Below are 54,782 nucleotides of genomic sequence, written 5' to 3'. Positions count from 1 at the left end.
CGCGCCATCGGTCACCTCGGGCCGGAGGGAGAGGTCGGCCGCCACCGGACCGTCGACCAGGGAGAACAAGGTATCGGCGCCGAGGCCGATCAGGTCGGCCGTCTGGTAGATGCGGCCGTTGCCCAGCGTGTCGTAGACATGGACCGAGGTGATGCCGACGGGCCCCGGCGTGGCGTCGCCCGCGACCGCGAAATCGCGCGCGACGGTGCCGGTGCGCCATGTCTGGCCGGCATCGGGGGCGATGAAGAACGAGATGAAGGGGAAGGCCGCGCCGGGCAGCGCCCGGTCGAGATAGACCTGCGCCCAGGCGATGCCGCTGTCGTCGGTGGCGGAGAGCGCCACCGGGAAGGTGACGGCGCCGCCGGAGACGTCGATCGTGTCGGGCAGAACGAGATTGGTCAGCTCCGGCGGCTGGATATCGGGGGTGCCGCCGGTTACGGAAAAGCCCGTGTCGAACCCCGCGTCGGAAAGTGCGGCGGCGTCGTAGGCGAGGCTCCGTCCGTGGATGTCCCAGACGCGGGCACCGGCGAGCGTGACCTGCCCGTTCAGGCTGGCGCCGGTCAGGGTGAAATCGCGCACCACCGCCCCGGCTTCGAACGTGCTGGCGCCTTCGGGCCGCAGCATGACGCTCAGGCGCGGGCCGTCGGGCGTGACGAGAGGCGGGTCGAAGACGAGTTCCACAGCCGCCACCTCGGTATCGTCGGTGGCGGTGACGCTGGCGGTGAGCGTGCCGCTCCCCGACGCCACATCGACGGTGTCGGTGAGCGACAGCGCGGTGATCTCGGGAAAGAAAACGTCGCTTGTGCCCCCCGCGATCTCGAAGCTTGTGCCGAAGCCGAGGAGTTCGAGCGCGTTGGTGTTGTAGAGACGCGAGTTGCCCGCCTCGTCCCACACCCAGACGCGGGCGACATCGACCGTGCCCGGGCCGGCCCGGCTGTCGATGGTGAGCGTGGCGCTTACCGGCCCCGCCGCCCACTCCTGCGCGGTGGCGTCGATGTAGGCGAACGCGGCAAGGCTGGCGGGCCCGGTGACGCCGCGATCGAACTCGACCACCACGTAGTCGATCGCGGTGTCGTCGGTCGCCGCGACCGTGATGGCGAGCGGCGCGTCGCCGCCAGCGATGTCGACGACGTCCGACAGGGTGAGAGAGCTCAGCGTGGGGGCGGCGGAATCCGGCATGGGCGAGACGCCTGTCCTCTTTGTGTCAATCGGGCGCTGCCGGGCCGGCTGCGCGAGAGCCGCGCCGCAGCGCATCTGCCGGACACCTAGAAACAAGTTCGTTACCGAGCCGTTAGGGACGCGCGCTGACCTTTCGGCATCGGCGTGACGGACGGCGTCGCGGAGGCGGGCTTGGTGAACAGATCGTTTCCGCGGCGTGGCCGGCATTCCCGCATTTCGGCCGCATTTCGGGGCGAGGCAGAGGGTCCGGGCGCTCAGGCGGGCGGGATTGTTCAGGAAGTTGCGTAAGGGGTGAGACGGGGTGAACTCGGACGACGGCGACAGGCGACAGGCCGGATCCTCTCGGTGGCACTTTGCGCGGGGCCTCGTGCGTGGGGCCGCCATGGGGTCGGCCCTGTCGGTGCTGCTCCTTGGCGCGGTCGTGCTCGCGGTGCAGTGGCCGGCTTCCGACAGTGTCCGGGCCGCGAGCACCGAGTGAGCCGGCCCTGCGGGAACGGCGGCGCCCGCTCGATGCCGGATGTCCGGGTTCCGCCCGGCCGTCGCACAGGTTGACCCGCCGGTGGGGGAGACCTAGACCACCCGCGACGCGACCGGACCGAGCGACGCCACCCCGATGCCAGAGCTTTCGAAGCCCGCTTCCTTCCAGGAGGCCGTCCTGCGCCTGCAGACCTACTGGGCGGGCCAGGGCTGCGCGCTGCTGCAGCCCTACGACATGGAGGTGGGCGCGGGCACGTTCCACCCCGCCACCACGCTGCGCTCGCTCGGCACCCGGCCCTGGGCGGCGGCCTACGTGCAGCCCTCCCGCCGGCCGACCGACGGGCGCTACGGCGAGAACCCCAACCGCCTGCAGCACTACTACCAGTTCCAGGTGCTGATCAAACCGTCGCCGCCCGACCTGCAGGAGCTCTACCTGGGCTCGCTCGCCGCGATCGGCATCGACTTCGCGCTCCACGACATCCGCTTCGTCGAGGACGACTGGGAAAGCCCCACGCTCGGCGCGTGGGGGCTGGGCTGGGAGGTCTGGTGCGACGGGATGGAGGTGAGCCAGTTCACCTACTTCCAGCAGGTCGGCGGGCACGATTGCCGGCCCGTGTCGGGCGAGCTGACCTACGGGCTGGAGCGGCTGGCGATGTATGTGCTCGGCATCGACCATGTCATGGAGATGCCGTTCAACGACCCCGGCGCGCGCATCCCGCTGACCTACGGAGACGTCTTCCGCCAGACGGAAGAGGAATACAGCCGCTTCAACTTCGACGTGGCCGACACCGACATGCTCCTGCGCCACTTCGAGGAGGCCGAGCAGGAGTGCGCCGCGATCCTCGACGCGCCCGACGTCGATCCGCGCACGGGGCGGCGGATCGTCATGGCGCACCCGGCCTACGACCAGTGCATCAAGGCCTCGCACATCTTCAACCTGCTCGACGCGCGGGGCGTCATCTCGGTCACCGAGCGGCAGGCCTATATCGGTCGGGTGCGCGCGCTGGCCAGACGCTGCGCCGACGCCTTCGTGCGGACCGCGGCAGGGGGATTCGAGGCAGAGGGCGGATCGTGACGATGACTCTAGGTGCCCTCCTGCCCACGCGGCGGAGAAGTCTGACAACGCGGATTGCCAATCGCATCAAGCGCAATCGACACCGACGTGCCATAGTCACGCTTGCGAGGCTTCGCGGAAGCGACTTCGCGGAATGCGCGACACGGTACATCCGCGAGTATGGGAACCGGAACGTCTCGGTCCTCTTCGATTCCGACACGGGACGCTACGTCGTCAAGGACGGGGCGGAGCATCGTTTTACGGATCCAGGGCGCCTCACCTACTACGTCGACGGTCTCGAAGCCAGAGGCGACCGATTGTTCGAGGAGTATCTTCTGGGCGCGGTTCCCTTCGAGGACGGCGACTCGGTTGTCGAGAGCGGTGCCTACGATGGCGATTTCGTTCTCGCGCTGGAAAGAACCGGGAAGCGGGTGCACCTCACCAGCTTCGAGCCATCACCCGAAAACGCCCTCACCGCACGTCTCAACCAATCGGCCCGGCCTTTCCTTCTCAGTGCGGAGACACGCCAACAAGCTCTGTGGCAGACGACCGGCGAGTCGATGGCCTTCCATCTCAAGGTGGATTCGGCCGATTCGTCGTTGATCCCGATCGAGGGCGCAGCCGGGACGATCGAAGTCGAGACCGTGCGCCTCGACGCTGCCGTGCCCCGACGGCGTCACCGGCTTCTGAAGCTGGAAGCCGAGGGTGCCGAGCCTGAGGTCCTCGCGGGGGCCGAGGGCATCCTGGACCAATTCGACTACATCTCGGCCGATCTCGGGTTCGAGCGTGGCGTCCGCCAGGAAAGCACCCTGCCCCAGGTCGTCAACTTCCTGCTCCCGCGAGGCTTCGAAGTCGTTTCGGTGGGGCTGCCGCGTCTTGTGGTGCTCTTTCGCAACTGCGCGGGTGGGCGATCATGAACGACATCGCGAAATCGCAGCCAAGCGCTGCATCGCGCGGCAGTGCACGCCTGGTGCCCGACTGGCGTGTGCACGTGGGGGCGCACAAGACGGCGACCACGCATTTCCAGGCGCTTCTTTCGGCCGCGCGGGCCCAGGCCGACGCGGCAGATGTCGCCCTGCTCTTGCAGGATAGGCTGCGCCAGCCCGCAGTGGCACTTCGCATGTGCCCCAAGGGTTGGCGGGGTTTGCGCCGTCGGCTCCGCCTTCGCCTGCGGACCGTGCGGCGGTTGCGCGCCGCTGTGGAAGGCGCTGGGCGGGTCGCGGCTTCCGAGGAGAATTTTCTGGGGTTTCCCGAGGATCTGCTGCACGGCACGTTCTACCCCGATTTGTCGGGACTGGATTTCGTCCGCCGCCTCGCCGGGCCTGACCGACTCTCGCTGTACATCTCGATCCGCGGATACGATGGTCTGATGGCGTCGACGCTCTTCGAGCTGATGCGATCTACGCCCGATGCTCGCGCGCGCTGGGAGCATGGTGTGGCCCTGCTGGTTGAAGGCGACGGCGGCTGGCCGGATCTGATGAGGCGTATCGAGCGCCGCGTGCCGGGCGCACGGCTCCACTTCTGGTGTCAGGAGCGGTATGCCGCGGACCCTGCGGGCATCGTCGCCGCGTTCCTCGGTGTGCCGGTCTCCAATCTGCCCGTGCTTGACAAGCCCGGCAGCACCCGCTCGCCCGCGGCATCCGCACTGGCGGAGGTCGAGACGCTCGATCCTGGCCTGCCCCGGCAGGAGCGCATTCGGCGCGTGGGCGAGATCTACGCCCGACATCCGGCCGACGGCGGCCCCACCCTGCTCTCGTCAGGCGATGCCGATGTCCTCGCTGCGCGCTATGAGCGCGATGTGGCGCTCCTTCGTGCGCGTTATCCCGAGCTTGGCGCCCCATGAGCGTAGGTCGTATCGCCGTTGTCGCGCTTGTGGCGCTCGCCGTGCTCGCCGGGGCGGGGCTGTTCTACCTCGAGCAGTTCCACTGGTACGACGTGCGCGAGGAGGGCCGGGGCACCGTCACGCTGACTACGGTCGACGGCACCCGCGAGATGCTCGACGTCACCGGGTTGAGCATCGCCGAGGGCGACAGTTCGCCCCTGAAATACCGTGCCTGTTTCGAGATCGACGCGACGCCGCAGGCGCTCGCCGACCGCTTCGCCCCCTATCCCGACCCCGAGCCGACCGTCGCGCCCGTGACCTTCCCCTGTTTCGAGGCCGACGCGCTCGCCTCGGCGCTGGCCGCGGGCGACGCGCTGGCCTTCATGGGGCAGGAGAACGTCACCTACGGGATCGACCGGGTGGTGGCCGTGGGCGCGGGTGGCGAGGGCTTTGCCTGGCACCAGATCAACCGCTGCGGCGCCCGCGTCTTCGACGGCGATCCGCCGCCCGAGGGCTGCCCCCCGCCGCCCGCCGACACCGAATGAGCCGCACCCCATGCCCGACCTCCTGATCGAGCTCTTCTCGGAAGAGATCCCCGCGCGGATGCAGGCCCGCGCGGCGGCCGACCTCAAGCGCCTGATGACCGACGGCATGGTCGAGGCCGGTCTGACCTATGCCGCTGCCCATGCCTTCGTCACCCCGCGCCGGCTGGCGCTGGCGGTCGAGGGGCTGGCGGCCGAAAGCCCCACGGTGACGGAAGAGCGAAAGGGGCCGAGGGCCGACGCGCCCGACAAGGCGATCGAGGGCTTCCTGCGCTCCACCGGCCTCACCCGCGACCAGCTCGAGGCGCGCGAGACGCCGAAGGGCGCTGTGCTGTTCGCGCGCATCACCCGGCCCGGCCGTCCGGCGGCCGAGATCGTGGGAGAGGTGCTCGAGGCCACGGTGCGCGGCTTTCCCTGGCCCAAGTCGATGCGCTGGGGCGGGCCGGGCCTGCCCGGCGAGGGCAGCCTGCGCTGGGTGCGGCCGCTGCACGCGATCCTGTGCCTCCTGACGACGGAGGCGGGGGCCGAGGTGGTGCCGCTGGACATCGACGGGATCGTGGCAGGCGACACCACGCGCGGCCACCGCTTCATGGCGCCCGAGCCGTTTTCGGTGACCGGCTTCGAGGACTACGCGGCGAAGCTCAAGCGCGCCTTCGTGCTGCTCGACCCCGAAGAGCGCGCCGCCACCATCCGCCACGACGCCGAGCACCTCGCTTTCGCCGCGGGGCTCGAGCTGGTGCCCGACAACGGGCTGCTGGCCGAGGTGGCGGGGCTGGTTGAATGGCCGGTCACGCTGATGGGCGAGATCGGCGCGCGCTTCCTCGACCTGCCGCCCGAGGTGCTGCAGACCTCGATGAAGGAGCACCAGAAGTTCTTTTCGCTGCGCGAGCCGGGGACGGGCCGCATCGTGCGCTTCGTCACCGTGGCGAACCGCGCGACGGAAGACGACGGCGCCACGATCCTCGCCGGCAACCGCAAGGTGCTGGCCGCCCGCCTGTCGGACGCGCTGTTCTTCTGGGAGAACGACCTGCGCGTGGCGACGGCCGGCATGGGCGCATGGCTGGACAAGCTCGCGCACGTCACCTTCGAGCGGCGCCTCGGCAGCCAGGCCGACCGCATCGCCCGCATCGCCGCGCTCGCGCGCGAGATCGCCCCGGTCGTGGGCGCCGACCCCGAGCTGGCGGAGCAGGCGGCGCAGGTCTGCAAGGCCGACCTGGCCTCGGAGATGGTCTACGAGTTCCCCGAGCTGCAGGGCACGATGGGCCGCCACTACGCCGAGGCCGCCGGCCTGCCGCCCGGGGTGGCCGCCGCCTGCGAGGAGCATTACCGCCCCCTCGGCGCCGCCGACCGGGTGCCCGAAGGGCCGGTCGCGCAGGCCGTGGCGCTCGCCGACAAGCTGGACACGCTGACCGGCTTCTGGGCCATCGACGAGAAGCCCACCGGCTCGAAAGACCCCTTCGCGCTGCGCCGGGCGGCGCTTGGAGTGATCCGCATCCTGCTCGAGACGGGCGCGCGCTGCCGCCTCGACCGGTTCTTCGAGGCGCAGCTTCTGCGCCACGGCATCCATGTCGAGGGCGTGGATGGCAAGGCGCGCGACATGCTGCACGAGATCATAGAGGGCATTGCCGAGCACGGCGTGTTCGGCGCGGCAGTGCGCACGGTGATCGAGCACTATGGCCCGGCCCACGGCCACGCCTCGGTGCAAAAGCTGGCGGAACAGGTGCCCGGCGCCTCCGACGACCTCCTCTCCTTCTTCCACGACCGCCTCAAGGTCCACCTGCGCGACGAGGGCATCCGGCACGACGTGATCGACGCCTGCCTGTCGATGGAGGGCGCCGACGATCTGGCCGACGTGACCGCTCGCGCCCGCGCGCTGCAGGCCGAGATCGGCACCGAGGAGGGCGAGAACCTGATCCAGGGCTTCAAGCGCGCCGCCAACATCCTCGCCCAGGCCGAGGCGGCCGACGGGGTGGCCTACGAGTTCGGCCCCGACCCCAAATTCGCCGAGACTGAGGAAGAGCGCGCGCTGTTCGCCGCGCTCGACGCCGCCGACGCCCGCATCTCCCCGGCGCTCGCCGCCGAGGACTATGCCGGGGCGATGGCGGCAATGGCCGCCCTGCGCGCGCCTATCGACGCCTTCTTCGAGGCGGTGCAGGTCAACACCGACAACCCCATCGTGCGCCGCAACCGGCTGAACCTGCTGCACCGCATCCGCGAGACCTGCCTGCAGGTCGCCGACCTGACGAAGCTCGAGGGGTGAGCGGCCTGCGCGCCGAGCGCCCGAGCCGCGAGGCGAGGCCCCCCGCCCGGCCCGTCGCGAAGAGGGGCCGGCGGCCGCACGGTGACGGGTGGTGCGCAGCACTACCGGCGGCAACGCCTTTGGAAAGGCGTTGAACGCGCGTTCCGACGCGCGTTGAAGGCGTTTCGAAACGCCTTCCCCCCGCCCTGCGGAACGTGCCACATCGCTTCCATGCACACCGACCGCCCTACACTCGGCATCGCCCTGATGCTGCTGTTCTGCCTGCTGGCGCCGCTCGCCGACGCGCTTGCCAAGATGCTGGGTGCAGCGGTGCCGCTGCTGCAGGTCGTCGCCGTGCGCTTCGTGGCGCAGGCGGTGCTGCTCGTGCCGCTGGTGCTGGCGCTCGGCGGCGTGCTGCGCGTGCCGCGGGGGCTCTGGCCCGTGGTGGTGCTGCGCACGCTTCTTCACGTCGTCGGGATCGCGCTGATGTTCCTGAGCCTGCGCTTCCTGCCCCTGGCCGACGCCATCGCCATCGCCTACGTCATGCCCTTCCTCGTGCTGCTCGCGGGTGGCCTCGTGATGGGCGAAGAGGTCGGGTGGCGCCGGGCGCTCGCCTGCGCGGCGGGGTTCGCGGGCACGCTCATGGTGCTGCAGCCCTCGCTGCGCGAGGTGGGCGCGCCGGCGCTTCTGCCGCTCGGCGTCGCGATTGCCTTTGCCGCGTTCATGCTGCTGACCCGGCAGGTCGCCCGCGCCGTCGCGCCGCTGGACTTGCAGGCGGTGAACGGCCTGATCGGCTCGGCCTTCCTCGTGCCGCTCGCCCTCCTTGCCGAGGGCAGCGGCCACCCCGAGCTCGACCCGGTGATGCCCGACGCTCGCGCGCTCTGGCTCTTGGCCGGGATCGGCGCGATCGGCACGCTCGCGCACCTCGCGCTCACCTGGTCGCTGCGATTCGCGCCCGCCGCCACGGTCGCGCCGATCCAGTATCTCGAGATCCCGTTCGCCGTGCTGCTTGGGCTCTTGCTGTTCGCCGAGCTGCCGGGGCCGCTCTCCTTCGCCGGGATCGCGGTGGTGATGGCGGCGGGCCTCGTCATCATCCTGCGGGAGCAGCGCCTCGCCGCCAGAGCGGCGCGGCCCGCAGCGCCGCCACCGCAGATCCCAGGGCCGCCCGCGGCATGATCACCAGCATCCCCGGCCGGGCGAAGGCAAGGCGGACCGACGTCGCCCCCTCCGCCACCCGGTTGGAGGTGCCGTGCAGGCCGGCCGGGGCCATCGGCAGCCCCGCGATGGGCCAGTGCAGCCCCTCCGACACGCCCGACACCGGCGCGAGCGGGAAAAGCGAGACGCGCGTGCCCGGCGCGGCGGCGACCTCGATCTCGGGCGGCGCCGCGAACACCACGTCGCCCTCGCCCAGCAGCAGGCACGGCAGGTGGCGGTGCCGCACCAGCGCCGAAAGGTTGGCGAGCTGGTGATCGGCGCGCGCGCCCATGAAGCCTACCCCCACCGCCACCGGGCCGGCGACCGAGCGCAGAACCTTGTCGAAGTCGGTGCTGTCCTGTTCGGTGACGCGGTGCAGCACGCCGGGTGCCAGCCGTGCCTGGTCGCCGGGGGCGAGCGAATCCATGTCGCCGATCACCCTGAGCGGCATGTGGCCGGCAGCGAGCGCCGCGGCCGCGCCGCTGTCGGCCGCGACGAGGTCGGGCGCTTGGGTGAGCGCGGCCTCGAGATCGCCCGGCCCCAGCGCCCCTCCACCAAGCAGGGTCAGCCCGCGCGTACTCTCGACCAGCCTCGGCTCCATCGCCCGCCTCTCTTCCCCGTGGATCCCCGGAGGAACACCACAATTTCGCCATGAAATGATACCTTTAATTTCTTGGTTCCGTTCTCATCCACGAACCAATGCGTGGTAAATCCTTCTGGAAGGCCCACAATCGAACGAGCGAGGCGATGGTTGGATCGAACAAGGTACTGACGGTGTCCTACGGGACCTTTTCCTGCACGCTGGAAGGGTTCGACGACTCGTTCGGAACGATGAAGGCCATCGCGGAGTATTTCCGCGACCTGGCCGCCGACGACCGCTACTTCGGGGCCGAGCCGCCGACGCCGGATGCCGAGATGCTGCAGCGGATCGCCGAGCGCGAGATCCGGCGCCGCGTCGAGGCGCAGGTGAGCGATCGCGGTATCCTGTTGCGCCCGCAGACCGAGGAGGGGGCCGCCGCCGCCCGCGAGGAGGTGGCGCCCGCCACCGCGGAGGCCGCGCCAGCGCCTGACGCGCCGGCGCCGGCCGAGACGATGGCAACGTCCGAAGCGCCCAGGCCGGCGGACGTCGAGGCGCGCGACGCCTCGCCTGCGTCGGGGCTCCGCTCCGAAGAGAGTGCCGCCGAGCCGGTGGCCGCCGCCGATGCCCTGGCCGACATGGCCGAACCGGAGGGCGAGACGCCCGAGCAAGGCACGCCAGCCCCGGAAGCGCCCGTTCGGGAGCCGGAGGTAGAGGCTGCCTCGGCCGAAGAGCCCGCAACGCCGGACATCGCCGGGACAGAGGCCGACTCCAAGGTCCTCGGGGCCGAGACGCTTGAGGCCGAGACCCTTGATGCCGAGACGGGGCGGGCCGATGCGGCCGCGAAGCAGGCCGTCGATCTGGAAACGGCCGAGGCCGAAGCGACGGAAGCCGAGACGACCGAACCCGCGGCTCCCGAACCCGCGGCCCCCGAACCCGAGGCCGTCGAACCCGAGGCCGTCGAACCCGAACCCGAACCCGAGATCGGAGAGCCAGAGACCGCGGAGGCCGGGTCCGGTGCTACGGATGCCACCGACGGAGAGATGGCCGGGGACGAGACCGGCGTCGCCGGCTGGCAGGCGCCCGAAGCCGTTTCTGTCGCCGCGCCCGCCGCTGCCGCCGTGTCGCTGGAGGAAAAACTCGCGCGCATCCGCGCCGTGGTGGGTCGCGCGCAGCAGGCCGAGCCGCCCCGCATGTCCGAGACACTCGCTCGCCTCGCTGCCGGGGATACCTCCGAGGCCGAGTTCGTCGATAGCCACGAGGGGGCCCACGACGGGGTCCATGACGGCGCCGAGGAAGCCGAGAGCATGTCCGGCGAGCGTGTCGCCTTCGAGCCCCCCGCCGCAGACGGCATGGTGCCAGAGGGCGACTCGGCAGAGACTGACTCCGAGGCCGCTCAGGCGGCGCCGGTGACCGGCTTCGCCGAGGTCGAACCTGAAGGCAGCGCGCCGGCTGCGCCCGAGACGGAAGCATTCGAGACGGCAGCACTCGAGCCGGAGGCCGAACGCGCCCCGACGGTCGCGCCGGAGGCGGAGCCCGGCTCGGTGGATGCCTTGCCCGAGGTTTACGCGCCCGCCCCGGAGCCGGCCGCGACCGGATCCGGCGAGGGCGAGTTGGCAGAGACCGACGACGCCGTGGCCGTGCCGGCGGAGAGCGTCGAGCCCGAGGCGTTCGCGCCCGAGAGCTCCTGGCCCGAGACCGCGTGGCCTGAGAGCTACGTATCCGAGGGTGACGTGCCCGGGATGCCCCACTCCGAGACAGCAGCGGCCGACGCGGTCGCACCGGGCCTCGATGACGACGAGACGTCCGTCAGAAGCATGCAGGAGCCGGCTTTCGGCCCGTCCTTGGGCGATGTGGCCGAGACCCGGGTGGATGAGTCCGCCTTCGCCGAGCCGGCCGAGGCCGACACCTCGATGGATGGTGCCGAGATCGAGGGCGAACGCACGGAGGCGCGCCCCGCCGCAGGCGAGCACGCGGACGCGCGCATGGCACAAGCGCCCGTCGAGGCAGAGGAGCCTGGCCCCGAGGCGGCCGAGGCGGACCTGGAGCATGCGGCGCAGGCCGAGAGCGACGACATGGCCGAGGGCGACGACATGGCCGAGGCCGTGGAGGAGGTCGCCCATGCAGGCATGGACGAGGCGCCGCACGCAGACGCGGACGAGGTGGAGGTGCCGCACGGCGAGCCGGCGGAACCGATCGCCAGCCGGGCCCGTGCCCGCGTCGTCCGGGTGCGCAAGGCCGATCTCGCCGCACCGCTCAGGGCCGCGCTCACCGAGGCGCGGGAGCAGGACGAGACCCCCGAGGCCGAGGAGGCGCCGATCACCGGGACCGACGAGGTGGCGGGGCCGGAGGCCGGTCTGCTCGCACCCGAGGAAGAGGCCGACCTGATGGCCGAGCTTGCCGCGCTCGAAATGGCTCCCGGCACCGGGACGTCCGACGAAACCGGCGACGCTGCGGTGCAACCCGGGGAGCGTGAGGCAGAAGGGGCCGCGCCCGACGTGGACGCCGCCGTCGCCCGGATGCTCTCCGGCATCGCCACGAGCGCGGACGCGGCGCCGAAAGCGCCTGCCGCGCCAGCGCAGCCCGATGCCACGGCGTCCGACGCGCCGGACTTCTCGTGGCTCTACGGCGACACGAACGCGGGCGCGGACACGACCGACCAGGACGAGCGCGCCGACTCCTCCGAAACATCCGACGCGACCGCCGACGAGGAGGCGCCCGTCGAGGGTGGGCGCGAGGCCGCAGAGGCCCCCGAGACCCCGGCGGCAGAGGCCGACGAGCCGGTCTCGATCCCGCGATCCGCCGCCGAGCGGATGCAGGACAGCATCTCGGCCGCGGTGAGCCGCCTGACGGGCGAGCTCGCCCGCGCCGAAAAGGCCGAGGCCGCCGCCGAACGCCGTGCGCTCGCGCTGGGGGCCAACGGGGCCGAAGAGAGCCGGGTCGAGCGCCTGCTCGACGCGACCAACTCGCGCCTCGCCGGCCCCGAACTGCGCCGCCGCCGCTCGGCCATTGCCCACCTCAAGGCCGCCGTGGCCGCGACACGCGCCGATGGCGGCCCCTCGCGCCGCGACGACGCGGAAGCGACCGAGGCCTACCGCGCCGATCTCGCCGCGGTGGTCAAGCCGCGCACCAGCCCCGTCTCGACGCCGATCTCGTTCGAGCGCGACCAGGTGGACACGCTGGAGACCGAGGAGGCTGCGGCGTCCGGTCAGGAGGAGACGGGTCTCGACGCGCCGGGTGCCGGCGATTCGGCAGAGGGCCCCCAGCACGCCGCCGACATGCCGGACATCGCCGGCGTGGCCCCTCCCCCCGCGGACGAGCCGGCCAAAGACACGATGGACCATGCGGCCGAGGCAGGCGACTCCGAGGCATCTGATCCCGGCCAGGCCGAGGCCGATCGGAACGTCTCCGAGGCCCCCTCAGCCCACGAGGCTCCCGCAGGGAACGAGGACGCGCCCGGCGACGAGGCCGTGGCTTCGGACCGGACCGAAGAGGCGCCCGCCGACCTGCCGCGCGACATGTCCGAGGGAGCGGCCGAAGCGCCGGCAGGCGCTGCCGCTAAGGCGGGTGATACCGAGGCTGAGACGCAGCAGGACGACGGTCACGACGAAGGCCGGCCGGGTGCCGGGATCGCGCCGCGCCGTCCCGTCCGTCCGCAGCGCCCGGCGATCGCCGCGGCGGGCAGCCTGCGCCGCCGCCCGGTTCAGGGCGACCAGCCGCGCCCGCGCGTCGCGCCGCTGATGCTGGTCTCGGAGCAGCGGATCGACGAGAGCGACGGCGAGCCGCACGACGATGTGGCGGCGTCCGCGTCCCAGGTGACCGAGGAGCAGGGCGATGCCGGCCCCGTGCGGCCGCGCCGCGTGACGCGCGGTCGCCTCGCGCTCGACCTCGATCGTGGCGCGTCGGCGACGGTGAGCGGAGGCACGGTGAGCGACGGCGCGGACGCGCCCGAGACCGCGCCCCAGGGCATGTCGGGCGCCGGCATGGTCAAGACCGACGAGGAGGCCGCCGGCCACTTTGCCGACAGCACCGCCTTCGCCGACTTCGCCGACCGCATGGGCGCCGAGGGGCTGGCCGACCTGCTGGAATGCGCCGCCGCCTACACGGCCTATGTCGAGGGGCGGCCCCACTTCTCGCACCCGCAGCTGATGCGCGCGGTCCGCGAGGGGATCGAGGGGCAGGAGGATCTGAGCCGCGAGGAGAGCCTGCGCACCTTCGGCCAGCTCCTGCGGCAGGGCAAGATCCGCAAGGTGAGCCGGGGACAATTCACGATATCGAAATCGTCCCGTTATACGCCCGAGGCACGCCAGGTCGCCAACTGAGCGGCAGGCGCGAGTTCGGGTAACGAGTGCCGGGCGGCGGGGTTCCCGTCGCCCGTTCGCTTGCCCGGGCGGGCGGGGTCAGCCCCGTCCGCCGCCCTGCTGCCCCCCGCCTGCGCCGCCCTCGTCGTCAGGCGCGTCGGGGTCGGCCTTGCCCACGCCCAGAAACACCCGTCGGAAGGGCAACGCCCAGGCGATGCCGAGCACGAGGTAGATCAGCGCCTCGAGCAGGATCGGCTGCCGGCCGTAGGTCGCGTCGAGCCAGTTCATGAAGGTGACGGCAACGACGACGTAGGCCGGCATGACGACCAGCAGGACGACGAGCGACCAGCGCTTGCGAGCTTTGTAGGACAGGGCCATGCGGCTCCGGTGCGGTGCGTTCGGGGGCGCCCCGCGCCCGCGGAGCGCCCGGTTGCGGGCAGGGTCAGCCGGCGAACGGGTCGGTCACCAGTATGGTATCCTCCCGCTCGGGCGACGTGGAGAGTAGGGCCACCGGGCAGCGGATCAACTCCTCCACCCGGCGGACATACTTGACCGCGGCTGCCGGGAGGTCGGCCCAGGAGCGGGCGCCGGCGGTGCTCTCCTGCCAGCCCTCCATCCACTCGTAGACCGGCTCGACCCGCGCCTGCGCGTCAGCGGCGGTCGGCAGGTAGTCGAGCGTGCGGCCGTCGAGGCGGTAGCCGGTGCAGATCGCCAGCCGCTCGAACCCGTCGAGCACGTCGAGCTTGGTCAGCGCGATGCCGTTGACGCCCGATGCGGCGCAGGTCTGGCGCACGAGCACCGCGTCGAACCAGCCGCAGCGGCGCTGCCGGCCGGTGACCGTGCCGAACTCGTGGCCGCGCTCGCCGAGGCGCTGGCCGTCCGCGTCGTCGAGCTCGGTGGGGAAGGGCCCTTCGCCCACCCGCGTCGTGTAGGCCTTGACGATCCCGAGCACGAAGTCGATCGCGCCGGGGCCGAGGCCGGTGCCCGTGGCGGCCATGCCGGCCATCGTGTTGGACGAGGTGACGAAGGGGTAGGTGCCGAAATCGATGTCGAGCAGCGCGCCCTGCGCCCCCTCGAACAGGATACGCTTGCCGGCGCGTCGGGCATGGTCGAGCTCGCGCCAGACGGGGCGGGCGAAGGGCAGGATGCGCGGGGCGATCTCTTCCAGCCGGGCCACGAGGGCTTCGCGGTCGACCGGGTCGAGCCCCAGCCCGCGGCGCAGCGCGTCGTGGTGGACGAGCAGGCGGTCGACGCGCGCCTGCAGCGTCGCGGAATCGGCGAGGTCGGCCACGCGGACGACGCGGCGGCCCACCTTGTCCTCGTAGGCGGGGCCGATGCCGCGGCCGGTTGTGCCGATCTTTGCGACGCCGGTCTGCGCCTCGCGCGCGCGGTCGAGTTCGCCGTGGACGGGCAGGATAAGGGGCGCGTTCTCGGCGATCATCAGTGTGTCGGGCGTCACCTCTACCCCCTGGCCGCGCAGCCGCTCGATCTCCTCGATCAGGGCCCAGGGGTCGAGCACGACGCCGTTGCCGATGACCGACAGCTTGCCCCTTCGGACGATGCCGGAGGGCAGGAGCGACAGCTTGTAGACCTCGCCGTCGATCACCAGCGTGTGGCCGGCATTGTGGCCGCCCTGGAAGCGGGCGATCACGTCGGCCCGCTCCGACAGCCAGTCGACGATCTTGCCCTTGCCCTCGTCGCCCCACTGGGCGCCCACGACCACCACGCTCGCCATTGCCGTCTCTCCCTCGGCCGAACCGGCCGCGTCTATAGCGGCAGGGGCGCGCGGGCGAAACCGGGATTGCGAGGGCGCCGCGGCCCGCCCGGCCGACCGGCACGCCCCACCCGCCCGCCCTTGCGCGCCGCTCGGCCGGGCGGGCCGCGGCGCAGGGGATCGGCGCGAGTGGATCGCGACGGGGGGCCGCTGGCACGGGCTGGACAATCGGGCGCAGGCGGGTCACCTCGGCCCCGACAGACACGGGAGCCCGCGAATGAACATCGACCTTCTGAAACGCCTCTGCGAAACGCCCGGCGTGCCGGGCCACGAGCACCGCGTGCGCGCCCTGATCGAGGAGGAGATCGCCGGCCTGTTCGACCACGTGGAGACCGACCCGATGGGCTCGCTGCTGTGCCGGCGCGACGCGCGCGGCGGCGGGGACGCGCCGGCGAAGGTCATGCTGCTGTGCCACATGGACGAGATCGGCTTCCTCGTCAGCCATGTCGGCGAGAAGGGCTTCGCCTACGTGCAGCCGGTGGGCGGGTTCGACCCGCGCAACCTGTTCTCGCGGCGGGTGCTGGTGTGCACCGAGGGCGGCGATCTGAAGGGCGTGATGAATCCCGGCGGCAAGCCCGTCCATATCTCCAGCCCCGAGGACCGCAAGAAGGTGCCGGAGCTGTCGGAGTTCTTCGTCGATACCGGCCTCGGCGCGGCGGCGCAGGAGCGGATCGCCGTGGGCGACATGGTGGTGATGGACGAGCCGCTGGTCGAGATGGGCGACAAGGTGGTGTCGAAGGCGCTCGACAACCGCATCGCCTGCTGGCTGGGGATAGAGGCGCTCCGCGCGCTGGGCGATGCGGCCAACAAGGCCGAGATCCACGTCGCCTTCACCAGCCAGGAAGAGGTGGGGCTGCGCGGCGCCCGCACTGCCGCCTACCGGGTGAAGCCTGATATCGGCATCGGGGTCGACACGACGCTGGCCTGCGACACGCCCGGCGTGCCCGAGCAGGACCGCACGACCGAGCAGGGCAAGGGCTTCGGCCTGCACGTGCGCGACGGCTCGTTCATCGCCGACCGGGGTCTGGTGGCCGAGATCGCGGCGCTGGCCGAGGCCGAGGGCATCCCGTTCCAGCGCACGATGCTGCGCTCGGGCGGGCAGGACGGTGCGGCCGCGCAGCAGGCCGCGGCGGGTGCCCGCGCCGTGGGGATCGTGGTCGGCACGCGCTACATCCACACGGTGACCGAGATGATCCACAAGACCGACCTCGCCGCGGCGCGCGACATCCTCGCCGCCTATCTGCGGCAGGCGGGCTGAGGCCGGACGCTCGCCGCCGCGCGCCGGGTTCATGCCTTGCGCGGGGCGGCGAAAGGGCCTAGGTGCGCGCGCATGGCAAACGTCATCCTCATCGTCCATCTCCTGCTCGCGCTCTCGCTGATCGCGGTGGTCCTGCTCCAGCGCTCCGAGGGGGGCGGCCTCGGCATGGGCGGCGGGGGCGGCGTGATGTCGGGCCGTCCGCCCGGCACGCCGCTCGGCAAGGTCACGTGGGCGCTGGCCATCGCCTTCATCGGCACCTCGATCACGCTGACGATCCTCGCGGCCGCCGGCGGCGAAGGGGCCAGCGTGGTGGACAGGCTGCAACCGGCTCCCTCTGGCGAGGTCGACGCACCGGCGCTGCCCTCGGGCGAAGAGCTGCTGCCGCCGTCGGTCGACGGCGCCCTCGACGCGCCGCTGGTGCCGCAGGCGGCCGAGTAAGGGCCGCAGGCGACAGGGTGATCTGCCCCACGATCTGGGGATGACAGGCAACGGGGCCGCAGGATGTTGGGGGGAGCAATTGCGCCCCTCCCCCGAATCTCCTATAGCTTGAATCCCGTGGCAGGGTGGGCCGCAGCGCCGCCCGACCGCTTGTCAGAATGGTGCGCGACTCCGGCCGGGGGTCGCGCGGCGCGGCGCACACGGGGGCCCATGGCACGCTTCATCTTCATCACCGGCGGGGTCGTCTCGTCGCTCGGCAAGGGGCTTGCCTCTGCCGCGCTGGGCGCGCTCCTTCAGGCGCGCGGCTTCACCGTGCGGCTGCGCAAGCTCGACCCCTACCTCAATGTCGATCCCGGCACGATGTCGCCCTTCGAGCACGGCGAGGTCTTCGTCACCGACGACGGCGCCGAGACCGACCTCGACCTCGGCCATTACGAGCGGTTCACGGGGGTGGCGGCGCGGGCGACCGACAGCGTGTCGTCGGGGCGCATCTATTCAAATGTGCTCGAGAAGGAGCGGCGCGGCGACTACCTGGGCAAGACGATCCAGGTGATCCCGCACGTCACCGACGAGATCAAGGAGTTCATCCGCATCGGCGAGGACGAGGTCGACTTCATGCTGTGCGAGATCGGCGGCACGGTGGGCGACATCGAGGGCCTGCCCTTCTTCGAGGCGATCCGCCAGTTCGCGCAGGAGAAGGAGCGGGGGCAATGCATCTTCATGCACCTGACGCTCCTGCCCTACATCCGCGCCTCCGGCGAGCTCAAGACCAAGCCCACCCAGCACTCGGTGAAGGAGCTGCGCTCGATCGGCATCGCGCCCGACGTTCTGGTGTGCCGGTCGGAGGGTCCGATCCCGCAGAAGGAGCGCGAGAAGCTGGCGCTGTTCTGCAACGTGCGGCCCGAGGCGGTGATCGCGGCGCAGGATCTCGCCACGATCTACGAGGCGCCGCTGGCCTATCACCGCGAGGGGCTCGACCAGGCGGTGCTCGACGCCTTCCGCATCTCGCCCGCCCCCCGGCCCGACCTGCGCCGGTGGGAGGACGTGGCAGAGCGCATCCACCGCGCCGAGGGCGAGGTGCGCATCGCCATCGTGGGCAAGTATACCGACCTCGAGGATGCCTACAAATCCATCGCCGAGGCGCTCACCCACGGCGGCATGGCCAACCGCGTGCGGGTGAAGGCCGAGTGGATCGACGCCGAGATCTTCGAGCGCGAGGATCCCGCGCCGCACCTCGAGCGGTTCCACGCCATCCTCGTGCCCGGGGGCTTCGGAGAGCGGGGCACGGAGGGAAAGATCAGGGCGGCCGAGTTCGCGCGCACCCGCAAGGTGCCCTATTTCGGCATCTGCCTCGGCATGCAGATGGCCGTGATCGAGGCCGCCCGCCACTTGGGCGAGATGCCCGACGCCGGCTCGGAGGAGTTCGACCACGAGGCAGGCGGCAAGCGATTCACGCCCGTCGTCTACCACCTGAAGGAATGGGTGCAGGGCAACGAAAAGGTGACGCGCGCACCGACCGACGCCAAGGGCGGCACGATGCGTCTGGGCGCCTACGACGCGCATCTGAAAGAGGGCAGCCGGGTCGCGCAGATCTACGGCACCACGCGGATCGACGAGCGTCACCGCCACCGCTACGAGGTCGACATCCGCTACCGCGCGGCGCTGGAGGAGCAGGGCCTGGTGTTCTCCGGCATGTCGCCCGACGGGCGCCTGCCCGAGATCGTCGAGCATGCCGACCACCCGTGGTTCGTCGGCGTCCAGTTTCACCCCGAGCTGAAGTCGAAGCCCTTCGCGCCCCACCCGCTCTTCGCGGATTTCATCCGCGCCGCCGTCGAGATGAGCCGCCTCGTGTGAGGGCACAGCATGCATGCCGTCCCGCGGGGGATGGCCCGCTCGGCGGCATCGCTCGCCGGCATGTCCGGCCCAGAGACGTGAGCAAGGCCCTGTTCTTCTTCTTGCTCGAAGTATCCCCGCCGGAGGCCGGCGCCCGGCACGGGCGCCCACGCCAGGAAATGCGCCGCAAGGCGCTCCGCATGATGGCCGCCGATCAGAACTCGAGCACGAAGGCCCGGCGCACGCCGATCGACACGGTGCCCTGATCGCGCGCGCCCTGCTGCACGATGGGGCTGTCGGCCGCGTCGTCCTGGAACTGGTCCCACCGCGCGCGGCCCTCTAGCCACCACTGCTCGCCGAGCCGATAGGTGGCGATCACCTCGACGCCCGCACGCAGAAGGCCGCCCTCGGGGTCGTATTCGGCCAGCCCGCTCGCGGCGGCTTCGTCGGCGGTGACGCCGAAATAGGTGTCGGTGTAGTCGTTGGTGCCGAACAGCAAGCGCGGGCCGATCCGCAGGGCGAAATTGTCGGCCGGGCGCGTGACGTAGTAGGCGCCGAGCTCGCCAACCCAGGCCTCGCTGCCGCCGAAGCCGTAGCGGAGCTGGCCGAATGCCTCGACGCTGGGCCAGACATAGCCCACCTGCGCGCCCAGTTCGAACGTCGCGTCGATATCGTCGAGGCCGGTCAACTCGTCATGATCGGCGGCATTGCGCTCGCCGATGAAGCGGAACGACGGGCCGAAGGCGAAGCCGAGCGGCCGTTCGAGCGGGTCGTCCGACAGCTCGTCGTCGCCGCCCTCCAGCCGGCCGAAATCGAACGCGAGCACGTTGGGCCGGAACAGCGGCACGACCTCGTTCTCGTCGGCACCGTAATAGGAAGGCTGGCTCTGGACCCCCACGAGGGCGGTGAAAACGAACCGCCGCTCGCGCCCCTGCGTCGAGAGCGAGCCGTCGGCCACCGACGGCACCTCGGCGCCGAAGCTCGGGGCCGTCACGGCGGCGTCATGTCCGGCAGTCTGCTGTCCGGCAGCGGGCGCCGACATGGCAAGCGCCGCCAGGAGGGCAGAGGCCCCGGAGAGGCCGACTGTGCGAAAGGTTCGGGCGGAGCCGCGGGCAGAACGACACGTCATGCGGGAGACATGCGATGCGTCCCGGTGGAAGACAAGGGCATGGGTCATGGAACGGGACGATTCGGCGTGGCTCCGCGCCGTGTCGTTGCAAGAATGCCTTCCCCGGGGCCTTGCGGCTCCTGCCGCCGGTCTGCTCCGGGTTACCGCGCGGCTCTCATCGGCGCGGGTCGCGACCGGGACGGGCGCGCGGCCTCGCGGGTGAGCCGGTCGCCGCCGCACCGTCCGTCCCCATCCGGCCTGCCCGCCGCTTCCTTCTGGCCGAAATGCGCAGGCCGCGCCGGCGCCACGCGTCTGCCCGCTTGGCAGCGCGGGCTGCGGGCGGTAAGCGGCCCCCATGATCCAGGCTTTGCTCGACCGCCTTTTCGGCCGCTACGAGACGCCGCTCGCCGAGCTCGACGCGCGACATGCGCTCGCGGGTGTCATGGTGCGGATGGCGAAGGCCGACGGCCATTACGATGCCGCCGAGATCGCGCGGATCGACCGTATCCTGCGTGCCGCCTACGCGCTCGACCCGGTGGCCGCCGCCAAGCTCCGCGCCGAGGCCGAGCGCCTCGAAGCGGCGGCGCCGCCCGATGGCCGATTCGCCGAGGCGGTGCGCGAGCGCACGGGCAGTGACGAACGACGCGCGATCCTGGTCTCGCTGTGGCGGGTGATGCTGGCCGACGGCCATGAGGGCGCCCCGCAGAAGGCCTATCTCGCGCTTACCGCCTCCCGTCTGGGTCTGTCGCCCGACGACTGCGCCGCCGCCGAGGCCGAGGCGCGCGCCCACCCCGACCCGGCGCGCTGACCGCCCCTCTGCGCCGCCGCGGGCGTGCCGGGCCGCGCGCGTGCATCCCGCTGAAACGCCGGCCCCTGAACCGCCGGGATGCGCCGCGATGCGCCGGGTGCGCGCCGGATCGGGCCGCGATCGGCTGCGCGCGGCGGCGCGGTGCGCGGTTGGCCGGCTCGGCGGGCGCCACTATATGTGGCGCATGTTCGCAGATCTTCTCCGCCGCCTCTCGGCATCCGATCCCGACCCGCTTCCCGACCCGGACGCGCGCTGCGCCCTCACCGCGCTGCTGGTGCGGCTCGCCCGTTCCGACGGCGATTATGCCGAGAGCGAGATCGCCAGGATCGACCGCATCGTGATGGCGCGCTACGGCCTGTCGCCGTTCGAGGCCACGGCCCTCCGCCGTGATGCCGAGCAGCTCGAAGCGGAGGCGCCCGACACGGTGCGCTTCACGCGCGCCATCAAGGATGCCGTGCCCTACGAGGAACGCGAGGCGGTGCTCGAGGCCCTGTGGGACGTGGTGCTGGCCGATGGCGAACGCGACCACGAGGAAGACGGGCTGCTGCGGCTGGTGGCCAACCTGCTGGGCGTGGCCGACCGCGACAGCGCGCGCGCCCGGCAGCGGGTCGAGGCGCGCGGCGCCGGCGCCGGCTCCGAAGCAGGCTGAGGCGGCGAGGGGCCGACGGGTGATCGCCGCCCTGCCCATGTACGACGGGGCCGAGACGCGCGGCGCGACGGACCGGCTGTGGTGTGCCATCTCCGCCCGTCTGCGAGGGCGGGGGATCGCCGCCCCACGCGCCCTCACGCGCGGCGACGACCTGTGGTCGCTCTGGCGCCACCCCGACCTGCTGCTCGCGCAGACCTGCGGGCTGCCCTACCGTGCCCGTCTCCACCGGCAGGTGACACTGGTCGCCACGCCGGATTACGGCGTCGAGGGGTGCCCGCCCGGCCATTACCGCTCGGTCGTCGTGACGCGCGCCGGCGAGCGCATGCCGGCCGCTCCGCGCCTCGCCTGCAACGACCCGCTCTCGCAATCGGGCTGGGCGGCCGCGCTCGACTGGGCCGCCGCCCGCGGCGTGATCTTCCGTGCGGCGCTCGAAACCGGGGCGCACGCCGCCTCCGCCCGTGCCGTGGCCGATGGGCGGGCCGACGTTGCCGCGATCGACGCGGTGACATGGCGCCTGCTGGCCCGCGTCGAGCCGGCCGCCGCCACCCTGCAGGTGATCGACCGCACCGCCCCCCGCCCCGGCCTGCCGCTGATCGCGGGCCCGGGGCACGATCCCGCCCCGCTTGCCGAGGCGGTGGAGTGCGCCATCGCCGCGCTCGCCGCCCAAGACCGGGCCGCCCTCGGCCTTGTCGGGCTCGCACGCCTGCCCGCCGCCGCCTACCTTGCGCTTCCAATTCCGCCCGATCCCGCGGCATATGTCGCGCGAACGGGCGATCCGGCGGCCTGACAGCGCCCCTCCCCGCGCCTTACCCGTTGCATTCGGCTGCCATCCGTTCCTTACTCGCGGGCCAGCACCACCCGAGGGAGCGCGCGCCCGACCCATGCCCCACGCTGAAGCGGCCCCCATGCCAGAGCCCGACGCGTCCGCAGGTGCGCACGCTGCGCCGGCCGGGCCGCCCGTCATCGAGATTCGCGGTTTGCACAAGGCCTACGGTGCGCTCGAGGTGCTCAAGGGTGTCGACATGACCGCGCCGCGCGGTCATGTCGTGTCGCTGATCGGGTCGTCCGGCTCGGGCAAGTCGACCCTCCTGCGCTGCGCCAACCTCCTGGAAGACAGCCAGGGCGGCGAGATCCTCTTCGAGGGCGAGCCGGTGCGCTGGAAGGGCGAGGGCCACGCGCGCCGCCCCGCCGACCGCGTCCAGATGATCCGTATCCGCACGAACCTGTCGATGGTGTTCCAGCAGTTCAACCTGTGGGCGCACATGACCGTCCTGCAGAACGTGGTCGAGGCGCCCGTCACCGTGCTCGGCCACGACCGGGAAGAGGCCGAGGCGCGCGGCCGCGCCCTGCTCGACAAGGTCGGCATCGGCGACAAGGCGGGCGCATGGCCGGCCCAGCTCTCGGGCGGGCAGCAGCAGCGCGCCGCGATCGCCCGGGCACTGGCGATGGAGCCGCGCGCCCTGCTGTTCGACGAGCCGACCTCGGCGCTCGACCCCGAGCTCCAGCAGGAGGTGGTGCGCGTGATCAAGGATCTCGCCGCCGAGGAGCGCACGATGCTCCTTGTCACCCACGACATGCGGCTGGCGGCCGACGTCTCCGACCACGTCGTCTTCCTCCACCAGGGGAAGATCGAGGAGGAGGGGCCGCCCGACCGGATCTTCGGCGCGCCGGAAACGGAGCGCCTGCAGAAGTTCCTCTCCCACAGCCAATGAGGGGAGAGGGGAACCGGACCACCAGGGAGACTTGCATGACCAGACTGATCCTCACAGCCGCCGCCGCGGCCCTGATCGCCGGCGCTGCCGCCGCGCAGGACGTTGTGCGCATGGGCACCGAGGGCGCCTACCCTCCGTACAACTTCATTAACGACCAGGGCGAGGTCGACGGCTACGAGCGCGAGCTCGGCGACCTGCTCTGCGAGCGCGCCGGCCTCACCTGCGAATGGGTGACGAACGACTGGGATTCGATCATCCCCAACCTGACGTCGGGCAACTACGACACGATCATGGCCGGCATGAGCATCACCGACGAGCGCGACGAGGTGATCGACTTCACGCAGAACTACATTCCGCCCGCGGCTTCGGCCTATGCCTCGACCAATCCCGACGCCGACCTGACGGGCGGCGTGATCGCGGCGCAGGTCAACACGATCCAGGCCGCGCACGTGGCCGAATCGGGCGCCACCCTTCTGGAGTTCGCCACGCCGGACGAGACGGTGGCCGCGGTGCGCAACGGCGAGGCCGACGCGGTGTTCGCCGACAAGGACTACCTCGTTCCGATCGTCGAGGCCGATGCCGAGATGTCCTTCGTGGGCGATGACGTGGCGCTCGGCGGCGGCGTCGGCATGGGCGTCCGCGAGGGCGACGACGACCTGCGGGAGACCTTCGACACGATCCTTTCCGACCTCAAGGCCGACGGCACCCTGAACGAGCTGATCGTCAAGTGGTTCGGCGAAGAGGCGCAGGTCTACGACCTGGACGAGGTCGGCGGCAGGTGACCACCTGGCAGGGTGGCGGCGCCCACGCGCGCCGCCCCCTGCACCCGACGACGGCGGCGCGGCCCGTCACGCCGCCCCGCACCTGCCCCCGGCTTCTTCTTGCCTGAAATATCCCCGCCGGAGGCTCCCGCACGTGCAACCAGCGGCCCGCCGGGCCGGGAGGGCCGATGTTCCCCTTCTGCGAAGACCCCTCCCAGCTCGACACGCTGCCGTGGCTCGCCTGCTACCTGACCACGGGCGTGCACATGAACTTCTACGTGAGCTTCGGCACGGTGCTGCTGCTGCTCGCGATCACCGCGCCCTGCGCGCTGGCCTTCGGCTTCGCGGGCGCGGCCGCCTCGCGCTCGCGCATCCTGCCGCTGTCGCTGCTGGGCAAGGGATACACCTCGATCGTCCGGGGCGTGCCGGACATCGCCTTCTTCCTGTTCTTCGTGATCGCCCTCGACCAGGGGATCGAGTATCTCGTTCACCTCGCCCGCTGCCCGGACTGGGACGAGCCGATCCGGCAGGGCGCCAACTTCCTCGTCTGTCCCGAGGCGAAGATGCCGCCCGGCAACGCCGCGCAGGCCTGGCACGAGGCCTACAACTTCGCCCTCGCCGTATTCACCTTCGCGCTTGTCTTCGGCGCCTTCGCGGCCAACGTGCTCTACGGCGCCATGCGCGCGGTGCCGCGCGCCCAGATGGAGACGGCCGAAGCCTACGGCATGACCGACCGGCAGGCCTTCTGGCGCATCCTCGTGCCGCAGATGTGGATCTACGCGCTGCCCGGCCTGTCGAACCTGTGGATGATCCTGATGAAGGCGACGCCGCTGCTGTTCCTGCTCGGCGTCGAGGACATCGTCTACTGGGCGCGCGAGCTCGGCGCGTCCAAGACGCCGCGGTTCACGGACTACCCGCACGGCGACTGGCGCTTCTTCTACTTCCTGTTCCTGCTCGTGTTCTATCTCGGCATGACGAAGATCTCCGAGGTGGCGCTGGGGCGGCTCACGCGCAGGCTCTCGCATGGCCAGGCCACGCTGGGCGGCGAGGCGCAGCGGCGCGAGGGCGGGGACATGCAGGCCGGTGCGGGCGCATGAGCTGCGCGCAGACCGTCCAGGACTACGCCCTGCGCTCGCTCGGGATCGGCGAGCGCCTGCTGCCGCGCGGCGAGATCACGCTGTGCGAGCAGGTGGTGCTGATCGGCTCGGGCCTGATCTGGAACGTCTATTTCGGCCTCGTCGCTCTCGTCACCGGCTTCTTCCTCGCCACCGCGCTGGCCGTGGCCAAGGCCGATGCCCGCGCCTGGCTGCGCAAGCCGGCGGAGTGGTTCGTGTTCCTGTTCCGGGGCTCGCCGCTCTTCATCCAGTTCTTCCTGGCGTATTTCGGGTTCCTGTCGCTCAAGCAGGTCTCGCCGGTCTTCGACCCGCTGACCTCGGCAGCGCTCGGCGCTGCGGTCGTGCTTTTCTTCAACACCGCGGCCTATTCGGCCGAGATCTTCCATGGCGCGCTGCGCTCGGTGCCGCGGGGCGACCTGGAGGCGGCCGACGCCTACGGCCTGTCGGGCTTCGCCCGGTTCCGCCGGGTGGTGTGGCCCACGATGCTGCGGCTCGGCTGGCCCGCCTATACCAACGAGGCGATCTTCCTGTTCCACGCGACCACGCTGGTCTTCTTCTCGGGCTTCCCGGCCCGGCAGCAGCGGGGCGACGCGCTCTACTACGCGAGCTACTTCGCCGACCGGACGTTCAACCCCTTCGTGCCCTACCCGATCGTGGCCCTCTATTTCATCCTGCTGACGCTCGCGATCATTGCCGGGATGGGCGTGGTCAACCGCCACCTCAACCGCCACCTGCCGAAGGACGCGCGCGCGACCATGCGCCGGCGTCCCCAGTTCATCCGCTAGGCCCCGCAAGGGCGGGGCCGCGGCATCGGCCCGGCCCCGCTGCGCGTCTGCGCCGCGCGCCCGCTTGCCCCGGCCCCGGTGGCGGGATAGCGTCGCCGCCAGCCATGAGAGACACCCCCATGCACATCGGCATCCTGCAGACCGGCCACATGGCCGAGGCCGTCCGCCCGCAGACGGGCGACTACCCCGAGATGTTCGCCCGCCTGCTCGACGGGCACGGCCTGACCTTCACCACGTGGGACGTCGAGGGGGGAGAGTTCCCCTCGGGGCCCGAGGCCGCCGAGGGCTGGCTGATCACCGGCTCGCGCCACGGCGCCTACGAGGATCACCCCTGGATTCCCCCGCTCGAGGCGCTGATCCGCGCCATCGTCGCCTCGGGGCGGCCGCTCGTCGGCATCTGCTTCGGCCACCAGATCGTCGCGCAGGCGCTGGGCGGAAAGGTGGAGAAGTTCGCCGGCGGCTGGTCGGTCGGCCGGCACGTCTACACCACCGAAGACGGCGAGACCTACGCGCTGAACGCCTGGCACCAGGACCAGGTGACGGTGCCGCCCGAGGGCGCGCGCACCATCGCCCGGTCGGATTTCACCCGTCATGCGGCCTTCCTGATCGGCGATACGGTGCTGACCTGGCAGCCGCACCCCGAGTTCGGCACCGCCGAGGTCGAGGGCCTGATCGCCCACCGCGCCGGCCCCGGCGGCGTGCCGCCGGAGCGGGTCGAGGCGGCGCGCGCCGCGTTGGCGCAGCCGACCGACCGCGCCGCTCTGGGCCATTCCATCGCCGAGTTCCTGCTTGGCGCGCGCAGTCGGGCGGCCGATGTCGCTTGAATGGATCGTCGAGTTGCCCGAGGCGGCGCAGAGCTATCTCGTCGGGCGGCGGCTTGACGAGGTGGAGTGCCTCGTGGCCGACCTCGCGGGCGTCGCACGGGGCAAGGCCATGCCTGCCGCCAAGTTCTCGCGGCAGGCGAAGTTCTACCTGCCGAACTCGATCTTCCTGCAGACGATCACCGGCGACTGGGCCCAGGTCGAGGGCATGGCCTTTACCGAGCCCGACATGCTGCTGACGCCCGATTTCTCGACCGCGACCGCCGCGCCTTGGACGGGCGACTGGACGATCCAGATCATCCACGACATCACCGACAAGGACGGCACGCCCGTCCCCTACGCGCCGCGCAACCTGCTCAAGCGGGTCGTGGCGCTCTACGAGGCGGAAGGCTGGCGGCCCATCGTGGCGCCCGAGCTGGAATTCTACCTTGTCGCGCCCAACCTCGACCCGGGCAAGCCTGTCGAGCCGCCGATGGGCCGCTCGGGCCGCCGCGCGGCGGCGCGGCAGGCCTACTCGATGTCGGCGGTCGACGAATACGGCCCCGTCATCGACGACATCTACGATTTCGCCGAGGCGCAGGGCTTCGAGATCGACGGCATCCTGCAGGAGGGCGGCGCGGGCCAGGTCGAGCTGAACATGGCCCACGGCGACCCGGTGCGGCTGGCCGACGAGATCTTCTACTTCAAGCGGCTGATCCGCGAGGCGGCGCTGCGCCACGACACATACGCCACCTTCATGGCCAAGCCCATCGAGGGCGAGCCCGGTTCGGCCATGCACATCCACCATTCGGTGGTCGATGCCGTCACGGGCCGCAACATCTTCGCCGATGCGTCGGGGGCGGAGACCGAGGCGTTCCACCATTTCATCGGCGGCCTTCAGCACCACCTGCCGGCGGCGATCGCCCTGCTGGCCCCGTACGTTAACAGCTATCGCCGCTACGTGCGCGACCATGCAGCCCCGATCAACCTCGCCTGGGGCCGCGACAACCGCACGACCGGCCTGCGCGTGCCGGTCTCGGAACCCGAGGCGACGCGGGTGGAAAACCGCCTCGCGGGGATGGACTGCAACCCCTATATCGGCATCGCCGCCTCGCTCGCCTGCGGATATCTCGGCATGAAGGAGGGGCGGGTGCCGCAGGACGAGTTCACCGGCGACGCCTACGACACCGAGGCCGACATCCCCCGGACCTTCGGCGAGGCGCTGGAACTGTTCGACGAGAGCGATGCCTTGCGCGCCGTGCTCGGCACCGAGTTCTGCAAGGTCTACGCGGCCGTGAAGGACCTGGAATACCAGGAGTTCCTCCAGGTCATCAGTCCCTGGGAGCGCGAGCACCTGCTGCTCAACGTCTGATCCTCGCCCGGCGCGATCCGGCGGAGCGCCTTGCGGCGCATTCCCTTGGGTGGCGCCCGTTCCGGGCGCGCGCCTCCGGCGGGAGTATTTGGACCAGGATGATGGAGAGGGGCCGGCGCGCCGGGCCGTCCGGCGCGCCGGGAGGCGCGGTCAGGCGGCGCGCCAGTCGAAGAATCCGGCCGGAGCGCGGGCGAGCAGGCGCGCGCCCACGGCATGGCCCATCTCGGCGGCGTCTTCCACGGGCGCTGTCTCGGCGTCCTCGAGGCAGTCCGAGCCGTCGGGGCGCAGGATCTCGCCACGCAAGCGGATCGTGCCCCCGTCGAGTTCGGCGAGGCCGGCGATGGGCGTCTCGCAGGACCCGTCGAGCGCAGCGAGGTAGGCGCGTTCGGCCGCCAGCCGGGTGCCGGTGGTCGCGTCGTGGATGGCGGCGAGCATCTCGGCGGTGCGGGCGTCGTCGATCCGCCGCTCGATCCCGATGGCGCCCTGGGCGACGGCGGGCAGCATCTCGTCCGGCGTGAGCGGCACGCGCTTCACCTCGTGCGCGTTGAGGCGCGAGAGGCCCGCGCAGGCGAGGAACGTGGCCTCGGCCACCCCGTCGGCGAGCTTTTTCATCCGGGTCTGCACGTTGCCGCGGAACTCGACCACCTGCAGGTCGGGCCGCCTCCAGAGCAGTTGCGCTCGGCGCCGGAGCGAGGAGGTGCCCACCACGGCGCCCTCGTCGAGGTCGGCGAAGGCGGAGCCCGCGAGCGTCACGAAGGCGTCGCGCACGTCCTCGCGGGGCAGGTACGTGTCGAGGATCAGCCCCTCGGGCTGGATCGTCGGCATGTCCTTCATCGAATGCACGGCGATGTCGATGGCGCCCGACGCCAGGTCTTCCTCGATCTCGCGGGTGAAGAGGCCCTTGCCGCCGATCTCCTTGAGGGGACGGTCGAGCACCCGGTCGCCGGTCGTCTTGATGACGACGACCTCGAAGGCATCTTCGGGCAGGTCGAAGGCGGCCATCAGGCGGTCGCGGGTCTCGTGCGCCTGGGCGAGGGCGAGCGGCGAGCCGCGGGTGCCGATCCTGAGCGGGCGGTCGGGGGTGGGGAGATCGAGCGTCATGGGCCTCTCGGTAGCTGTGTCAGATATGGTTTACAATGCCGCACGCCGCGGGCGCGCCTTGACTTCCTGACGCAGACGCGGGAGCGATCCGAAGCGACCAGAGGAGGGCGAGGATGGCCGAAAAGACGCTGCTGCGGGCGCTGGCGGGCGAGGTGGTGCCGACGCCGCCGATCTGGATGATGCGGCAGGCGGGGCGCTACCTGCCGGAATACCGTGCGACGCGGGCCCAGGCGGGCGACTTCCTGTCGCTGTGCTACACGCCCGACCTGGCCGCCGAGGTCACGCTGCAGCCGATCCGCCGCTACGGCTTCGATGCCGCGATCCTGTTCGCCGACATCCTCCTGGTGCCGCAGGCGCTCGGCGCCGACCTGTGGTTCGTCACCGGCGAGGGGCCGCGCCTGTCGACCGTGACGACCGAGGACGATCTGGGCCGGCTGAAGGGGCCGGAGGACATTCACGACCATCTCGCGCCCGTCTACGAGACCGTGCGGATCCTGGCGCGCGAACTGCCCGCCGAGACCGCGCTGATCGGGTTCGCCGGGGCGCCGTGGACGGTCGCCACCTACATGATCGCCGGACGCGGCACCCCCGACCAAGGGCCGGCCCATGCCCTGATGCGGGAAAACCCGGCCCTTTTCGACGCGCTGATGGACCGCATCGAGGCCGCGACCATCGACTACCTGTCGCACCAGGTCGAGGCTGGCGCCGAGACAGTGAAGATCTTCGATTCCTGGGCCGGTTCGCTCACGGGCGCCGCGTTCGACCGCTACGCGCTGGAGCCCGCCCGCCGGATCACGGCCGCGCTGAAGAAGCGGCATCCGGGTCTTCCCGTCATCGCCTTCCCGCGCGGGGCTGGAATGCGCTACGAGGGGGCGCACGCCGCGACCGGCGCCGACTGCATCGCCCTCGACGACGGCGTGACGCCGGAATGGGCGGCCGAGCACGTCCAGGTCGCGGGGTGCGTGCAGGGCAACCTGGCCTCGTCGCACATGGTCACCGGTGGCCAGGCCCTCATCGACGAGACGCGCCGGATCGTGCGCGCCTTCTCGAAGGGGCCGCACATCTTCAACCTCGGTCACGGCATAACGCCAGACGCCGACCCCGCCAACGTGCAGTTGATGATCGACACGGTGCGCGAGACCGTCACGGCCTGACATCGAGGCGGACTCGCCGCCCGCTGCTTCTTCTTGCCCGAAATATCCCCGCCGGAGGCACGCGCCGTCCTCGGACGGCGCCACTCGAGGGGATGCGCCGAAGGCGCGCCGCTGTCTTTCCTTTCGGCGGGTGGGCCTGCACCCATGTGAGCCGCCCGAGACCATGCGGCGCGGCGGGGCGCCCCGGTGCTGTCTCGGCTGTCCGGGGCCGGATCAGGCGAGAGCGGTCACGGCCATTTCGCCAGCGGCGGCAGAGACATCAGGACGGCGTTGGCGTCGTGCCCGGTCTCGAGCCCGAACTTGGTGCCGCGGTCGTAGACGAGGTTGTACTCGGCGTAGAGCCCGCGATGAACGAGCTGTGCCTCGCGATCGGCCTCCGTCCAGGCCCGGTCGCGGTTGCGCTCGACGGTGGGCACGAAGGCCGGCAGGAACGCCTCGCCCACCGACCGGGTGAAGGCGAAATCGGCCTCCCAGTCGCCGGTGTTGAGGTCGTCGTAGAAGATGCCGCCGACGCCGCGGGCGCGGTGCCTGTGGGGGACGTAGAAATACTCGTCGGCCCAGGCCTTGAAGCGGTCGTAGTAGTCGGCCCCGTGGGGGGCGCAGGCCTCTTTCAGCGTGGCGTGGAAGGCGGCGGTATCCTCGGGCACCTCGATGCAGGGGTTGAGATCCGAGCCGCCGCCGAACCACCACGCGCCGGGCGTCCAGAACATGCGGGTGTTCATGTGCACGGCCGGGGTGTGCGGGTTCTGCATGTGGGCGACGAGCGAGATGCCCGAGGCCCAGAAGCGCGGGTCGGCCGCCATTCCCGGCACGCCACGGGCGGCCATCGCCTTTTGCGCGCGCTCGCCCAGCGTGCCGTAGACAGTGGAGACGTTGACGCCGACCTTCTCGAAGACGCGCCCGCCCCGCATGACGCTCATCAGCCCGCCGCCGGCATCGGAGCCGTCGTCGCTCGTGCGGCGCGTCTCGCTCACCTCGAAGCGGCCGGGGGCCTGTGCGGCGAAGGGGCCCGTCGCTTGCGCGTCTTCCAGCGCCTCGAAGGCGGCGACGATCCGGTCGCGGAGTTCACGGAACCAGCCCGAGGCCTTCGCCTTGCGCTCGTCGAAATGCTCGGTCATGTCTCGCCCCTCCGCTGCATGCTGAAGCATACCGCTAGCAAAGCGGGCGCCGCCGGGCCAGCGACGCACGGTCGCGCCGACGCGCCGCAACGGTTGGTCAAGGTTAACGCCCTATGGTTCCGCTCATGCGACTCGCCCCTTTGGCCCTGCTGCTGCCGCTAGTCGCCTGCGCGACCCCGCGCGAGGCATGCCTGCGTGCGGCGGGGTCGGAGCTGGCAACGCTCGATCGGCTGATCGTCGAGACGCAGGCGACCCTCGAGCGGGGCTACGCGCTGCGGCGCGCGCCCTATTCGGCGACGGTGCTGGATTTCTGCGTGGGCGGGGGCCGGTCGGCGTGGGGGGGCGGGCTCGGCCTGCGCTACTGCCCCGATATCGAGACCGGGTTTCGCGAGGTGCCGGTGGCGATCGACCCGGCGGCGGAGCGGCGCAAGCTGGCCGAGTTGCAGACACGTCGAGCAGCAGAGGCGCGGCGCGCGGCTGCGGCGGCGCAGGCCTGTCCCGCCTGACCTTCGTGTCGTCGGGGCCGGGCGCGCGCGCCCCGTGCGACGGTCGCCCCACCCGCCCACCCGCGCCCGCCGCACGGGCCGCGCGCGCCCGGCATCCCGGGAAATCCGGCCTCAGCCGGCGGCGCCGCGCGCCTCGATCACGCTGGAATAGCCGCGCGCCGCGAGCAGCCGGTCCAGGTCGCGGGCGAGGCGGGCGGCCAGCCCGATCCCCTCGTAGGCGAGCGCGGTGTAAAGCTGGACGGCGGTGGCGCCGGCCTCGATCTTGGCCAGCGCATCCTCGGCGGTAAAGATGCCGCCTACGCCGATCAGGGGCAGGGTGCCGCCGGTCTCGGCCTGCAGACGCCGCAGCACCTCGGTGGAGCGGGCCATGAGCGGCGCGCCCGACAGCCCGCCTTTCTGCCGTTTCCAGGGCGAGCGCAGGCCGTCGCGCGAGAGTGTGGTGTTGGTGGCCACCACGCCCTGGACGCCCGCCTCGAGCGCGGTTTCGGCAATGGCGGCGATCTCGGCGTCCGACAGGTCGGGCGCGATCTTGACGAAGACGGGGATCGGCCGGGGCAGCGCGGCGCGCGCCGCCATCACGCCAGAGAGCAGCTCCTGGAGCGCCGCGGTGCCCTGCAGGTCGCGCAGGGCCTCGGTGTTGGGCGACGAGACGTTGACGGTGGCGAAGTCGACCATTGGCCCGAGGCGCGCGAGGACCGTCGCGTAATCCGCCGCGCGGTCGGCGCTGTCCTTGTTGGCGCCGAGGTTGAGGCCGACGACAGCGCCCTTCGGGCACCGCTCCAGCCGGGAGGCGACAGCCTCCATTCCCTGATTGTTGAAGCCGAACCGGTTGATCGCGCCCCGGTCGGCGGGCAGGCGCCAGAGGCGGGGCCGCGGGTTCCCCTCCTGGGCGCGCGGCGTGACGGCGCCGGCCTCGATGAAGCCGAAGCCCGCGCTGGAGAGGGGAGCGAGCGCCTCGGCGTTCTTGTCGAAGCCCGCGGCCAGGCCGATCGGGTTGGGCAGCGCGAGGCCGGCGAGGTCGGTCGCCAGCCGGTCCGAGGTGACAGGCCCCGGCAGCGGGACGAGCCCCGCGCGCAGACCGCGCAAGGCGAGGGCATGGGCGGTCTCGGGATCGACGAGGCGCAGGGCGGCGAGGCCGGCCCACTCGACCAGGCTCACACCACGCCTTCGGGAAAGATGTGGCCCGTGGCGCCCAGCGGCAGCGACTTGTCCCACACCACGTCGGCCATGCGCAGGTCGCGGTAGAGATGGGGGAACAACGCGCCGCCGCGCGAGGGCTCCCATTTCAGCGGGTCGCCAAGCCGGTCGGCCTCGACCGCCACCAGAACGAGGTCGCTCTCGCCCGCGAAATGCTTCGCTGCCGTCTCGGCCACCTGCTCGCGCGTCGAGAAGTGGATGTATCCGTCGGCCACGTCGATCGGCGCGCCGCGCGTGCGTCCGGCCTCGCGCAGGGCGTCCCATTCGCAGCGGCGGAAGATCTTGAAGATCAGCATGGCCTGCTCCTGCACCGGGCGCCACGCCGGGTCAAGGCGCCCGCGTCTGGTGCCTCGATTTCACGCAACCGTCGCATGCCCGCGCGACAAGGCCGGTGCGCGGGTTTGACCTCTGGCCGTTGCCCGCGCAAACCTGTCGCACCAACCACAGGGAGACACGGGAATGCTCGCGAGGATTCTCACCACCACGACCGCCGCGCTGGCCCTGACCGCGCAGGCGGGGCTGGCGCAGGAGGAGTTCACCCTCCACATCCTGCACATCAACGACCTGCACAGCCGCATCCAGCCGATCAGCCGCTTCAACTCGACCTGTTCGGCCGAGGACGACGCCGCCGGCGAGTGCTTCGGCGGCGTCGCGCGGCTGAAGACGCTGGTCGACCAGAAGCGCGCCGAGCTCGAGGGCGAGAACGTGATCGTGCTCGACGCGGGCGACCAGTTCCAGGGGTCGCTGTTCTTCACCACCTACGAGGGGATGGCCGCGGCCGAATTCATGAACGCGATCGGCTTCGACGCGATGGCGCTTGGCAACCACGAGTTCAATCTCGGGCCGGGCAAGCTGGCGGCCTTCGTCGAGGCACTGGAGTTCCCCGTGGTCTCGGGTAGCCTCGACCTGTCGCAGTCGGAAGAGCTGGGCGGCCTCGTGCAGGACACGCTGGTGCTCGAGGTGGGGGGCGAGCGCATCGGCATCGTCTCGGCGGTGGCCTCCGACACGCCGGAGCTGTCGAGCCCCGGGCCCGACGTGATCTTCACCGACGAGGTCGACGCGGTGGCGGCCGATGTCGCGGCGCTGACCGAGCAGGGCGTGACAAGGATCGTCGCGCTGACCCATGTGGGCCTGCCGACCGACACCGAGATCGCCACGGTGCCGGGCGTCGACGCGGTGGTGGGCGGCCATTCGCACACCTACCTGTCGGCCTCCGATCCCGACCGTGACGGCGCCTATCCCACCATGGTCAGCCAGGAGGACGGCACGCTGGTGCCCGTTGTGCAGGCCTATTCCTACTCCAAGTATCTCGGCCATCTCGTGCTGACCTTCGACGCCGAGGGCAACGTGATCGACGCCACCGGCGACACCACCCTGGTCGGCCCCGACATCCCCAAGGACCCCGAGGTCGAGGCGCGGGTGGCCGAGCTGGCCGGCCCGATCGAGGAGCGGATGGGCGAGGTCGTGGCCGAGGCCGCGGCGCCCATCGACGGCGCCCGCGAGACCTGCCGCGCGATGGAATGCCCGATGGGCAACCTCGTGGCCGAGGCGATGCTCGACCGGGTGCGCGACCAGGGGATCCAGATCGCCTTCCAGAACGGCGGCGGCCTGCGCGCGTCGATCGACGGCGGGCCGGTGACGATGGGCGAGGTGGTGACGGTGCTGCCGTTCCAGAACACGCTCGCCACCTTCCAGCTCAAGGGCGAGCACGTGCTCGCGGCGCTCGAGAACGGCCTGAGCCAGGTCGAGGAGGGCGCCGGCCGTTTCCCGCAGGTCGCCGGGATGAAGTACACGTGGTCGCCGTCGGCCGAGCCCGGGTCGCGCGTGGTCGAGGTGACGGTCGACGAGGGCGGCGAGTGGGTGCCGCTCGACCCCGAAAAGACCTACGGCGTCGTGTCGAACAACTTCATGCGCACGGGCGGTGACGGTTACGCCATGTTCGATGCCCATGCCGAGAACGCCTACGATTTCGGCCCGGGGCTGGAAATCGTGGTGGCCGACTACCTTGCCGAGAACGTGCCCTACGAACCCTTCACCGACGGGCGCATCTCCACCGTCGAGTGACCTCCCGACGTGTTCGGGGAACGGCCCCGCCTCGGCGGCGGGGCCGTTTCAGTCTCCCTCGCCCTTTACCGCGGGTGCCCGCGCCCCCACCTATTCCGGGGACTTGGACAAGGGAGACGCACATGCAGTGCCCGATCGACGGAACGCAACTGGTGATGACCGAGCGCAGCGGCGTCGAGATCGACTATTGCCCGCAATGCCGGGGGGTGTGGCTCGACCGCGGCGAGCTCGACAAGATCATCGAGCGCTCCGCCGCGCAGGCCGCGCCGCCGCCCCCGCCGCAGGGCGGCTACCGTGAGCCAGCGCGGGAGGCCCGCGGTTACGGCGATCATGACGATCGGGGCTACAGGAAGAAGAAGCGCGGCGGCTTCCTCGACGAGCTGTTCGACTTCTGATCGGCCCGGCGGGCGGGCGCGTCAGACCAGCCCGCCCTCCGTGCAGCGGCGGAACTCTTCCACGGCGGGTGCGGCCGGCTCCGGGCCCGTCAGGGCGAAGGGCAGGGCGGTGTCGCCGAGATAGGCGGTAGCCGTCTCGTTGAACTGGAGCCCGTCGAGCACGTTGCCGAAGCCGCGGTCTGTCACGGTGAGGGCCGCGCCGCCCTCGGACAGGGCGTGACGGTTGGTCTGGATGGTCAGCGCGCGGCGCCCGTCGAACCGGATGACGAAGATGGGCCCCTCGGGCCACGCGCCCGCCGCGCGGCGGATCGTGATGGCGTATTCGGGCACCGCCGGGTCGTAGGTGACGCGCACATCGCCGCCCGCCTCGGCATGGGTCAGCTCGCAGACCGCACCGATGCGCGCCTCCCACGCGGGGGCGGCGGTGGCGGCGAGCAGGGGCACGAGGCAGGCGAGCGCGCGAATCATGCCGCAAGGATAGGCCGCGGGCGGGCGCGGGCCAGCCGCGCCGGTCAGGCCAACCTCTCGCCGCGCACGAAGACGCCCCGGATCACCGGCATGTCGCCCCGCAGGCCGAAGCGCACGAGGTCGGCCCGGCGCCCCGCGACGAGCGCGCCGCGGTCGGTCAGGCCCGTCGCCGCGGCCGGCGCCCGCGTGACCGTGGCGATGCCGCGGGCGAGATCGCCCCAGAGCGCGCCGAGCCGCACCGCGCCCAGCAGGAGGCCCGCCGGAACGTAGTCGGACGACAGGATGTCGAGCAGCCCGTCGCGCGCGAGGTCGGCCGCCGCCACGTTGCCCGAGTGAGAGCCGCCGCGGATCAGGTTGGGCGCCCCCATCATCACCGGGATACCGGCGTCGCGGCAGGCGCGCGCAGCCTCGTCCGTGGTGGGAAACTCGGCCAGCCGCACGCCGTGGCCGGCCGAGGTGGCGACGTGCTCGGCCGTCGTGTCGTCGTGGCTGGCGAGGGTCGCGCCGTAGCGGCGCGCCTCTTCCACGGCGCGGGCCTCGTGCGCGGCGCCCACCCGCTGCTGCAGCTCCTTCAGCTCGGCGATGTGCTCGATGAACTCGGTCTCGCTGCGCCCCGACTTGCCCATGACGTAGGCACGCAGCTTGGTGATGTCGCGGAACTGGCGCTGCCCCGGCGTGTGATCCATCAGGCTGACGATGCCGACGCGGTCGGAGGGGCCGAAGCCGGCCATCTCGTCCGGCAGCGTCTCGGAGCAGATTTCCGCTCGCAGGTGCAGGAAATGGCTGATCCGCAGCGCGCCCTCGCCGCGCAGGGCGAGGATCTCGTCGGCGAGCGCGCGGGCGTAGGGCTTCAGCCCGTCGCGGACAGTCAGGGTGGAGCCGACGCGCAGCGCGTCGAAGACTGTGGTGATCCCGCAAGAGGCGAGCTCGGCATCGTGGGCGAGGATCGCGGCCTCGTGTGGCCAGTCGACCTCGGGGCGCGGCTCGATATGCCGCTCGAGGTTGTCGGTGTGCAGCTCGACGAGGCCGGGCGCGAGGTGGTCGCCATGACAGTCGACGGCGCCATCGGGCACGCCTTCTCCTTCTTCGACGGCTGCGATCTGCCCGCCCTCGATCACGAGGCGCCCCGTCGCCACCCGGTCGGGCAGGACGAGGCGCGCGTTGGCGAAGACGATGGTCGCCGGCAGGGCCCCGGTGGCAGGCGCCGGTCGATCGAGACGGGTCATGGCAGCGCCTCTTGACTGTCGAGCGCGGCAAGGGCGGCCCCGGCCGCCGCCGCGAGGGTGGTGGAATTGTCGATGCGGACGACGCGCAGCCCCTCGGGCAGCGGCGCCTCTCGGACCAGTCGCGCCGCGATGTCGTCCATCGATTCACGGCCGCGCGCGGCGAGCCGCTGCGCGCGAAGCTCCGGCCGTGCGGTGACGTGCAGCACGACGAGCGAGGGGAACCGCGCTTGCGCCTCGCCCAGCACGCCGCGCGAGAGGTTCACCAGCGCGTCGCGCCCGGCGCCGAGGCAGGCCAGCTCCGCCCTCGGAACGCCGTAGGCCAGACCGTGCGCCCGCCACGCCAGCGCAAAGGCGCCCCCCGCCTCGGCACGAGCGAACTCCGCCTCGGTGGCGGGCACGAACGGCTCTCCCCCCGGCTCGGCGGGGCGAGTGACGACGCGGCGCACCCAGTGCAGCGCCGGGCGGCGGGCGACCATCGCGGCGGCCACACTGTCCTTGCCCGCGCCAGAGGGGCCGACGACGGCGATCAGCCGCCCGCTCATGCCGGCACCGGCGCGAAGGCCGAGACGTCGACCTCGCGGTCGCAGACGCGGGCGCGCGCCGCCGCGTCGTGGAAGATGCCGAGGATCGCCGCGCCGCGCGCCCTGGCCTCGTCGACCAGCGTCAGCACCACCTCTCGGTTCGCCGCATCGAGGCTTGCCGTCGGCTCGTCGAGCAACAGCGCCGGGTAGGGGTGGGCGAAGCCGCGGGCGATGTTCACGCGCTGCTGCTCGCCCCCCGAGAATGTGGTGGGCGAGAGCGCCCAGAGCCGCTCGGGCAGGTTGAGGCGTGTCAGCAGCGCCCGCGCCCGCCCCAGCGCCGCTTCGCGGCTGGCGCCCACGGCCAGCAGCGGCTCGGCCACCACCTCGAGCGCGGGCACCCTCGGCACGACCCGCAGGAACTGGCTGACATGGCCCAGCCGGTCGCGCCGGAGCGCCAGGATCTCGCGCGGGGCGGCGCGCGCCACGTCGACGCCGCAGACCGCGATCCGGCCCGCCCCCGCCAGGTAGTTGCCGTGGATCATGCGCATCAACGTCGACTTCCCCGCGCCCGAGGCGCCCGTCAGCGCCACGCATTCGCCCGCCTCGACGGCGAGCCGCGCGCCCGCCAAGACCGGGATCACCGCGCCGCCCTGATCGTGCAGGGTAAACGACTTGTCCAGCCCGTCGACCTCGATCACCGCCATCGGAACCACCCCTTGCGGCGGAAGATCACGAGCGCCGCCACCACCGAGGCCCCCATCAGCGCCAGCGCCATCGGGTAGCCGAAGCGCCAGTCAAGCTCGGGCATGTGCGCGAAGTTCATGCCGTAGATCGACGCGATCAGCGTCGGTGGCAGGAAGATCACCGCGACGACCGAGAAGATCTTGATGATCTGCGCCTGTTCGATGTTGATCATCCCCAGCGTCGCGTCGAGCAGCAGCGCCGTCTTCTGCTGCAGGAAGCCCGCATGCTCGGCGATGGTGCGCACGTCGCGCAGGAAGCTCTTGATCATGCGGCGCAGGTCGGGCGCGGCGCCGCGCTGGTCGAGCACCGGCAGCAGGAAGCCCAGCAGCCGTTCCATCGTCAGCAGGCTTTCGCGCAGCTGCATCACCAGCCCGTCCGACAGGCCGATGGCCCGCAGCGTGCGCTGGTGGTCGGGGTCGTCGCCTGGCGCGGGGTCGAAGCTGGCGCGGCTGAGCCCGTCGATCTCGCGGCCGGCCTGCTCGGTGATGTCGGCGAGGCGGTCGACGATCGCCTCGAGCAGCCCCGCCAGCACCGTCTCGGCCGAGGTGCAGCCGAGCGAGGCCTGCCCCGCCCGGTCGGGATAGGTGTCGAAGGGCCGGGGCGTGTGATGGCGCAGCGTCACCAGCCGGTCGGCCGTCAGCACGAAGCTCACCGGCTCGAGCGCCGCCGCCCGCCCGTCGAAGCCCGCGGGGATCTGTGCGGTCATCACGGGCACGCCCGAGACGAGGTAGAGCCGCGAGGATTGCTCGATTTCCTGCTGGTCCTCCCGCGAGGGCAGCGACAGGCCGATCAGCTCCGACACGCGCGCGCGCTCGGCCTCGTCGGGCTCCACCAGGTCGAGCCAGACGGCGCTCCCGGCGCCCTCCGGCCCGGCGTCGCGCACCCCGTCCCCGTCGAGGTGGAACGCCCGGATCATCGTGCGCCCTCCCTCATACCTGCAGGACCGAGCTGACGAGCAGCTGGGTATGGGCGTGCTGGGGGTCGTCGAGCACCTGGTCGGTCAGGCCCTGTTCCACCACGTGCCCGTCCTTCATCACCATCAGGCGGTCGGCGAGCAGACGCACCACGGCGAGGTCGTGGGTGACGACGATGGCCGACAGCCCCATCTCGCGCACCAGCCCGCGCACCAGGTCGAGCAGCCGCGCCTGCACGCTCACGTCGAGGCCGCCGGTCGGCTCGTCCATCAACACCAGCCGCGGGCCGGTCACGAGGTTGCGGGCGATCTGGAGGCGCTGCTGCATGCCCCCCGAAAACGCCGAGGGGCGGTCGTCGATCCGGTCGGGCGCGATTTCGACGCGTGCCAGCCAGTCGAGCGCCGCCGCGCGAATGTTTCCGTAGTGCCGCGCGCCCGTGCCCATCAGCCGCTCGCCCACGTTGCCGCCGGCGCTCACCCCCATGCGCAGCCCGTCGCGCGGGTTCTGGTGCACGAAGGCCCAGTCGGTGCGCATCAGCCGCCGCCGCTCGGCCTCGGCCAGCGCCAGCGTGTCGACCGAGCCGTCGCCCGCGTCGTAGAGCACCCGCCCCGTATCGGGCGCGAGGTGCCCCGAGAGGCACGACAGCAGCGTCGACTTGCCCGAGCCCGACTCGCCCACGATCCCCAGCACCTCGCCGCGCCACAGTTCGAACGACACGTCGCCGCAGCCGATGCGCCCCCCGTAGCGCTTCGTCAGCCTCTCGGCCGAGAGGAGCGGCCGGTCACCGCCGTGCGTGCCCGGCCCGCCCGTGCCCGGCCCGCCCGTGCCCAGCCCGTCCGCGCCCGCGGCCTCCGCGACCATTGCCGCCGCGCCTACCGCGCCCGCCTGCGTTACCGCGCCCATGCCACCCCCAGCCGGCCGCGATGATGTCGCGCACGACGCCACGCCCCATCATCTTGGTCGAAATACTCCGGGGGAGTCGCCCTGCAGGGGCGACGGGGGCAGCGCCCCCCCGGGCGGCCGGCCACGGGCGCTGCCGCCGGGTCGGTGCACGCCCCGCTCATTCGGCCGCCGCTCCGACACGGCCCTCGGCGCGGCGGGTCTCGCAGTAATCGGTGTCGGAGCAGACGAACAACCGCCCGCCCGCATCGTCGACGACCACCTCGTCCAGATAGGCGCCGGTCGCACCGCAGAGCGCGCAGGGCGCATCGGCCTTCGCAGGGTCGAAGGGGTGATCCTCGAAGTCGAGGCTGACGACCCGCGTATGGGGCGGGAGCGCGTAGATCCGCTGCTCGCGCCCCGCCCCGAAGAGCTGGATCGCGGCGCTCTTCAGCTTGGGATTGTCGAATTTCGGGATCGGCGAGGGGTCCATCACGTAGCGGCCCTCAACCTGCACCGGGTAGGCATAGGCCGTGGCGATGGCGCCGTGGCGGGCGATATCCTCGTAGAGACGCACATGCATCAGCCCGTATTCCTCGAGCGCGTGCATCTTGCGCGTCTCGGTCTCGGACGGCTCGAGAAAGCGCAGCGGCTCGGGGATCGGCACCTGGTAGACGAGGATCTGCCCCTCCGCGAGCGGCGTCTCGGGGATGCGGTGGCGGGTCTGGATGACGCTCGCCTGAGCGGTGCGCGTGGTCGTCGCCACGCCCGCGACCCGCTGGAAGAAGCGGCGGATCGAGACGGCGTTGGTGGTGTCGTCGGCGCCCTGGTCGATCACCTTCAGCGTGTCCTCGGGCACGAGCGTCGCCGCCGTCACCTGCACGCCGCCCGTCCCCCAGCCGTAGGGCATCGGCATCTCGCGGCTCGCGAACGGCACCTGGTAGCCGGGGATGGCGAGGCCCTTGAGGATGGCGCGGCGGATCATCCGCTTGGTCGGCTCGTCGAGATAGGCGAAATTGTAGCCGGCCTCGCTCACAGAAGCCCCCTTTCGCGCAGATCGCGTTCCAGCGCCTGCGGCCCGGTGAAGCGCACGGCGTCCATGCCGGCCGCGCGGGCGCCGTCCACATTGCGCGGGCTGTCGTCGATGAACAGGCAGTCCGCCGGCGCCACGCCTGCGCGCGCGCAGAGGGTGCGGAAGAGGCGCGCGTCGGGCTTGGCGACGCCTTCCTGCCCCGAGACGACCGTCACGCCGAAGGCGCTGCCGAGGCGGGGATGCACGGTCAGGCCGCGCGGCCATGTCTCGGCCGACCAGTTGGTGATCGCGTGCACCGGCACGCCGCGCGCCGTCAGCCGGTCGAGCAGCGCCCAGCTGCCCTCGATGGCGGTGGGCACGGTGAGCGGATAGCGCGCCACGTAGTCGGCCAGCAGGCGCGCATCCCGCGCGTCGGCGAGTTCCGCGGCGAGGTCGGCGAAGCGTTCGCCCGCGTCGGCCCGGTGGTTCCGGGCGGGAAAGTCGATGCGCGCCATGAACGCCTCGACCGCCGCGCGGCTGCCGAACGCATCCATCCAGGCGAGGTGCGGTTGCCACTCCACCAGCACGCCGCCGATGTCGAAGACCACCACCGACGGGTTCATTCCGCGGCCTCCCTTCGCCCGCTCTCGGCCGCCTTGCGGCGCAGGCGGCGGACCAGCTCGAGCTCGGACTGGAAGTCGACGTAGTGGGGCAGCTTGATATGCTCCAGAAAGCCGGTCGCCTGCACGTTGTCGGCGTGCATCAGCACGAATTCCTCGTCCTGGATCGGGGCGCCGGTGTCGTCCTGTCCCAGCTCGTGCCAGCGCAGGGCGCGGTCGACCAGCGCCATGGCGATGGCCTTGCGCTCGGACTGGCCCATGACGAGGCCGTAGCCGCGGGTGAACCGCGCGGGCTCGGCCTTCGAGCCAGCGAACTGGTTGACCGTCTCGCATTCGGTCAGTTCGACGCTGCCGATCTCGACGGCGAAGCCCAGCTCGGGGATGTCGAGCTCGACCGCGACCGTGCCGATGCGCAGCTCGCCCACGAAGGGGTGGTTGCGCCCGTAGCCACGCTGCGAGGAGTAGGCGAGGCCGAGCAGGAAGCCCTCGTCGCCCCGCGCCAGCGCCTGCAGGCGGAGCGGCCTGTCGGCGGGCAGCTCCAAGGGCTGGCGGGTCAGGTCGGGGGGCGGGGCCGCGTGTTCCGGGTCGGGGGGCGGCTCGGGCTGGATCACGCCCTCGCTGTCGAGATAGCCGAGCACGTGGGGCATGGCCTGCGGCCCGGCGTCGGCCTGCGGCCCGGCGTCCGCCTGCGCCGCGTCCGCCTGCGCCGGGTCGGGCACGCGGGCGTCCGCCGCCCCGCCCTCGGCGGCCAGCGCGAAGTCGAGCAGGCGGTGGGTATAGTCGAAGGTCGGCCCGAGGATCTGCCCGCCCGGGACGTCCTTGAACGTGGCCGAGATGCGCCGGGCGCAGAGCATCGCGCCGGTCTCGACGGGGCGCGAGGCGCCGAGGCGCGGCAGCGTCGTCTTGTAGGCACGGATCAGGAAGATCGCCTCGATCAGGTCGCCGCGCGCCTGCTTGATGGCCAGCGCAGCGAGGTCGGGGTCATGGAGGGCGCCCTCCGCCATGACGCGGGCGACCGAGAGCGCCAGTTGCTCGCGGATCTGCGCGAGGGTCAGCTCGGGCACGGCCGGGTCGCCGCGCCGCGCCTCGGCCAGCCAGTCGTGCGCGGCGTCGATCGCCCGCTCGCCGCCCTTGACCGCCACATACATCAGAGCACCCGGGTGGAGCGGGGCAGTGCCGCCAGCCGGTCGCCGCAGGTGAAGAAGAAGTCGAGACCGAGCGGAAAGTGCGCGTGGTTGGCGCGAAAGGCGGCCCGATCAGGCAGCGACAGGGCGGCGCGCGTGGCGATGCCGGGTCCTTCCAGCTCTGCCCCCTCGGCGGTCAGCCTGTCGAGCTCGACGATCAGGGTGGCGGACCGGTCGGGATACTCGGGCAGGCCGCGGGGGTAGGCGTCGAGCGGCTGCAGCGCCTCCCACCGGCCGAGGGCGAAGGCAGCCTCGGCCGGCGCCACCAGCGGCGCGGCGGTGTGGAAGGCGAGCCAGTCGCGCACCGCCGGGCAATCGGCCGCGTCGGCGAGGTGCAGCGGCGTGTCGGCATCGACGAGCGTCAGCAGCAGAACGCCGGCGGCGGGTGAGAGGGGCGCGGGCGGCGTGGCGCCCGCCACCCGCTCGATCCGGCCGGGGCGGGCGAGGGCGGACATCGCGGCGCGGAAGGCGCGGGCAGCCTCGACGGGTGGATCGTGGAAGCCCAAGGTGGCGACCATCAGTCCTCCCCCCGCGCCATGGTGAAGAACTCCACCTTCGACGCCGCCGCGCGGCGGGCGGTTGCGGCACGCCGCGCGGCCTCGGCCTCGGCCAGCGGGGCGAGCAGGGCGGCGCGCACCGCGCCTGACTCCGCTCCCTGCATCAGAGCGTCGGCGAGGGCGGCGCGGCGAGCATGCGCCTTGTCGCGGCCCTGCACCCAGGCATGGCCCTCCCGCCCGTCGGCCAGCCGCAGGGCGCAGCGCGTGACGGTCATCTCGCCCAGGTTGAAGGGGGCGCCGGTGGCGCCGGCGCGGCCGCGGACCATCACCGCGCCTGTCTCGGGCGGGCGCAACCAGTCGTGGACAGGCTCGGGCAGGTCGGCCTCGGCCCAGAGGCGGGCGACGTCGGCCGCGGGGGCGCGCGCGAGCAGGCCCATCCATGTCTTCCGGTCCATCTCTGCCGCGTCGCTCATCGGGGCCGTTGCCTTGCCGCGCTCGAATATATACAACTAGACAGGTATCGCAGGGCCAGCCCCGACGCAATCCTCCCTGACGTGAAGTGTCGGTGACATGCCCCGCACGCCCCTCTGGACCAGCATCGAGGCCGCGCTGACCGGCGACATCGCCGAGGGGCGGTATCGGGCGGGTGACCGGCTGCCGAGCGAGGCGGCGCTGGCGGCGCGCTTCGGCGTCAACCGGCACACGGTGCGCCGGGCGCTCGCGGCGATGGCCGAGGCGGGGCTGGTTCATGCGCGGCGCGGCGCGGGCGTGACGGTGCTGCACCGGCCGACCGAGTATCCGATCGGGCGGCGCGTGCGCTTTCACCGCAACCTGCAGGCGGCCGGGCGACTTCCGGCGCGCGAGGTCGCTGCGCTCGAGACCTGCGCCGCGAGCGAGGCCGAGGCGGCGGCACTCGAGGTCGCGCCGGGCGCGCACGTCGTCGTGTGCGAGGGCCGGTCGCTGGCCGACGGTCAGCCCATCGCCCTGTTCCGCAGCGTCTTTCCCGCCGACCGCCTGCCCGGGATCGGCGACGCGCTGCGCGAGGTGGCGTCGGTCACCGAGGCGCTCGTCCGCTGCGGGGTGGCCGACTACACCCGCCGCTCGACCCGAATCGCCGCGCGCCCTGCCGACGCGACGCAGGCGGCGCGGCTGATGGTGGAGGAGGGCGCGGCGCTCCTTCGGACCGTTTCGGTCAGCGTCGACCCGGCGGGCGTGCCGGTGGAGCACGGCACGACGTGGTTCGCGGGCGAGCGGGTGACGCTGACGCTGGCCGAGCCCTGACGCTGGCCGAGCCCTTCATCGGGCGGCGCTCCGCTCGTCAGCCTGCGTGTTTCTCGAGAAACGCCTCGGCCGACAGCGCGCGGAAATCGCCGAGCGCGGCGCGCAGCCTCTCATGCTCCCAGTCCCACCAAGGCAGCACGACCAGGCGCGCTGCGATGTCGGGCGGCTGGCGGCGGCGCAGGGGTCGGGCGGGCCGCCGGCGATGGTGTAGGGGGGCGACATCGCGGGTGACCACGGCGCCGGCGGCGACCACCGCGCGCGGCCCGGCGTCACTTCGGGCTGCGCCCGCGCGGCGTGCCCGAGCCAGGTGTCGGGGGGCCGAAGCTGCCGGTATCGGTGAACAGGATCGCCAGCGCGCCGGTGAGCGGGCCGGGGCCGATGGCGCGGGAGAGCGCGATCGTCCGGAGCAGCGCGTCGACCCCGCGCAGGAAGTGGAAAACGCGCCGGGCAAAGCTCCGCAGCAGGCGCAGCGCATCCATCACCACCTGGGCGTTCATCGGATAGAGACCGGCGATCGGCCCGTCGGCGAGGATCGCCCTTGGCTCCCGCATCAGGACGATGGCGACGACATCCATCCGCCGCCCGCGAGCCCGCCCGTCTCCACGATCTCGACCTCGACCCGGCCCTCGGTCGGGGCGATCGGCCGCTTGGGCATACGCAGCAGGGGAGGGCCGCCGGCGCCCGAGCGGCCGATGACGCCCACCATCGCCGGCCGGCCGGTCTCCCGCACGGCCGCGTTTACGGCGACGTTCGGGCCGAGGCGGCTTGTCCGTCTCTCGATGCGCGGCAAGGCGCGCCGCTTGTGGTCTCGCGGGGCAGACGCCGGTTGCCGCCCGGATGGCCGGTCTGCCGCGCGGGATCGGGCCGCCCGCGCGGCGGCGGGACGCGGCGAGCGGGGGAGCGAACCCGCCATGCGGCTCCGCCCGCCGCACCCGGCGGGAGGCCGCGCGTGACGTTCTGCGCGAAAGCCGTCGCACGCCGCGTCGATTGTGCGGGACCGCGCGCCGCGCTAGGTCGCAGGGCGAGCCCTGCCGCACGCTGCCCCGGAGCCCCCATGCGCGCCCCCGAATTCGAAGCCTCGCTGCACGACGCCGCCCTCTACCCGCAGCTGTGGCGGCTGCTGCTCGGTTCGGGCCTCGCGCTGCTGATGTGGCTGTCGCTGGCGGTGCTGATCGTGGGCCTCGCGGTGGCCGTGGTGGCCGGACAGCAGGGCGCGTTCGGCATCATGCCCTTCGTCAACGGGCTGGCCAGCCCCGACACGCCGGGCAAGGTGATCCTGCTGCTGGCCACCTTCGCCGGCCTGTTCCTCGGCGCCATCGTCGCCGCCGCGGCGCTGCATTTCCGCGGCCCCGGCTCGCTCTTCGGCCCGGGGGCCGAGTGGTGGCGCGGCTTCGGGCTGTCGCTCGCTGTGCTGGTGCCGATCTACGGGGTGCTCATGGCCCTCTCCATCGGCTTCGGCGGGGTCGAGGCCAACCTCGCCCTCGGGCGGTGGCTGGCGCTGCTGCCGCTGGCGCTGCCCTTCCTGTTCCTGCAGATCGCGGCGGAGGAGCTGTTTTTCCGCGGCTACCTGCAGCAGCAACTCGCCGTCCGGTTCCGCGCCCGCTGGGTGTGGATGTGGATCCCGGCGGTGATCTTCGCCGTGCTGCACACCAACCCCGCGGCCGGGCCGAACCTGCCGCTCGTGCTGCTCGCCGCGCTCACCTTCGGCCTTGTCGCCGCCGACCTGACCGAGCGGACGGGCTCGCTCGGCGCGGCGATGGGGGTGCACCTGGGCAACAACTTCTTCGGGGTGTTCGTGGTGGCCACGGCCGAAACTATAACGGGCCTCGCCCTCTACGTCTCGCCGGTCGACATCTCGCAGACCGGTGTGCAGAGCCTGTCAATGGCCGGAGCCACGGTGCTGCTGCTCGCGGTCTGGGCCATTCTCGTGAAGGTCCTCGACCGTTAGCCCCGCCCGCCGCGGGCCGGTGACACCCAGCCGCCGGGCCCATCGAAAGGTCGCCTGCGGCGGCTCTCCCTCGTGGCGCCGCCCGCGGGCGGCGCGGGCCTCCGGCGGGGATATTTGGAGCAAGAAGAAGCCCGCGACGGCGGGGCATCGGGCACGTTTGCCGGAGTTGGCGGTGCGGGGGCGGCGCCTCGCGGGGGAGCGGGGCGCGCCCCGCTTCTTGCGGGAGGTGGGCGCGACCGCCGTGGCCGTGCCTGCCGTTGATCGGTGACGGCTGCAGGGTGGGCGCCCGACGAGGCCGGGCCGGGGCGCTCGAGGGCCTCCGGCGTCGGATCCCGGTGGCGGGCAGCGCAGGTGGCTCGATGCGTTCCCGATGCCCCGCCGCACTCCGCTTGACCTCCTGCCGGACAATGCCGAAGGTCGCCGGGCAGGGGACACGGGTGCATGCAGGACACGAGGTATCGCAACGCGCTGGTGACGGGAGCGTCACGTGGCATCGGCCTGGCGATTTCGCGTCGCCTGATCGCGGGGGGGCTGCGCGTGCATGGCGTCGGCCGGTCGGGAGATGCGCTCGCCCGCGCGGCCGGCGAGCTGGGCGCGGGCTTCGTCTGCTGCCCGGCGGATATCCGCGATACCGACGCGATCCTCGCGCATCTGGGGGCGATCGATATCGACGTGCTCGTGAACAACGCGGGCGGGCTGTCGAGCGTGCGCCCGCTGACCGAGCAGACCGCCGAGGAGACCGAAGAGACCGTCGCGCTGAACCTCACCGCGCCGCTGCAGTTGATGCGGTCGCTCCTGCCGGGCATGATCGCGCGCCGGCGCGGCCATGTCTTCAACCTGACCAGCACGGCCGCGCGCGGCGTCCTGCCCGGCACGACGGCTTACGCCGCGGCCAAGGCGGGCCTCGCGCAGGCGGGCCACGTGCTGCGCTACGATCTGGCCGGGACCGGCGTGCGGATCACCGAAGTGGCCCCGGCGCGCGTCGAGACGGACTTCTACCTTTCGGCCTTCGCCGGCGACCGCGAGACGCTGCGCGAGAAGCTCTACACGGCGCAGAAGGCGCTGGCGCCGGAGGATGTCGCCGAGACGATCTGGGCGGCGCTGGCGATGCCGGCCCATGTCGACCTCTCCGAGATCGTCGTCACCTCGACCGACCAGGCGCCCGGTGGGCAGGTCTTTGCCCCGCGTGGCGGGTCATGAGCGGCCGTGCAGCTTGCGCAGCACAACGTCGCACGCGTCATGCCATGCCTCCGGCGTGCCGGCGGCCTGCAGATGCGCCAGCCCCGCTTCGGTGATGCCGCCCGGCGTGACGACGCGCGCGAGCAGGTCGTCGATCGTCGCCTCCTGCTCGTCCACCATCCGACCCGCGGCGACGAAGGTGCGCGCCATGAGGACCCGCGCCGCCGCGGGCTCCACCCCGGCGGCGCCGGCCCAAGCGGCGCTTTCGCGGATAAGCGCCTGCGCCCAGCCGTAGATCGCCGCGCTTGCGGTCGCGGCCTCGAACTGCGCCTCGTCCTCGAGCGGGACGGGCGTGCCGAAGGCCGAGAGGATCGGCGCCAGCGCCGGGCTGGCCGGGTAGACGAGGGTCGGGCTCGCGCCCAGCTCGGCGGCGGTGATCGGCATGATGCGCACGATGCCGGCCGGCGCGGCGGCCTCTGCCAGCGCGGCGACCGGCACGCCGGCGCAGGCGCTTGCGAGGGTCTGGCCACGGCGCCATGGCAGGCCGCGCAGGGCCGTGACGGCGTCGGCGGGGCGCACCGCGAGCAGCACCGTCTCGGCGCGGCGCACGAGCTCGGCGTTGTCGGTGGCGAGCGCGAAGCCGTGCCGGGCCGCCAGCACTGGCCCCTGCCCGCGGGGCGAAAGGACGATCCGGCCGGCCGGGTGGCCCGCACGCAGGAGGCTCGTCAGAAGGGCGGAGGCAAGGTGCCCCACGCCGATGATCCCCAATGTCATGCTCTGTCCCCTCTGCCACCGTCGCCCACCGCGGGCGCATGCAAGGTGGCGGGATGCACGCCGATGGCAACCCGGTTTCCCCGTGTCCGTCGGCGCCCCGCGCCATCGACAGCGGGACGACGCGCGTGACCGGTCCGCTTTCCCTCTGCGATCCGGCGCTGGCGCCCGGACGCGCGCTGCTCGCCGAGGGTCGCGCGATGGCCGGGGAATGGCAGCTCGGCCCCTGCCGCTTTCTGGAGGCCGAAGGCGTGGCCTCGGAGGCCGCCTACAAGCGCCGGGCCGTGGCCGAGGGGCGGATCATGCAGCATGCCCATGTCGGCTTTCGCAGCGTCGACCGAACGGTCGCGGCGATGGCCGAGCTGCATGCGGCGGCGGCGAACCGCGGCGCCCGGATCGACCGCTTCGGCGTCACCCTCGACTGGACGATGGGCTACCCGCCCGATCGCCGCGCGCACGCCCCCCGCGGGACGGGCATCGTGCTGAACGGGCCCGAGGATTTTGCCCGCATCACCAACGCGAGCCCGGCCGCCGCGCATTTCGGCGACTTCATGCTGGGCCTGCCCGGCGCGCTGGAGAACACGCAGGCGGCCATCGCCGCGGGCGCCACCGCCATCGGCAATCTCGGGCAATACTTCACCTTCCGCCTGCCCTACTGGGACGACGACGTGGCGACCACCGAGGCGACCGTTCGGGCGCTGGGGCTCATCGCGGCGCAGGAGGCCGAGATCCTCGTTCATTCCAATCTCGACGACGGCTTCGCGGGCCTGTTCCGCGACATGGCCTCGGCGCTGGGCATGGTGCTGATCGAGAAGCATATCGTGGAGCATCTTGTGGGCGCGCGGCTGGCCTTCTGCTTCGGGCACCACTTCTCGGCGCCGCTGACGCGTGCGGCGTTCCACGCCGCGCTGGCCCGTGTCACCGAGACGCCGGGCAGCATGATCTTCGGCAATACCGTGGCCTACCGGGGCGGGCCGGCCGAGAACTACGCCAGCCTGTCCGCCTACCTGATGGTCGATCTGCTGGCGCTTTCGCGGCAACCGACCGGCCACGCCGTCAACCCGGTGCCGGTGACGGAGAACCAGCGCATTCCCGATGTCGACGAGATCCTCGACGCGCAGCTCTTCGCCGCGCGCCTGGCCGAGGCCGCGCCGGGCCACGCCGCGCTGGTGGACACCGCCGGGATCGACGCGGTGGCCGACCGGCTGGTCGAGGGGGGGCGGGCCTTTGCGGCGCGCGCCCTCGCGGGGCTGACCGAGCGCGGTGTCGACACGGCCGACCCCGCGGCGCTGATGCTGGCGATCCGGCGGCTGGGGGCGAAGCGGATGGAGGCGCTGTGGGGCGTGCAGGCCGGCGACGCGGAGGCGCAACCGCTCGTCGCCGCCGACTGGGCGCGCGAGCTCGACGCGGCCGCGCGGGACTGGGCCGCGCGGCACGCTGCGCTGCGGCCCCGGTTGGCCGGGCGGCGGGTCGCGCTGGGCACGACCGACGTGCACGAGCACGGCGCCTACCTCGTCCGCGGCGCGCTGGAGGGGCTGGGGCTCGAGGTGATCGACGGCGGCGTGTCGGTGGATGCCGAGGCGCTGGTCGCTACCGCGCTCGAGGCCGGCGCCGATGCCATCGCCGTCAGCACCTACAACGGCGTCGCGCTGCCCTACGCCCGGGCGGTGATCGACGAACTCGCGCGGCACGGGGCCGCCCTTCCGGTGCTGGTGGGCGGCAAGCTCAACGAGATCCCCGCCGAGTCCAATTCCGGTCTGCCGGTGGACGTGACGGCCGAGATCCGCGCGGCCGGCGCCTATCCCTGCCGCGACCTCGACGACATGCTGGAAACCTGCCCGCTCTTCCGGGCCTGAGGCCGCTGGCCGCGTCTTCCGGGGTGGGGATCGCCACCGGTTGACGCCGCCGGCGCGTTGGGCAAGTGGTATCTAATATAACACGGAGCGGCGCACGGTGACGGCCAACACACCCTCGGATCACGACCTGCTGGAGATGCACCGCAGGATGGTGCTGACCCGCCATCTCGAGGAAAAGCTCGGCGAGATGCACAAGGCCGGCCGCACGCGCGGCCCCATCCACCGCTGCGACGGGCAGGAGGCGGTGGGCGTCGGCGCCACCGCGGCGATGGCGGCGGACGATTACGTGACCACGACGCATCGCGGCCACGCCGTCTATCTCGGCCGCGGGCTCGACCCGCGCCGGGTGGTCGCCGAGATCTTCGGCCGCGAGACCGGCTATTGCGGCGGCCGCGGCGGGCACATGCTGGTGGGCGATGTCGAGACCGGCATGATGGGCGGCAACGCCATCGTCGGCGCGTCGATCCCCGCCGCCACGGGCATGGCCCTGTCGATGCAGCTGCGCGGCGAGGCGCGGGCGGCGCTGGCGGTCTTCGGCGATGGCGCGGCCCAGACCGGCATCTGCCACGAGAGCATGAACATCGCCGCGCTCTGGCGCCTGCCGGTAGTGTTCCTGCTGGAGCACAACGCCTACGGGCTGACCGTGCATCACAGCGCGCAATCCTCGGTGCCCGACCTCGCCGTGCGCGCGGCGGGCTACGGCATGCCGGGCGAGACGATCGACGGCAACGACGTGCTGGCGGTCTACGGCGCGGTCGAGGCGGCGCTGCAGCGTGCGCGGCGCGGCGAGGGGCCGAGCCTGATCGAGGCCAGGACCTATCGGGTCGAGGGCTTCTCGACCTCGGACATGGGCGGCTACCAGCCCGACGCCGAGATCGCGGAGTGGCGTGCGCGCGACCCGATCCTGCTGGCGCGTGCGGCGCTCGTCGACCGCCTCGGGGCCGGGCGGGTGGAGCAGTGCGAAACGGAGGCGCGCGCCGAGATGGAGGCCGCCTTCGAGGCCGCGCTCGCCGATCCGATGCCGGCCTTCGCGCCGCACGTTGCGAGCGCCCCCTATGCCGCCCGGCCCGAGGGAGGGCGCTGACCATGGCGACGATGCGGTATGCCGAGGCGCTCAACCTCGCCCTGCGCGAGGAGATGGCGCGCGACGACACGATCTTCGTCTTCGGCGAGGACATCGCCACGTATGGCGGGGTCTTCAAGGTGACGCAGGGGCTGGCCGAGCAATTCGGCGACCGGGTGCGCGACACGCCGATCTCCGAGCAGACGCTGACCGCGATGGCGGTGACCGCGGCGATGACCGGGTCGCGCCCGGTGCTCGAGATCATGTATGCCGATTTCCTGCCGCTGTCGCTCGACGCGCTGGTCAACCAGGCCTCGATCTACCACTACATCTGGAACGAGCAGGTCACGATGCCCTTCGTGCTGCGCACGCAGGGCGGCGGCGGCGTGGGCACCGGCGCGCAGCACGCCAAGTCGCTCGACGCGATGGTGGCCCACATCCCGGGGCTCAAGGTGGTCGCGCCGGTGACGCCCGCCGATGCCCGGTTTCTGCTGAAGGCCGCGATCCGCGACCCGCACCCGGTGATCTTCCTCGAGCACAAGCTGCTCTACAACCTGCGCGGCGAGGTGGACGAGGCCGACGACGCGGTGGGCGAGATCGGGCGGGCGCGGGTGGCGCGGGAGGGGCGCGACGTGACGATCCTCGCAACCTCGCGGATGGTGCTCGAAGCGGAAAAGGCGGCAGAAGAGCTCGCGGGCGAGGGCGTCTCGGCCGAGGTCATCGACCTGCGCAGCCTGCGCCCGCTCGACCTAGATGCCATCACGGCGTCGGTCGCGAAGACCAACCACGCGGTGGTGGTCAACGAGGGCTGGCGCTTCTGCGGCTACACCGCCGAGCTGGCGGCGACGATCATGGATCACGCCTTCGACGATCTCGACGCGCCGGTGGAGCGAGTGGCGGCGCGCGACATGCCGATCCCCTATGCCGAGCCGCTCGAGCGCGAGGTGATCCCCGGTGCCGCCGACATCGCCGCCGCCGCCCGCCGGGCACTGGCCTGAGGGCGCGGCATGGCGACACCCATCACCATCGGCGCGGCGGGGGGCGAATACATGGAGTCCGTCGTCGTCACGAAATGGCATGTGAGCCGCGGGGCGCGTGTCTGCGCCGGCGACCTGCTGGCCGAGGTCGAGACGGCCAAGGCGGTGACCGAGGTCGAGGCGCCCTGCGACGGTGTGCTGGGCGAGATCTGCGCCGGCGAGGGCGACGAGATCGCCGTCGACGCCACGCTCGGCTTCCTGCTCGCCGAGGGAGAGGACGACGCCGGGGCAGGGGGCAACGCGGGGACAGGGGGCAACGCGGGGGCAGGGGGCAACGCAGGGGCGGCGAGAGACGCGCCGCCCGCGGCTCGCCCGGAGGCGGAAGCGAGCGGCGGCGGTCGGACGGACCGCGTGGTCGCGTCGCCTCTCGCGCGGCGGCGCGCGCGTGCGGCGGGGCTCGACCTGCGGCAGGTCACGGGCAGCGGCCCCGGCGGGCGGATCAAGCGGCGTGACGTGGAAGCGGTGCTGGCGCGCGGGCCGAGAGCCGCGGGCGGCGCCCTGCCCGTCATGTTGCTGCACGGCTTCGCCGCCGATGCCACGACGTGGTCGGGCCTCGTGGCCGAACTGGGCCGCGGGCGCCGCCTGATCCGGCCCGACCTGCCGGGCCACGGGGCGGCCGCGCCGGCCGGAGGCGGCTTCGAGGCGGTGGTCGCACCCCTTCTGGAGGCGCTCGACGCGGTGGAGGCGCCACGGCTCCACCTGGTCGGCCACTCGCTCGGCGGCGCCGTGGCGCTCTCGCTCGCCGGCGCGCGTCCCGCGCGGGTCGCCTCGCTGACGCTGATCGCGCCGGCGGGCCTCGGGCCCGAGATCGACGGCCCGGCGGTCGACGGGCTCTGCCGCGCGACCCGGCCCGAGAGCCTGCTGCCCTGGCTGCGCCGCCTGGTGGCCGATCCGCGGCGCATCGGCGACGACTATGCCCGCGCGGCAATGGCCGGCCGGGTCGAGGCGGTGCGCGCCGCGCAGGCTGCCTTGGCAGACCGGCTGTTCCCGGACGGGACGCAGGCCCTCGACCTGCGGTCGGCACTGGCCGAATGCCCGCTTCCGCTGCGAGTGATCTGGGGGCGCGACGACGCGATCCTACCGTGGCGGCAGGCCCTTGCGGCGCCGGGCCATGCCGCGCTCAACCTGCTGCCCGGGGTCGGGCACATGCCGCATGTCGAGGCGCCGGAGCTGGTCGCGCGCCTGCTGCGCGAGACGGTGACGGCCGCCGAGGCGACGGGGGTGCAATGACCGGCCGTCTGATCTTCGACTGCGCCGGGGTGCGCGCGCCCATCGTCCTGACAGACGCGCACGCGCCGCGCACGCTGGCGGCGCTTCGGTCGCTCCTGCCGGTCGAGGTGACGATCCACTGCTCCAAGATCGCGGGCGCGCACATCTACTGGCCGGCACCGATCCTCGAAGTGCTGGAGAGCGGCGCCGACATTCATGCGCTGCCGGCGGGATCGTTCCTCTACTACCCCGACCGGCAGTATCTCGAGATCACCTACGACGCGCTTCAGGCCGAGACGGCGGCGGTCAACCTGCTGGGGCGCTACGAGGGCGATCTGGCATGGCTGCGCGACCTCGGCGAAGACAACCGCCGCCGCTCGGGCCGGCGCATCCTGACGGCGCGGCTTTCCGCCGAAGGGGGCAATGACACTCCCGTCGCCGCGCCCGGCCCGGGCGCGGCGACGGGGCCGCTGGCCACGCTGCGCACGGCGCGCCGGGCGGCCTGGGCTGCCGAGCCGGAGGAGCTGCGCGCCCTGCTGCGGCGCGAGGGGCTGAACATACCGCTCGGGCCGATCGTGACCGCCGAGGGCGAGTTCCGCCGCGCGCAGGAGCTGCTGTGGCGGCTCTGGCGCAACGAGACCGGCCATGCCGATGCCCTGCGCGCCGCCATGGCGCGCGAAGTGCTGGAGCTGACGCTGGCCCGCGTGGTGGGCTACTGCCACCTGCACGAGGCCGGCGCCGCGCTGGAGGCGGGGCACGCCGCCCTGAGCGAGCCGGGCGCCAATGTGGGCGACGTGCTGGGCGAGCTCGTGCTCTATTGCGGGCGCATGGCCGGCTGGCTCGACCTGCACGTGCCGTGGTGGGAGGCCAACGAGATCGCACGCCGCAACGTCGCGGCAGAGGGAGGACCGGCATGAGCGGGAAACGGCAGAACCACGATTCGGGCTCGGCCTTCGAGGCCGCCTACGGATACAGCCGCGCGGTGCGGGTGGGCGAGACGATCCATGTCGCCGGCACCATCGGCATGGATTACGCGAAGC

At 72.3% G+C, this 54,782-nt stretch carries 54 protein-coding genes and 1 pseudogene (2 of these 55 only partly in view); 32 read left to right on the top strand and 23 right to left on the bottom strand.

Annotation, left to right across the window (positions count from 1 at the left end; all coding sequences use genetic code 11):
• On the bottom strand, nt 1–1,179 hold the start of the coding sequence (locus DLJ49_RS06275; protein ID WP_115392681.1) for a calcium-binding protein. It extends 3,186 nt beyond the left edge of the window; 1,179 of the gene's 4,365 nt are visible here — the first part of the coding sequence; it begins with the start codon at nt 1,177–1,179; its stop codon lies off the left edge, out of view.
• 613 nt (nt 1,180–1,792) lie between these two features.
• Here DLJ49_RS06275 and DLJ49_RS06270 point away from each other — a divergent pair.
• From DLJ49_RS06270 to DLJ49_RS06245, 6 genes are all read left to right on the top strand, one after another.
• Entirely contained in the window at nt 1,793–2,731 is a 939-nt protein-coding gene (locus DLJ49_RS06270) for a glycine--tRNA ligase subunit alpha (RefSeq protein WP_115392680.1), read from the top strand.
• Between the two features lie 2 nt (nt 2,732–2,733).
• On the top strand, nt 2,734–3,627 hold the full coding sequence (locus DLJ49_RS06265; RefSeq protein ID WP_115392679.1) for an FkbM family methyltransferase: 894 nt from the start codon (nt 2,734–2,736) through the stop codon (nt 3,625–3,627).
• On the top strand, nt 3,624–4,553 hold the full coding sequence (locus DLJ49_RS06260) for a hypothetical protein (protein ID WP_115392678.1): 930 nt from the start codon (nt 3,624–3,626) through the stop codon (nt 4,551–4,553). The genes DLJ49_RS06265 and DLJ49_RS06260 overlap by 4 nt, the downstream gene beginning before the upstream one ends.
• Complete coding sequence (locus tag DLJ49_RS06255) at nt 4,550–5,077, top strand: DUF6446 family protein (RefSeq protein ID WP_147277271.1); 528 nt, start codon at nt 4,550–4,552, stop codon at nt 5,075–5,077. Before DLJ49_RS06260 ends, DLJ49_RS06255 begins: the two co-directional genes overlap by 4 nt.
• Before the next feature lie 10 nt (nt 5,078–5,087).
• A complete protein-coding gene (gene glyS / locus DLJ49_RS06250; protein ID WP_115392676.1) occupies nt 5,088–7,334 on the top strand; it encodes a glycine--tRNA ligase subunit beta in 2,247 nt (748 codons plus the stop codon).
• 210 nt (nt 7,335–7,544) lie between these two features.
• Nucleotides 7,545–8,489: a DMT family transporter gene (locus DLJ49_RS06245; RefSeq protein ID WP_115392675.1), complete on the top strand. Its 945-nt coding sequence runs from the start codon at nt 7,545–7,547 to the stop codon at nt 8,487–8,489.
• Here the strand turns inward: DLJ49_RS06245 and DLJ49_RS06240 are convergent.
• A complete protein-coding gene (locus tag DLJ49_RS06240) occupies nt 8,404–9,108 on the bottom strand; it encodes a thiamine pyrophosphokinase (protein WP_115392674.1) in 705 nt (234 codons plus the stop codon). The genes DLJ49_RS06245 and DLJ49_RS06240 overlap by 86 nt on opposite strands.
• A 146-nt stretch (nt 9,109–9,254) precedes the next feature.
• Between DLJ49_RS06240 and DLJ49_RS06235 the strand changes: the two genes are divergently transcribed.
• On the top strand, nt 9,255–13,406 hold the full coding sequence (locus DLJ49_RS06235; protein WP_115392673.1) for a hypothetical protein: 4,152 nt from the start codon (nt 9,255–9,257) through the stop codon (nt 13,404–13,406).
• A 78-nt stretch (nt 13,407–13,484) separates the two neighbouring features.
• Here the strand turns inward: DLJ49_RS06235 and DLJ49_RS06230 are convergent, their stop codons facing one another.
• Together DLJ49_RS06230 and DLJ49_RS06225 are read right to left on the bottom strand one after the other, a co-directional pair.
• Nucleotides 13,485–13,763 carry a DUF2842 domain-containing protein gene (locus DLJ49_RS06230; protein ID WP_115392672.1) on the bottom strand — a complete coding sequence of 93 codons (279 nt, stop codon included), beginning with the start codon at nt 13,761–13,763 and terminating at the stop codon, nt 13,485–13,487.
• A gap of 64 nt (nt 13,764–13,827) precedes the next feature.
• The gene (locus DLJ49_RS06225) at nt 13,828–15,120 is read right to left on the bottom strand and encodes an adenylosuccinate synthase (protein ID WP_115392671.1); all 1,293 of its coding nucleotides are present in this window, start codon (nt 15,118–15,120) and stop codon (nt 13,828–13,830) included.
• 256 nt (nt 15,121–15,376) lie between these two features.
• On the opposite strand from DLJ49_RS06225, the gene DLJ49_RS06220 reads away from it, so the two are divergent.
• From DLJ49_RS06220 to DLJ49_RS06210, 3 genes are all read left to right on the top strand, one after another.
• A complete protein-coding gene (locus DLJ49_RS06220; RefSeq protein ID WP_115392670.1) occupies nt 15,377–16,417 on the top strand; it encodes a M42 family metallopeptidase in 1,041 nt (346 codons plus the stop codon).
• A gap of 72 nt (nt 16,418–16,489) precedes the next feature.
• A complete protein-coding gene (gene secG, locus DLJ49_RS06215) occupies nt 16,490–16,855 on the top strand; it encodes a preprotein translocase subunit SecG (RefSeq protein ID WP_115392669.1) in 366 nt (121 codons plus the stop codon).
• 210 nt (nt 16,856–17,065) lie between these two features.
• On the top strand, nt 17,066–18,709 hold the full coding sequence (locus DLJ49_RS06210) for a CTP synthase (RefSeq protein WP_115392668.1): 1,644 nt from the start codon (nt 17,066–17,068) through the stop codon (nt 18,707–18,709).
• A gap of 193 nt (nt 18,710–18,902) precedes the next feature.
• Here the strand turns inward: DLJ49_RS06210 and DLJ49_RS21690 are convergent, their stop codons facing one another.
• Nucleotides 18,903–19,682: a MipA/OmpV family protein gene (locus tag DLJ49_RS21690; protein ID WP_158547410.1), complete on the bottom strand. Its 780-nt coding sequence runs from the start codon at nt 19,680–19,682 to the stop codon at nt 18,903–18,905.
• A gap of 469 nt (nt 19,683–20,151) precedes the next feature.
• Between DLJ49_RS21690 and DLJ49_RS06200 the strand changes: the two genes are divergently transcribed.
• The 9 genes from DLJ49_RS06200 (at nt 20,152) to DLJ49_RS06160 (ending at nt 27,798) form a co-directional block, all read left to right on the top strand.
• On the top strand, nt 20,152–20,604 hold the full coding sequence (locus DLJ49_RS06200) for a tellurite resistance TerB family protein (RefSeq protein WP_115392666.1): 453 nt from the start codon (nt 20,152–20,154) through the stop codon (nt 20,602–20,604).
• Between the two features lie 184 nt (nt 20,605–20,788).
• A complete protein-coding gene (locus DLJ49_RS06195; RefSeq protein WP_115392803.1) occupies nt 20,789–21,253 on the top strand; it encodes a tellurite resistance TerB family protein in 465 nt (154 codons plus the stop codon).
• 19 nt (nt 21,254–21,272) lie between these two features.
• Nucleotides 21,273–22,040: a phosphate/phosphite/phosphonate ABC transporter substrate-binding protein gene (locus tag DLJ49_RS06190; RefSeq protein WP_115392665.1), complete on the top strand. Its 768-nt coding sequence runs from the start codon at nt 21,273–21,275 to the stop codon at nt 22,038–22,040.
• 118 nt (nt 22,041–22,158) lie between these two features.
• The gene (locus tag DLJ49_RS06185; protein WP_115392664.1) at nt 22,159–22,965 is read left to right on the top strand and encodes an ABC transporter ATP-binding protein; all 807 of its coding nucleotides are present in this window, start codon (nt 22,159–22,161) and stop codon (nt 22,963–22,965) included.
• Nucleotides 22,966–23,000: 35 nt separating this feature from the next.
• The gene (locus DLJ49_RS06180) at nt 23,001–23,747 is read left to right on the top strand and encodes a transporter substrate-binding domain-containing protein (RefSeq protein ID WP_115392663.1); all 747 of its coding nucleotides are present in this window, start codon (nt 23,001–23,003) and stop codon (nt 23,745–23,747) included.
• Nucleotides 23,748–23,914: 167 nt separating this feature from the next.
• Nucleotides 23,915–24,823 (top strand): ABC transporter permease, encoded by a 909-nt coding sequence (locus tag DLJ49_RS06175; protein ID WP_115392662.1) that lies wholly within the window; start codon nt 23,915–23,917, stop codon nt 24,821–24,823.
• On the top strand, nt 24,820–25,626 hold the full coding sequence (locus DLJ49_RS06170; RefSeq protein ID WP_115392661.1) for an ABC transporter permease: 807 nt from the start codon (nt 24,820–24,822) through the stop codon (nt 25,624–25,626). The genes DLJ49_RS06175 and DLJ49_RS06170 overlap by 4 nt, the downstream gene beginning before the upstream one ends.
• 119 nt (nt 25,627–25,745) lie before the next feature.
• On the top strand, nt 25,746–26,450 hold the full coding sequence (locus tag DLJ49_RS06165) for a type 1 glutamine amidotransferase (protein ID WP_115392660.1): 705 nt from the start codon (nt 25,746–25,748) through the stop codon (nt 26,448–26,450).
• Entirely contained in the window at nt 26,440–27,798 is a 1,359-nt protein-coding gene (locus DLJ49_RS06160; protein WP_115392659.1) for a glutamine synthetase family protein, read from the top strand. Before DLJ49_RS06165 ends, DLJ49_RS06160 begins: the two co-directional genes overlap by 11 nt.
• Nucleotides 27,799–27,948: 150 nt before the next feature.
• Here the strand turns inward: DLJ49_RS06160 and hemC are convergent, their stop codons facing one another.
• The gene (gene hemC / locus DLJ49_RS06155; protein WP_115392658.1) at nt 27,949–28,899 is read right to left on the bottom strand and encodes a hydroxymethylbilane synthase; all 951 of its coding nucleotides are present in this window, start codon (nt 28,897–28,899) and stop codon (nt 27,949–27,951) included.
• 113 nt (nt 28,900–29,012) lie between these two features.
• Between hemC and hemE the strand changes: the two genes are divergently transcribed.
• Entirely contained in the window at nt 29,013–30,053 is a 1,041-nt protein-coding gene (hemE, locus tag DLJ49_RS06150; RefSeq protein ID WP_115392657.1) for a uroporphyrinogen decarboxylase, read from the top strand.
• A 227-nt stretch (nt 30,054–30,280) separates the two neighbouring features.
• Here hemE and hemF read toward each other — a convergent pair whose 3' ends face one another.
• On the bottom strand, nt 30,281–31,171 hold the full coding sequence (gene hemF / locus DLJ49_RS06145) for an oxygen-dependent coproporphyrinogen oxidase (protein WP_115392656.1): 891 nt from the start codon (nt 31,169–31,171) through the stop codon (nt 30,281–30,283).
• Between the two features lie 125 nt (nt 31,172–31,296).
• Here hemF and DLJ49_RS06140 point away from each other — a divergent pair, with 125 nt between their 5' ends.
• Nucleotides 31,297–31,677, top strand: coding sequence for a hypothetical protein (locus tag DLJ49_RS06140; RefSeq protein ID WP_147277270.1), 381 nt, complete (start codon nt 31,297–31,299; stop codon nt 31,675–31,677).
• Nucleotides 31,678–31,788: 111 nt separating this feature from the next.
• On the opposite strand, the gene DLJ49_RS06135 is transcribed toward DLJ49_RS06140, so the two are convergent.
• Complete coding sequence (locus tag DLJ49_RS06135) at nt 31,789–32,835, bottom strand: quinone-dependent dihydroorotate dehydrogenase (RefSeq protein WP_115392654.1); 1,047 nt, start codon at nt 32,833–32,835, stop codon at nt 31,789–31,791.
• Entirely contained in the window at nt 32,832–33,170 is a 339-nt protein-coding gene (locus DLJ49_RS06130; protein WP_115392653.1) for a DUF952 domain-containing protein, read from the bottom strand. Before DLJ49_RS06130 ends, DLJ49_RS06135 begins: the two co-directional genes overlap by 4 nt.
• Nucleotides 33,171–33,333: 163 nt before the next feature.
• Between DLJ49_RS06130 and DLJ49_RS06125 the strand changes: the two genes are divergently transcribed.
• Together DLJ49_RS06125 and DLJ49_RS06120 are read left to right on the top strand one after the other, a co-directional pair.
• Nucleotides 33,334–34,938: a bifunctional metallophosphatase/5'-nucleotidase gene (locus DLJ49_RS06125; RefSeq protein ID WP_115392652.1), complete on the top strand. Its 1,605-nt coding sequence runs from the start codon at nt 33,334–33,336 to the stop codon at nt 34,936–34,938.
• Nucleotides 34,939–35,060: 122 nt separating this feature from the next.
• Nucleotides 35,061–35,333, top strand: coding sequence for a TFIIB-type zinc ribbon-containing protein (locus DLJ49_RS06120; RefSeq protein WP_115392651.1), 273 nt, complete (start codon nt 35,061–35,063; stop codon nt 35,331–35,333).
• Nucleotides 35,334–35,354: 21 nt separating this feature from the next.
• On the opposite strand, the gene DLJ49_RS06115 is transcribed toward DLJ49_RS06120, so the two are convergent.
• The 11 genes from DLJ49_RS06115 to phnG all read right to left on the bottom strand — a co-directional run bounded on the left by DLJ49_RS06115 (nt 35,355) and on the right by phnG (nt 43,871).
• The gene (locus DLJ49_RS06115; protein WP_115392650.1) at nt 35,355–35,801 is read right to left on the bottom strand and encodes an excinuclease ABC subunit B; all 447 of its coding nucleotides are present in this window, start codon (nt 35,799–35,801) and stop codon (nt 35,355–35,357) included.
• 44 nt (nt 35,802–35,845) lie between these two features.
• Complete coding sequence (locus tag DLJ49_RS06110; protein WP_115392649.1) at nt 35,846–37,027, bottom strand: alpha-D-ribose 1-methylphosphonate 5-triphosphate diphosphatase; 1,182 nt, start codon at nt 37,025–37,027, stop codon at nt 35,846–35,848.
• Nucleotides 37,024–37,569 carry a phosphonate metabolism protein/1,5-bisphosphokinase (PRPP-forming) PhnN gene (phnN, locus tag DLJ49_RS06105; protein WP_115392648.1) on the bottom strand — a complete coding sequence of 182 codons (546 nt, stop codon included), beginning with the start codon at nt 37,567–37,569 and terminating at the stop codon, nt 37,024–37,026. The genes DLJ49_RS06110 and phnN overlap by 4 nt, the downstream gene beginning before the upstream one ends.
• On the bottom strand, nt 37,566–38,252 hold the full coding sequence (phnL, locus tag DLJ49_RS06100; RefSeq protein WP_369932494.1) for a phosphonate C-P lyase system protein PhnL: 687 nt from the start codon (nt 38,250–38,252) through the stop codon (nt 37,566–37,568). Before phnL ends, phnN begins: the two co-directional genes overlap by 4 nt.
• Nucleotides 38,243–39,208 carry a magnesium transporter CorA family protein gene (locus DLJ49_RS06095; protein WP_115392647.1) on the bottom strand — a complete coding sequence of 322 codons (966 nt, stop codon included), beginning with the start codon at nt 39,206–39,208 and terminating at the stop codon, nt 38,243–38,245. The genes phnL and DLJ49_RS06095 overlap by 10 nt, the downstream gene beginning before the upstream one ends.
• Before the next feature lie 13 nt (nt 39,209–39,221).
• On the bottom strand, nt 39,222–40,067 hold the full coding sequence (gene phnK / locus DLJ49_RS06090) for a phosphonate C-P lyase system protein PhnK (RefSeq protein ID WP_115392646.1): 846 nt from the start codon (nt 40,065–40,067) through the stop codon (nt 39,222–39,224).
• A gap of 199 nt (nt 40,068–40,266) precedes the next feature.
• Complete coding sequence (locus DLJ49_RS06085; protein WP_115392645.1) at nt 40,267–41,121, bottom strand: alpha-D-ribose 1-methylphosphonate 5-phosphate C-P-lyase PhnJ; 855 nt, start codon at nt 41,119–41,121, stop codon at nt 40,267–40,269.
• Nucleotides 41,118–41,720, bottom strand: a complete 603-nt coding sequence (locus DLJ49_RS06080) for an HAD family hydrolase (RefSeq protein WP_115392644.1) — start codon at nt 41,718–41,720, stop codon at nt 41,118–41,120. Before DLJ49_RS06080 ends, DLJ49_RS06085 begins: the two co-directional genes overlap by 4 nt.
• Nucleotides 41,717–42,865: a carbon-phosphorus lyase complex subunit gene (locus DLJ49_RS06075; protein WP_115392643.1), complete on the bottom strand. Its 1,149-nt coding sequence runs from the start codon at nt 42,863–42,865 to the stop codon at nt 41,717–41,719. Before DLJ49_RS06075 ends, DLJ49_RS06080 begins: the two co-directional genes overlap by 4 nt.
• A complete protein-coding gene (gene phnH / locus DLJ49_RS06070; protein ID WP_115392642.1) occupies nt 42,865–43,419 on the bottom strand; it encodes a phosphonate C-P lyase system protein PhnH in 555 nt (184 codons plus the stop codon). The genes DLJ49_RS06075 and phnH overlap by 1 nt, the downstream gene beginning before the upstream one ends.
• The gene (gene phnG, locus DLJ49_RS06065) at nt 43,419–43,871 is read right to left on the bottom strand and encodes a phosphonate C-P lyase system protein PhnG (protein ID WP_115392641.1); all 453 of its coding nucleotides are present in this window, start codon (nt 43,869–43,871) and stop codon (nt 43,419–43,421) included. The genes phnH and phnG overlap by 1 nt, the downstream gene beginning before the upstream one ends.
• A gap of 97 nt (nt 43,872–43,968) precedes the next feature.
• On the opposite strand from phnG, the gene phnF reads away from it, so the two are divergent.
• Nucleotides 43,969–44,679 carry a phosphonate metabolism transcriptional regulator PhnF gene (gene phnF, locus DLJ49_RS06060; RefSeq protein ID WP_115392640.1) on the top strand — a complete coding sequence of 237 codons (711 nt, stop codon included), beginning with the start codon at nt 43,969–43,971 and terminating at the stop codon, nt 44,677–44,679.
• A gap of 317 nt (nt 44,680–44,996) precedes the next feature.
• Here phnF and DLJ49_RS06050 read toward each other — a convergent pair.
• Nucleotides 44,997–45,140: pseudogene (locus tag DLJ49_RS06050) on the bottom strand (phosphonate ABC transporter, permease protein PhnE); the annotation flags it as partial.
• A gap of 89 nt (nt 45,141–45,229) precedes the next feature.
• Nucleotides 45,230–45,409 carry a hypothetical protein gene (locus DLJ49_RS21420; RefSeq protein ID WP_158547409.1) on the bottom strand — a complete coding sequence of 60 codons (180 nt, stop codon included), beginning with the start codon at nt 45,407–45,409 and terminating at the stop codon, nt 45,230–45,232.
• A 324-nt stretch (nt 45,410–45,733) separates the two neighbouring features.
• Here DLJ49_RS21420 and DLJ49_RS06045 point away from each other — a divergent pair, with 324 nt between their 5' ends.
• Together DLJ49_RS06045 and DLJ49_RS06040 are read left to right on the top strand one after the other, a co-directional pair.
• On the top strand, nt 45,734–46,627 hold the full coding sequence (locus DLJ49_RS06045) for a CPBP family intramembrane glutamic endopeptidase (protein WP_115392638.1): 894 nt from the start codon (nt 45,734–45,736) through the stop codon (nt 46,625–46,627).
• 441 nt (nt 46,628–47,068) lie between these two features.
• Nucleotides 47,069–47,827: an SDR family oxidoreductase gene (locus DLJ49_RS06040; protein ID WP_115392637.1), complete on the top strand. Its 759-nt coding sequence runs from the start codon at nt 47,069–47,071 to the stop codon at nt 47,825–47,827.
• Here DLJ49_RS06040 and DLJ49_RS06035 read toward each other — a convergent pair.
• The gene (locus DLJ49_RS06035) at nt 47,822–48,580 is read right to left on the bottom strand and encodes a pyrroline-5-carboxylate reductase family protein (RefSeq protein WP_115392636.1); all 759 of its coding nucleotides are present in this window, start codon (nt 48,578–48,580) and stop codon (nt 47,822–47,824) included. The two genes, DLJ49_RS06040 and DLJ49_RS06035, sit on opposite strands and share 6 nt — an antisense overlap.
• A gap of 125 nt (nt 48,581–48,705) precedes the next feature.
• Here DLJ49_RS06035 and DLJ49_RS06030 point away from each other — a divergent pair, with 125 nt between their 5' ends.
• The 6 genes from DLJ49_RS06030 to DLJ49_RS06005 all read left to right on the top strand — a co-directional run.
• Nucleotides 48,706–50,433 carry a cobalamin-dependent protein gene (locus tag DLJ49_RS06030; protein ID WP_199533312.1) on the top strand — a complete coding sequence of 576 codons (1,728 nt, stop codon included), beginning with the start codon at nt 48,706–48,708 and terminating at the stop codon, nt 50,431–50,433.
• A 97-nt stretch (nt 50,434–50,530) separates the two neighbouring features.
• Entirely contained in the window at nt 50,531–51,517 is a 987-nt protein-coding gene (locus tag DLJ49_RS06025; RefSeq protein ID WP_115392634.1) for a thiamine pyrophosphate-dependent dehydrogenase E1 component subunit alpha, read from the top strand.
• A gap of 2 nt (nt 51,518–51,519) precedes the next feature.
• Complete coding sequence (locus DLJ49_RS06020) at nt 51,520–52,494, top strand: alpha-ketoacid dehydrogenase subunit beta (protein ID WP_115392633.1); 975 nt, start codon at nt 51,520–51,522, stop codon at nt 52,492–52,494.
• Between the two features lie 9 nt (nt 52,495–52,503).
• Nucleotides 52,504–53,763: an acetoin dehydrogenase dihydrolipoyllysine-residue acetyltransferase subunit gene (locus DLJ49_RS06015; protein ID WP_115392632.1), complete on the top strand. Its 1,260-nt coding sequence runs from the start codon at nt 52,504–52,506 to the stop codon at nt 53,761–53,763.
• Nucleotides 53,760–54,659: a DUF3830 family protein gene (locus DLJ49_RS06010; protein WP_115392631.1), complete on the top strand. Its 900-nt coding sequence runs from the start codon at nt 53,760–53,762 to the stop codon at nt 54,657–54,659. The genes DLJ49_RS06015 and DLJ49_RS06010 overlap by 4 nt, the downstream gene beginning before the upstream one ends.
• Nucleotides 54,656–54,782, top strand: partial view of a RidA family protein gene (locus DLJ49_RS06005; RefSeq protein WP_115392630.1) — the 5' end (the start) only. 275 nt of this gene lie beyond the right edge of the window; the window shows 127 of its 402 coding nt (coding positions 1–127); it begins with the start codon at nt 54,656–54,658; its stop codon lies off the right edge, out of view. Before DLJ49_RS06010 ends, DLJ49_RS06005 begins: the two co-directional genes overlap by 4 nt.

This window comes from Rhodovulum sp. 12E13, assembly GCF_003340565.1.
In the GTDB taxonomy this organism is placed as follows: domain Bacteria; phylum Pseudomonadota; class Alphaproteobacteria; order Rhodobacterales; family Rhodobacteraceae; genus HLUCCA09.
Note: the sequence above shows the minus strand (reverse complement) of the source record. Positions and strands in the feature narration are given on the sequence as shown.

Bases quoted from the DNA above. Each gene is read 5' to 3' on its own strand.
- DLJ49_RS06270 (WP_115392680.1), top strand. From the start codon at position 1,793: ATGCCAGAGCTTTCGAAGCCCGCTTCCTTCCAGGAGGCCGTCCTGCGC.
- DLJ49_RS06265 (WP_115392679.1), top strand. From the start codon at position 2,734: ATGACTCTAGGTGCCCTCCTGCCCACGCGGCGGAGAAGTCTGACAACG.
- DLJ49_RS06260 (WP_115392678.1), top strand. From the start codon at position 3,624: ATGAACGACATCGCGAAATCGCAGCCAAGCGCTGCATCGCGCGGCAGT.
- DLJ49_RS06255 (WP_147277271.1), top strand. From the start codon at position 4,550: ATGAGCGTAGGTCGTATCGCCGTTGTCGCGCTTGTGGCGCTCGCCGTG.
- glyS (WP_115392676.1), top strand. From the start codon at position 5,088: ATGCCCGACCTCCTGATCGAGCTCTTCTCGGAAGAGATCCCCGCGCGG.
- DLJ49_RS06245 (WP_115392675.1), top strand. From the start codon at position 7,545: ATGCACACCGACCGCCCTACACTCGGCATCGCCCTGATGCTGCTGTTC.
- DLJ49_RS06240 (WP_115392674.1), bottom strand. From the start codon at position 9,108: ATGGAGCCGAGGCTGGTCGAGAGTACGCGCGGGCTGACCCTGCTTGGT.
- DLJ49_RS06235 (WP_115392673.1), top strand. From the start codon at position 9,255: ATGGTTGGATCGAACAAGGTACTGACGGTGTCCTACGGGACCTTTTCC.
- DLJ49_RS06230 (WP_115392672.1), bottom strand. From the start codon at position 13,763: ATGGCCCTGTCCTACAAAGCTCGCAAGCGCTGGTCGCTCGTCGTCCTG.
- DLJ49_RS06225 (WP_115392671.1), bottom strand. From the start codon at position 15,120: ATGGCGAGCGTGGTGGTCGTGGGCGCCCAGTGGGGCGACGAGGGCAAG.
- DLJ49_RS06220 (WP_115392670.1), top strand. From the start codon at position 15,377: ATGAACATCGACCTTCTGAAACGCCTCTGCGAAACGCCCGGCGTGCCG.
- secG (WP_115392669.1), top strand. From the start codon at position 16,490: ATGGCAAACGTCATCCTCATCGTCCATCTCCTGCTCGCGCTCTCGCTG.
- DLJ49_RS06210 (WP_115392668.1), top strand. From the start codon at position 17,066: ATGGCACGCTTCATCTTCATCACCGGCGGGGTCGTCTCGTCGCTCGGC.
- DLJ49_RS06200 (WP_115392666.1), top strand. From the start codon at position 20,152: ATGATCCAGGCTTTGCTCGACCGCCTTTTCGGCCGCTACGAGACGCCG.
- DLJ49_RS06195 (WP_115392803.1), top strand. From the start codon at position 20,789: ATGTTCGCAGATCTTCTCCGCCGCCTCTCGGCATCCGATCCCGACCCG.
- DLJ49_RS06185 (WP_115392664.1), top strand. From the start codon at position 22,159: ATGCCAGAGCCCGACGCGTCCGCAGGTGCGCACGCTGCGCCGGCCGGG.
- DLJ49_RS06180 (WP_115392663.1), top strand. From the start codon at position 23,001: ATGACCAGACTGATCCTCACAGCCGCCGCCGCGGCCCTGATCGCCGGC.
- DLJ49_RS06175 (WP_115392662.1), top strand. From the start codon at position 23,915: ATGTTCCCCTTCTGCGAAGACCCCTCCCAGCTCGACACGCTGCCGTGG.
- DLJ49_RS06170 (WP_115392661.1), top strand. From the start codon at position 24,820: ATGAGCTGCGCGCAGACCGTCCAGGACTACGCCCTGCGCTCGCTCGGG.
- DLJ49_RS06165 (WP_115392660.1), top strand. From the start codon at position 25,746: ATGCACATCGGCATCCTGCAGACCGGCCACATGGCCGAGGCCGTCCGC.
- DLJ49_RS06160 (WP_115392659.1), top strand. From the start codon at position 26,440: ATGTCGCTTGAATGGATCGTCGAGTTGCCCGAGGCGGCGCAGAGCTAT.
- hemC (WP_115392658.1), bottom strand. From the start codon at position 28,899: ATGACGCTCGATCTCCCCACCCCCGACCGCCCGCTCAGGATCGGCACC.
- hemE (WP_115392657.1), top strand. From the start codon at position 29,013: ATGGCCGAAAAGACGCTGCTGCGGGCGCTGGCGGGCGAGGTGGTGCCG.
- hemF (WP_115392656.1), bottom strand. From the start codon at position 31,171: ATGACCGAGCATTTCGACGAGCGCAAGGCGAAGGCCTCGGGCTGGTTC.
- DLJ49_RS06140 (WP_147277270.1), top strand. From the start codon at position 31,297: ATGCGACTCGCCCCTTTGGCCCTGCTGCTGCCGCTAGTCGCCTGCGCG.
- DLJ49_RS06130 (WP_115392653.1), bottom strand. From the start codon at position 33,170: ATGCTGATCTTCAAGATCTTCCGCCGCTGCGAATGGGACGCCCTGCGC.
- DLJ49_RS06125 (WP_115392652.1), top strand. From the start codon at position 33,334: ATGCTCGCGAGGATTCTCACCACCACGACCGCCGCGCTGGCCCTGACC.
- DLJ49_RS06120 (WP_115392651.1), top strand. From the start codon at position 35,061: ATGCAGTGCCCGATCGACGGAACGCAACTGGTGATGACCGAGCGCAGC.
- DLJ49_RS06115 (WP_115392650.1), bottom strand. From the start codon at position 35,801: ATGATTCGCGCGCTCGCCTGCCTCGTGCCCCTGCTCGCCGCCACCGCC.
- DLJ49_RS06110 (WP_115392649.1), bottom strand. From the start codon at position 37,027: ATGACCCGTCTCGATCGACCGGCGCCTGCCACCGGGGCCCTGCCGGCG.
- phnN (WP_115392648.1), bottom strand. From the start codon at position 37,569: ATGAGCGGGCGGCTGATCGCCGTCGTCGGCCCCTCTGGCGCGGGCAAG.
- phnL (WP_369932494.1), bottom strand. From the start codon at position 38,252: ATGGCGGTGATCGAGGTCGACGGGCTGGACAAGTCGTTTACCCTGCAC.
- DLJ49_RS06095 (WP_115392647.1), bottom strand. From the start codon at position 39,208: ATGATCCGGGCGTTCCACCTCGACGGGGACGGGGTGCGCGACGCCGGG.
- phnK (WP_115392646.1), bottom strand. From the start codon at position 40,067: ATGGTCGCGGAGGCCGCGGGCGCGGACGGGCTGGGCACGGGCGGGCCG.
- DLJ49_RS06080 (WP_115392644.1), bottom strand. From the start codon at position 41,720: ATGAACCCGTCGGTGGTGGTCTTCGACATCGGCGGCGTGCTGGTGGAG.
- DLJ49_RS06075 (WP_115392643.1), bottom strand. From the start codon at position 42,865: ATGTATGTGGCGGTCAAGGGCGGCGAGCGGGCGATCGACGCCGCGCAC.
- phnH (WP_115392642.1), bottom strand. From the start codon at position 43,419: ATGGTCGCCACCTTGGGCTTCCACGATCCACCCGTCGAGGCTGCCCGC.
- phnG (WP_115392641.1), bottom strand. From the start codon at position 43,871: ATGAGCGACGCGGCAGAGATGGACCGGAAGACATGGATGGGCCTGCTC.
- phnF (WP_115392640.1), top strand. From the start codon at position 43,969: ATGCCCCGCACGCCCCTCTGGACCAGCATCGAGGCCGCGCTGACCGGC.
- DLJ49_RS06045 (WP_115392638.1), top strand. From the start codon at position 45,734: ATGCGCGCCCCCGAATTCGAAGCCTCGCTGCACGACGCCGCCCTCTAC.
- DLJ49_RS06040 (WP_115392637.1), top strand. From the start codon at position 47,069: ATGCAGGACACGAGGTATCGCAACGCGCTGGTGACGGGAGCGTCACGT.
- DLJ49_RS06035 (WP_115392636.1), bottom strand. From the start codon at position 48,580: ATGACATTGGGGATCATCGGCGTGGGGCACCTTGCCTCCGCCCTTCTG.
- DLJ49_RS06020 (WP_115392633.1), top strand. From the start codon at position 51,520: ATGGCGACGATGCGGTATGCCGAGGCGCTCAACCTCGCCCTGCGCGAG.
- DLJ49_RS06015 (WP_115392632.1), top strand. From the start codon at position 52,504: ATGGCGACACCCATCACCATCGGCGCGGCGGGGGGCGAATACATGGAG.
- DLJ49_RS06010 (WP_115392631.1), top strand. From the start codon at position 53,760: ATGACCGGCCGTCTGATCTTCGACTGCGCCGGGGTGCGCGCGCCCATC.